This window comes from Devosia sp. (assembly GCF_048261455.1).
Classification (GTDB): Bacteria; Pseudomonadota; Alphaproteobacteria; order Rhizobiales; family Devosiaceae; genus Devosia_A.
Genome location: NZ_JBLXGA010000007.1, coordinates 131397 through 172866, shown reverse-complemented (window position 1 = coordinate 172866; position 41470 = coordinate 131397). Strand labels below are relative to the sequence as shown.

44 protein-coding genes are annotated in these 41470 nt (G+C 63.1%); 21 read left to right on the top strand and 23 right to left on the bottom strand.

Going from position 1 to position 41470, the window contains the following annotated elements; translation table 11 throughout:
• Nucleotides 1-376 (top strand): DUF2147 domain-containing protein (locus ACN0TK_RS10025; protein ID WP_417309340.1); only part of this gene is annotated, 376 nt, incomplete at its 5' end.
• A 3-nt stretch (nt 377-379) separates the two neighbouring features.
• Here the strand turns inward: ACN0TK_RS10025 and ACN0TK_RS10020 are convergent.
• The 4 genes from ACN0TK_RS10020 to ACN0TK_RS10005 form a co-directional block, all read right to left on the bottom strand.
• On the bottom strand, nt 380-1084 hold the full coding sequence (locus tag ACN0TK_RS10020; RefSeq protein WP_417309339.1) for a glutathione S-transferase family protein: 705 nt from the start codon (nt 1082-1084) through the stop codon (nt 380-382).
• Between the two features lie 138 nt (nt 1085-1222).
• Nucleotides 1223-1666: a glyoxalase superfamily protein gene (locus tag ACN0TK_RS10015; RefSeq protein WP_417309338.1), complete on the bottom strand. Its 444-nt coding sequence runs from the start codon at nt 1664-1666 to the stop codon at nt 1223-1225.
• Between the two features lie 194 nt (nt 1667-1860).
• A complete protein-coding gene (locus ACN0TK_RS10010; RefSeq protein ID WP_417309337.1) occupies nt 1861-3954 on the bottom strand; it encodes a molybdopterin-dependent oxidoreductase in 2094 nt (697 codons plus the stop codon).
• Between the two features lie 53 nt (nt 3955-4007).
• Complete coding sequence (locus tag ACN0TK_RS10005; protein WP_417309336.1) at nt 4008-4175, bottom strand: hypothetical protein; 168 nt, start codon at nt 4173-4175, stop codon at nt 4008-4010.
• 255 nt (nt 4176-4430) lie between these two features.
• On the opposite strand from ACN0TK_RS10005, the gene ACN0TK_RS10000 reads away from it, so the two are divergent.
• Nucleotides 4431-5234 carry a potassium channel family protein gene (locus ACN0TK_RS10000; RefSeq protein ID WP_417309348.1) on the top strand — a complete coding sequence of 268 codons (804 nt, stop codon included), beginning with the start codon at nt 4431-4433 and terminating at the stop codon, nt 5232-5234.
• 96 nt (nt 5235-5330) lie between these two features.
• Here ACN0TK_RS10000 and ACN0TK_RS09995 read toward each other — a convergent pair whose 3' ends face one another.
• From ACN0TK_RS09995 to ACN0TK_RS09985, 3 genes are all read right to left on the bottom strand, one after another.
• Nucleotides 5331-5555 (bottom strand): tautomerase family protein, encoded by a 225-nt coding sequence (locus ACN0TK_RS09995; RefSeq protein WP_417309335.1) that lies wholly within the window; start codon nt 5553-5555, stop codon nt 5331-5333.
• A 56-nt stretch (nt 5556-5611) separates the two neighbouring features.
• The gene (ndk, locus tag ACN0TK_RS09990) at nt 5612-6034 is read right to left on the bottom strand and encodes a nucleoside-diphosphate kinase (protein WP_417309334.1); all 423 of its coding nucleotides are present in this window, start codon (nt 6032-6034) and stop codon (nt 5612-5614) included.
• Nucleotides 6035-6242: 208 nt separating this feature from the next.
• Nucleotides 6243-6659 carry a hypothetical protein gene (locus tag ACN0TK_RS09985; RefSeq protein ID WP_417309333.1) on the bottom strand — a complete coding sequence of 139 codons (417 nt, stop codon included), beginning with the start codon at nt 6657-6659 and terminating at the stop codon, nt 6243-6245.
• Nucleotides 6660-6760: 101 nt separating this feature from the next.
• On the opposite strand from ACN0TK_RS09985, the gene ACN0TK_RS09980 reads away from it, so the two are divergent.
• Complete coding sequence (locus ACN0TK_RS09980; RefSeq protein WP_417309332.1) at nt 6761-8650, top strand: ATP-binding cassette domain-containing protein; 1890 nt, start codon at nt 6761-6763, stop codon at nt 8648-8650.
• Nucleotides 8651-8655: 5 nt separating this feature from the next.
• Nucleotides 8656-9075 carry a cupin domain-containing protein gene (locus tag ACN0TK_RS09975; protein ID WP_417309331.1) on the top strand — a complete coding sequence of 140 codons (420 nt, stop codon included), beginning with the start codon at nt 8656-8658 and terminating at the stop codon, nt 9073-9075.
• Nucleotides 9076-9077: 2 nt separating this feature from the next.
• On the opposite strand, the gene ACN0TK_RS09970 is transcribed toward ACN0TK_RS09975, so the two are convergent.
• From ACN0TK_RS09970 to ACN0TK_RS09960, 3 genes are all read right to left on the bottom strand, one after another.
• Nucleotides 9078-9698, bottom strand: a complete 621-nt coding sequence (locus ACN0TK_RS09970) for a YitT family protein (RefSeq protein ID WP_417309330.1) — start codon at nt 9696-9698, stop codon at nt 9078-9080.
• A 2-nt stretch (nt 9699-9700) separates the two neighbouring features.
• On the bottom strand, nt 9701-10147 hold the full coding sequence (locus tag ACN0TK_RS09965; RefSeq protein ID WP_417309329.1) for a DNA polymerase III subunit chi: 447 nt from the start codon (nt 10145-10147) through the stop codon (nt 9701-9703).
• 76 nt (nt 10148-10223) lie between these two features.
• Nucleotides 10224-11723 (bottom strand): leucyl aminopeptidase, encoded by a 1500-nt coding sequence (locus ACN0TK_RS09960; RefSeq protein WP_417309328.1) that lies wholly within the window; start codon nt 11721-11723, stop codon nt 10224-10226.
• Nucleotides 11724-11953: 230 nt separating this feature from the next.
• Here ACN0TK_RS09960 and ACN0TK_RS09955 point away from each other — a divergent pair, with 230 nt between their 5' ends.
• The 7 genes from ACN0TK_RS09955 to ACN0TK_RS09925 all read left to right on the top strand — a co-directional run bounded on the left by ACN0TK_RS09955 (nt 11954) and on the right by ACN0TK_RS09925 (nt 19617).
• Nucleotides 11954-13039 carry an LptF/LptG family permease gene (locus tag ACN0TK_RS09955; protein ID WP_417309327.1) on the top strand — a complete coding sequence of 362 codons (1086 nt, stop codon included), beginning with the start codon at nt 11954-11956 and terminating at the stop codon, nt 13037-13039.
• A complete protein-coding gene (locus ACN0TK_RS09950; RefSeq protein WP_417309326.1) occupies nt 13036-14088 on the top strand; it encodes an LptF/LptG family permease in 1053 nt (350 codons plus the stop codon). The genes ACN0TK_RS09955 and ACN0TK_RS09950 overlap by 4 nt, the downstream gene beginning before the upstream one ends.
• Nucleotides 14088-16364 carry an LPS-assembly protein LptD gene (locus ACN0TK_RS09945; protein WP_417309347.1) on the top strand — a complete coding sequence of 759 codons (2277 nt, stop codon included), beginning with the start codon at nt 14088-14090 and terminating at the stop codon, nt 16362-16364. The genes ACN0TK_RS09950 and ACN0TK_RS09945 overlap by 1 nt, the downstream gene beginning before the upstream one ends.
• An 88-nt stretch (nt 16365-16452) precedes the next feature.
• Nucleotides 16453-17334 carry a peptidylprolyl isomerase gene (locus ACN0TK_RS09940; protein ID WP_417309325.1) on the top strand — a complete coding sequence of 294 codons (882 nt, stop codon included), beginning with the start codon at nt 16453-16455 and terminating at the stop codon, nt 17332-17334.
• A gap of 107 nt (nt 17335-17441) precedes the next feature.
• Nucleotides 17442-18455, top strand: coding sequence for a 4-hydroxythreonine-4-phosphate dehydrogenase PdxA (pdxA, locus tag ACN0TK_RS09935; RefSeq protein ID WP_417309324.1), 1014 nt, complete (start codon nt 17442-17444; stop codon nt 18453-18455).
• Between the two features lie 47 nt (nt 18456-18502).
• Complete coding sequence (rsmA, locus tag ACN0TK_RS09930; protein WP_417309323.1) at nt 18503-19357, top strand: 16S rRNA (adenine(1518)-N(6)/adenine(1519)-N(6))-dimethyltransferase RsmA; 855 nt, start codon at nt 18503-18505, stop codon at nt 19355-19357.
• On the top strand, nt 19357-19617 hold the full coding sequence (locus tag ACN0TK_RS09925) for a hypothetical protein (protein ID WP_417309322.1): 261 nt from the start codon (nt 19357-19359) through the stop codon (nt 19615-19617). The genes rsmA and ACN0TK_RS09925 overlap by 1 nt, the downstream gene beginning before the upstream one ends.
• Nucleotide 19618: 1 nt before the next feature.
• Here the strand turns inward: ACN0TK_RS09925 and ACN0TK_RS09920 are convergent, their stop codons facing one another.
• The 10 genes from ACN0TK_RS09920 to ACN0TK_RS09875 form a co-directional block, all read right to left on the bottom strand.
• Nucleotides 19619-19912 (bottom strand): hypothetical protein, encoded by a 294-nt coding sequence (locus tag ACN0TK_RS09920; RefSeq protein WP_417309321.1) that lies wholly within the window; start codon nt 19910-19912, stop codon nt 19619-19621.
• 159 nt (nt 19913-20071) lie between these two features.
• Complete coding sequence (gmk, locus tag ACN0TK_RS09915; RefSeq protein WP_417309320.1) at nt 20072-20710, bottom strand: guanylate kinase; 639 nt, start codon at nt 20708-20710, stop codon at nt 20072-20074.
• A gap of 6 nt (nt 20711-20716) precedes the next feature.
• Nucleotides 20717-21607 (bottom strand): YicC/YloC family endoribonuclease, encoded by an 891-nt coding sequence (locus ACN0TK_RS09910; protein WP_417309319.1) that lies wholly within the window; start codon nt 21605-21607, stop codon nt 20717-20719.
• Nucleotides 21607-22749, bottom strand: coding sequence for an endolytic transglycosylase MltG (mltG, locus tag ACN0TK_RS09905; protein ID WP_417309318.1), 1143 nt, complete (start codon nt 22747-22749; stop codon nt 21607-21609). Before mltG ends, ACN0TK_RS09910 begins: the two co-directional genes overlap by 1 nt.
• A gap of 80 nt (nt 22750-22829) precedes the next feature.
• Nucleotides 22830-24098, bottom strand: a complete 1269-nt coding sequence (gene fabF / locus ACN0TK_RS09900) for a beta-ketoacyl-ACP synthase II (protein ID WP_417309317.1) — start codon at nt 24096-24098, stop codon at nt 22830-22832.
• Between the two features lie 27 nt (nt 24099-24125).
• Complete coding sequence (locus ACN0TK_RS09895) at nt 24126-24362, bottom strand: acyl carrier protein (RefSeq protein ID WP_417309316.1); 237 nt, start codon at nt 24360-24362, stop codon at nt 24126-24128.
• A gap of 230 nt (nt 24363-24592) precedes the next feature.
• Nucleotides 24593-25333 (bottom strand): 3-oxoacyl-[acyl-carrier-protein] reductase, encoded by a 741-nt coding sequence (gene fabG / locus ACN0TK_RS09890; protein ID WP_417309315.1) that lies wholly within the window; start codon nt 25331-25333, stop codon nt 24593-24595.
• 43 nt (nt 25334-25376) lie between these two features.
• Entirely contained in the window at nt 25377-26327 is a 951-nt protein-coding gene (gene fabD / locus ACN0TK_RS09885) for an ACP S-malonyltransferase (protein ID WP_417309314.1), read from the bottom strand.
• Nucleotides 26328-26411: 84 nt separating this feature from the next.
• Complete coding sequence (locus tag ACN0TK_RS09880) at nt 26412-26849, bottom strand: hypothetical protein (RefSeq protein WP_417309313.1); 438 nt, start codon at nt 26847-26849, stop codon at nt 26412-26414.
• A 2-nt stretch (nt 26850-26851) separates the two neighbouring features.
• Nucleotides 26852-27817, bottom strand: a complete 966-nt coding sequence (locus ACN0TK_RS09875; RefSeq protein ID WP_417309312.1) for a threonine/serine dehydratase — start codon at nt 27815-27817, stop codon at nt 26852-26854.
• 279 nt (nt 27818-28096) lie between these two features.
• On the opposite strand from ACN0TK_RS09875, the gene rpsF reads away from it, so the two are divergent.
• From rpsF to rplI, 3 genes are all read left to right on the top strand, one after another.
• Complete coding sequence (rpsF, locus tag ACN0TK_RS09870; RefSeq protein ID WP_417309311.1) at nt 28097-28489, top strand: 30S ribosomal protein S6; 393 nt, start codon at nt 28097-28099, stop codon at nt 28487-28489.
• 18 nt (nt 28490-28507) lie between these two features.
• Entirely contained in the window at nt 28508-28762 is a 255-nt protein-coding gene (gene rpsR, locus ACN0TK_RS09865) for a 30S ribosomal protein S18 (protein ID WP_417309310.1), read from the top strand.
• A gap of 98 nt (nt 28763-28860) precedes the next feature.
• Entirely contained in the window at nt 28861-29439 is a 579-nt protein-coding gene (gene rplI / locus ACN0TK_RS09860; protein ID WP_417309309.1) for a 50S ribosomal protein L9, read from the top strand.
• A 103-nt stretch (nt 29440-29542) separates the two neighbouring features.
• On the opposite strand, the gene ACN0TK_RS09855 is transcribed toward rplI, so the two are convergent.
• A complete protein-coding gene (locus tag ACN0TK_RS09855; protein WP_417309308.1) occupies nt 29543-30931 on the bottom strand; it encodes a DUF2254 domain-containing protein in 1389 nt (462 codons plus the stop codon).
• Nucleotides 30932-31169: 238 nt separating this feature from the next.
• Here ACN0TK_RS09855 and ACN0TK_RS09850 point away from each other — a divergent pair, with 238 nt between their 5' ends.
• From ACN0TK_RS09850 to ACN0TK_RS09820, 7 genes are all read left to right on the top strand, one after another.
• On the top strand, nt 31170-32660 hold the full coding sequence (locus tag ACN0TK_RS09850; protein ID WP_417309307.1) for a replicative DNA helicase: 1491 nt from the start codon (nt 31170-31172) through the stop codon (nt 32658-32660).
• 3 nt (nt 32661-32663) lie between these two features.
• A complete protein-coding gene (gene alr, locus ACN0TK_RS09845) occupies nt 32664-33791 on the top strand; it encodes an alanine racemase (RefSeq protein ID WP_417309306.1) in 1128 nt (375 codons plus the stop codon).
• A gap of 116 nt (nt 33792-33907) precedes the next feature.
• On the top strand, nt 33908-34441 hold the full coding sequence (locus ACN0TK_RS09840; RefSeq protein ID WP_417309305.1) for a DUF1697 domain-containing protein: 534 nt from the start codon (nt 33908-33910) through the stop codon (nt 34439-34441).
• A 9-nt stretch (nt 34442-34450) separates the two neighbouring features.
• Nucleotides 34451-35839, top strand: a complete 1389-nt coding sequence (gene radA / locus ACN0TK_RS09835) for a DNA repair protein RadA (RefSeq protein WP_417309304.1) — start codon at nt 34451-34453, stop codon at nt 35837-35839.
• Between the two features lie 123 nt (nt 35840-35962).
• The gene (locus tag ACN0TK_RS09830) at nt 35963-36571 is read left to right on the top strand and encodes a CvpA family protein (protein WP_417309303.1); all 609 of its coding nucleotides are present in this window, start codon (nt 35963-35965) and stop codon (nt 36569-36571) included.
• Nucleotides 36572-36649: 78 nt separating this feature from the next.
• Entirely contained in the window at nt 36650-38140 is a 1491-nt protein-coding gene (purF, locus tag ACN0TK_RS09825) for an amidophosphoribosyltransferase (protein WP_417309302.1), read from the top strand.
• Nucleotides 38141-38267: 127 nt separating this feature from the next.
• Nucleotides 38268-39002, top strand: a complete 735-nt coding sequence (locus ACN0TK_RS09820) for an SDR family NAD(P)-dependent oxidoreductase (protein ID WP_417309301.1) — start codon at nt 38268-38270, stop codon at nt 39000-39002.
• Here the strand turns inward: ACN0TK_RS09820 and ACN0TK_RS09815 are convergent.
• Nucleotides 38972-39961, bottom strand: coding sequence for a phosphatase PAP2 family protein (locus ACN0TK_RS09815; RefSeq protein ID WP_417309300.1), 990 nt, complete (start codon nt 39959-39961; stop codon nt 38972-38974). The genes ACN0TK_RS09820 and ACN0TK_RS09815 overlap by 31 nt on opposite strands.
• 84 nt (nt 39962-40045) lie before the next feature.
• Nucleotides 40046-41311: a hemolysin family protein gene (locus ACN0TK_RS09810; protein WP_417309299.1), complete on the bottom strand. Its 1266-nt coding sequence runs from the start codon at nt 41309-41311 to the stop codon at nt 40046-40048.
• Between the last annotated feature and the right edge of the window lie 159 nt (nt 41312-41470).

The following is a 41470-nucleotide window of genomic DNA, read 5'->3' as shown; positions in this document are numbered from 1 at the left end:
GTCGGCTACGGAAATGACCATCGCCCCCTGCCCCGCCGGCTATTGCGGCTATATCAGCAAGATCGTGGTGCCGGAGGAATATGGGGACGCTGTCGGGTCGCTCGCTGTCGAGGATTATGTCGACGTCAATAACTCCGACCCTGCCCTGCGCAACCGGCCGATCCAGGGCCTGCAGATACTGACGCTGGGGCCAACAGGAAGCCCGTCCACATTCGAAGGCACGATCTACAATCCGGAAGATGGCAATACCTATTCGGGTGCCATCGAAATCATCAGCGCCGACCGCGTCCGGCTCAAGGGCTGCATGTTCAAGGTCTTGTGCCAGGAGGAGGACTGGACGCGCATTTCCGCCCCCCTCCTGGTCAGTTCGGACTAGCGCCTAGCGCTGGTTGAACATGGTGGCGTGAGCCTTGTCAGCGTCCACCGGGGTCTTCTCGAACTTGACCGCCAGGGCGCGAACGACCGCGGGACGCTCGCCAAAGCGCTTCAGCCAGGCTTCGAAGGTCGGGAATTCGCCCGCTTCGACGCCATAATTCAGATAGTTCTGTGCCCAGTCGAAGATCGCAAAGTCGGCAATCGAGACGTCGCCGGCGACATAGTCCTTGCCGGCATCCTGCATCTTTTGCAGCTGGGTATCGAGGACGCGGAACAGGCGATGGCCTTCGTTCTTGTAGCGCTCGATGGCGTAGGGGATCTTCTCCTTGGCGTAGCGGGAGAAGTGGTTCGACTGGCCGAGCATCGGGCCGAAGCCGCCGACCTGCCAGAACAGCCATTCGTCGATCTTGACGCGCTCTGCCCAGCTGGTGCCGTAGAATTTGCCGAACTTTTCGGCGAGATACTTGAGGATCGCACCGGATTCGAAGATCGAAATGGGATTGCCGTCCGGCCCTTCGGGATCGACGATTGCGGGAATCTTGTTGTTCGGCGAAACCGCCAGAAACTCCGGCGTGAACTGATCGCCAGCCCCGATATCGATCGGGTGAATCTTGTAGGGCACGTCCAGTTCTTCGAGCGCGATGGTGATCTTACGCCCGTTCGGTGTGGGTGTGTAATAAAGCTCAATGGGCTGATTTTGCGTGGTCATGGCGACTCTGCTGCTGAAATGAAAAATCCAAAGCCTGAACGGCCTGAGAGTTTATATCGGCACTTGGCGATGAATAACAAGGCTAGCAGGGAGTGCGGGGTCTGCAGGCTGCGAACTAGGTTCACCGCCTGCAGAGATTCAGACGCGGCTGATGCGCATATGCGGCTGGCCGTCGCTGGTCTGGGCAGCAGAGATGCCGCGCAGATCGACGGTGGCGCGCAGCCGATGGCGCAGGATGGGCCCGAGCAGTTCCGAGCGGGACACGTCGACCGGGCGGTCGAGCTTCACGGTCACCTCGAAATGGCTCATGTCGGCCAGCATGTGGACGCCCAGCACCAGGCCGGCAAACGGCCGGCCGAGATAGGTGCCCTTCACCCGCTGAGCCACCTGCAACGGACTTGCTGCCCGATCGGGCAACGCGGCCGAGGCTGTGTTCCAGTCGCGGTAGCCGTGGTTCCTCGCCACCTCTTCGAGCGCGGCCCCATGGGTGATCGGGGACGCGGTTGCGGCGCGGGCCGCGCGCAGCGCACGGGCTTCGGATTTGAGCGTTGTGGTGCTCGGCGTATCGAGTGAAAAAGACATATCGGTCCTCTTTCCTAAGAGGCGGACATCTCATGGGGCTCGCCTTGCCATGAACCCGCCTTTTGGAAAAGGAGCGAGTCTTGCGTCACGGATCAATCCGTGGCTGGGCTTCACCATCGGGGTCTCCCCGGCGAGCGGCGGGTACCAGCTACCGAGGCGATATGTGAGGCCGGCGGACCGTTCTGTCAATGGCGTCAGGCGCAGCGCAGCCAAACGGTGGTGTCATGGAAGGGGGCACCACCAAAGGGACGCACCTGATCGGCACCGACCAAGGTGTTAATGCCGCGGGCACCCGCATGATCGGCATTCGGATGCAGACCTTCGGCAATCAGCACGCCGCGCTGCATGCCGTCGAAAAGCTCCGCAAGCAGTTGCACGCTGCCACGGTGATTGCCGATTTCGACCTGCGTGCCGGCCGAGATGCCAAGCTCGGCCGCGTCCTCGGGGTGGATCAGCAGGTTCGGCGCCGGCTGCCGCTTGCGGCTGCCCGGGGTCTCGGCAAAGCTTGAGTTGAGGAAACTGCGCGACGGGCTGGTGGCAAGCCGGAAGGGGGTTTTGGCGCTGACGCGCTCGGTCACGTCCCAGTGGTCGGCGAACCGGGGCATCTCCGAGGGGTCGCAAACCCACTGATAGTTGCTGTTGGCGGCGGCGACGCCAGACCAGTTCGGCGCGAAACGGAAGCGGCCATCCGGCCAGCCGAAGCCATTCACGAAGCGGGCGCTTTCGTCCGGCGGCGCGCGATCGACAAAGCCACCGTTGTCTTCGATTTCGGCGATCTCCCCATAGCCGGAGCGCCGCAGCGTTTCGGCGACCATGCCGGCATCGTCGAGCGCCAGCGAAGCGTGGTCGACGCCGAGTCGGCGGAGCAATTCGCTGACCACGTCGAAGTTGGATCGGCATTCGCCCGGTGCATCCAGCAGTTTTGGCCCAAGCAAGGTGCGGGTGTGACCGCCGCGGCGGTAATAGTCGGAATGCTCGAGGAACATGGTCGCGGGCAAAACGATATCGGCGAGCTTGGCCGTATCGGTCATGAACTGCTCGTGCACCACGGTAAACAGGTCTTCGCGGGCAAAGCCCTCCCGCGTCAGCCCCTGCTCCGGCGCCACATTGACCGGATTGGTGTTCTGGATGAACAGCGCTTTTACCGGACCGCCGTGGCGCAGCGCCTCGGCGTCGCCGGTGAGCACGCGACCGACCTGCGACATGTCGAGGCTGCGGCCGGCCTGCCCGAGGTCGGCGCCGGTGATCAGCGATTTGTCGAAGGCCCAGATGGCCGAATTGGAATGGAACGCCCCGCCGGCGTGGTGCTGCCAGGCGCCCGTCATTGCCGGGATGCACAGCGCCGCATGCATCGCCGTGGCGCCATTGCGCTGGCGGGTAAAGCCATAGCCGAGGCGGAAATAGCTGCGCGGCGTGGTGCCCACCAGCTGGGCAAAAGCCTCGATCTGCGCCACGGTGAGACCGGTGATCGCGGCAGCCCATTCGGGGGTGCGCGTTGCCAGGTGCGCCTCGAACTCGGGCGAGAAGTCGGTGTAGCGCGCCATATAGGCGCGATCAGCCAGCCCGTCGCGCAGCAGCACATGCATGACCGCCACCGCCAGGGCCCCGTCGGTCCCGGGCCGCACCAGCAGAGCCATGTCGGCCTGCTTCATCGTTGCGTTGTCGTAGATATCGATGACCACGAGCTTCGCGCCGCGTTCCTTGCGGGCCCGCACCGCGTGGGTCATCACATTGACCTGGGTGGCGACCGCATTGGTGCCCCAGATCACGACGCAGTCAGCCTCCGCCATCTCGGCCGGATTCGGACCGGTCATCTTGCCGGTGCCAGCCAGAAAACCCGGCCAGGCGGTGCCAGTACAGATGGTGTCGTATTGAGCAGAATAGCCACGCGAAACGCGCAGGCGCTCGATGCCGTCTCGGTGCACATGGCCCATCGTGCCAGCGTAGAAATAGGGCCAGATGGCTTCCGGACCGTGTTCGGCCTCGATTTCGAGAAAGCGGCGGACGATCTCGTCCATCGCTTCGTCCCAGCTGATCCGCTCAAAGGTGCCATCTCCCTTTTTGCCTGTGCGGCGAAGGGGATGGAGCACGCGGTTCGGGTGGTGAATCCGCTCGGCATAGCGGGCCACCTTTTCGCAGATCACGCCGGCCGTATAAGGATCATCCTTGGCGCCCCGCACCCTGCCAATGGTGTGGTTGTCGATGATCTCGACATCCAGCGCGCAGGTGGACGGGCAATCGTGCGGACAGGCCGTACGGGCAATGCGGGGGGTGGTGATCGCGTTCATGGCCGCAAACTAGCACGCGCGATGACGGCGCAACAGCGGGCTGCGGCCGTGACTTACTCGGCCCGAATACGCGCCAGTTCGTCCTGATAGATGCGCAGGCTCAGATAGATGGCGAAGGAGAAACAGACGATGCCGACCGCCTGCGAAAGCGGCAATCCATCAAGACCGGGAACATGTTTGGCGACAGTCAGAATGAAGACCAGAGCCAGCGTGGCGATCACTTCCGAAATCCGAAACGGCATAGTCAAAGCTACCTTCAATTGAGCGCTGAAGCTGGCGCGACAACAAATCAGACATGCCCCCGAAGCGGCCTCAATCAGTACGTTAGGCAAATCCGAAAAAGGTTCCATCAACTTTTTGGCCGCTAGAACCCTTCTCTTGCTGGGGTGTGCATTCGCGCAACACCTGCTTCGCGCATGCCGCTCTGGCCGACAGTTTGTGGCGTGTGCGTTGACACCCAAGCGCTGCTGGTCAAGGTGGCGGCAGCGGAGGCTGATTTGAACAGTTCGAACCTCACCGGGCTCGCCAAGGTCCGGTCCACACTGCGACTTCTCTACCACGGGCACTCCAGCCGGTCCCTCCGATTCCAGATCGCGGTTCTGGTAGTGGATCTGGCGATCATCGCATTCTTCATCGCGACGCCCGTGTTGCGAGGCGGTCCGAGTTTTGTGTGGCTGGATCTGGCCGTGGCGCTCTTGCTGGCTGCCGACATGATCGCAAGAGCGCTGGCGGCGACCGACTCCTTGCGTTGGCTCAGACAGCCGACAACGCTTGTGGACGTAGTCATCCTCGTCACCCTGGCACTGCCGGACTTTCTGGCCAATTTCGGTTTTCTGCGGATCCTGCGCCTTTGGACGCTGTCACGCACCGGCGCGCTGTGGCGGCCGCTCAAGGGCTCGCGGCGGCGCTTTCAGGAAACGGGACAGGCGGTGGTCAATCTCGTCACCTTCCTGTTCCTGGTCAGCGGTTTCATCTTCACCTTCTTCAGGCGCGAAGATTCCGGCATCGCGGGCTATGTCGATGCGCTTTATTTCACCGTTGCCTCGGTGACCACCACCGGCTTCGGCGACATCACCCTGCCCGGCACGGCTGGCAAGCTGACCTCGATCATCGTGATGATCGTCGGCATCTCGCTTTTTGTGCGGTTGGCGCAATCGCTGTTCCGTCCGGACAAGGTGTTCTTCCCCTGCCCGCATTGCGGTTTGCAGCGACACGACCCCGACGCAGTGCACTGCAAGGCCTGCGGCAATCTGCTGAACATTCCCGACGACGGGCGCTGAGCCTTATCAAATGAGAAAGGGTGGCAGGCAGATCGGCGCGCCACCCTCATGGTGTTCGTCTGGTGGCGCCGTTTTTGCGGCGCTGCACCGATACGCCTAGCCAGCTTTCTTGGCGCGCTCGGCGGCTTCGGCTTCGCGGATCAGGGCAACTGACGTGCCCTTGTGACCCCAGTTTTCGCTTTCGACTTCCTCGATCACGACGAAGGTGTACTCCGGGTTCTTATTGAGCACCTTGACCAGAAGGTCGGTGATCCCCTTGTACAACTCGAGTTTTTGCTCAGTCGTCGCACCGTCGGTAATTTCCAGTCGGCAATACGGCATAGTCCTCCCTTTCCTCCTCCAATAAAAAAGGCCGGCGTCTCCGCCGGCCTTTAGTCTTACCCGACGATCTCGTCGTCAGTGAAGAAGAACTTTATTTCTTCCGCAGCCGTTTCCGGAGCGTCGGAGCCGTGCACCGAGTTTTCGCCCATGGAAAGTGCGAACTCCTTGCGGATCGTGCCGGGTTCAGCGTTCTCAGGATTGGTTGCGCCCATGACTTCGCGGTTCTTGAGAATGGCGTTTTCGCCTTCCAGCACCTGAACCACTACAGGCGAGGCAATCATCTGATCGACAAGCTCGCCGAAGAAGGGGCGTTCCTTGTGAACCGCGTAGAAGGCTTCAGCCTGCTGCCGGGTCATGTGGATTTTCTTCATGGCGACGGGGCGGAGACCGGCATCCTCGAATTTGGTGAGGATCTTGCCGATGAGGTTACGCCGGACGGCGTCGGGCTTGATAATGGAAAAGGTACGCTCGATGGCCATGATTTCCTGGTCCTTAATTGGAGGCGTGAAAGGGGTGCGGCCTTGTAGCCAAGCCCTGTGACGGGCGCAAGACGGGCCAAACGCCGCAAGAGCGATCCCCAACCCCTATGCAGACACCTTCCACCATGCGGTTGGCTACGCCCTGCTAGGCACAGACAAGCTCGGGTTCAGGTTTGCGATAGTGGCAAGGCCCGTACTTCGAAGCTTCTCAGCCGCCTGTGGGGGTGACGGCGGGCGGCATGCAGTCAACGCTTTCGGGCGCGATGTCGACGGTACCGGACGCGCGCAATGTCTCGGCATCCATCTCGTCGAACAGTTGCACATCCAGCGCCGTCACGCCCGACGGCACCGCGATCGCCTGAGCGAAGTCGATCGGGACGATCTGCTGGGTGCAGATATCGTTCGAGGTGACGACGGGAATCTGGAACACGGCCGTCTCGCTGGCATTGGCCGGCACGAGCGCGGTGCCGATTTCGTCGCACGCTCCAGCGTCGAAGGTGAACTCCAGCGTCACCATCGCGTCGTTAAGGCGACAGGCGGACATGTCGCGCAGCGCAGCTTCCTGCGCGACGGCAACGCCGAAAGTCAGAGGCAGGGCGATGAGGGCAGCGCGAAGGTGGCGCATTGGACTTCTCCGTTACGATTGCGTATTGGCTCGGCGACGAACCAAAATTTCTGTCTCTCTTATAACGCGTTCCGTCCAGCTACGGATGCATCGGCGCTGCCATGTTGACCATTTCCGACCTCACCTACCGCATTCAGGGCCGCCCCCTGTTCGAGAACGCCTCGATCGTGTTGCCCGACGGTTCGAAGACCGGCTTTGTCGGCAAGAACGGCACCGGCAAGACGACGCTGTTCCAGATGATCCAAGGTCAGCTGGCCTATGAGGGCGGCACGATCGAGGTCAATCGCAAGGCGCGCATAGGCGGCGTAGCCCAGGAGGCGGTGGCGAGCGAGACCAGCGTGCTGGATGTCGTCTTGGCAGCCGACAAGGAGCGTGCCGACCTGCTGGCCGAGGCGGAGACGGTGACCGACCCGCTGCGGATTGGCGAAGTGCATACGCGGCTGGCCGAGATCGACGCGCACACGGCAGAAGCGCGGGCTTCGGCGATCCTGAAGGGCCTGGGGTTCGAAAAGGACCGGCAGCTGTCGCCAACCTCAGAACTGTCGGGCGGCTGGCGCATGCGTGTGTCACTTGCGGGCGTCCTGTTTTCGCAGCCTGATCTGCTGCTGCTCGACGAGCCGACGAACTATCTCGATCTGGAAGGCACGCTGTGGCTCGAGAAGTATCTCGCGAGCTATCCCTATACCGTGCTGATGATCAGCCATGATCGCGATCTGCTGAACAAGGCCGTAAGCTCGATCATCCATCTCGAGCATCGCAAGCTCACCTTCTACAAGGGCAATTACGACACGTTCGAAGCGACGCGCCGGATGCAGATGGAGCTCAACAACAAGAGCCGCGAGAAGACGCTGGACCAGGTCGCGCATCTGCAGAAGTTCGTCGACCGGTTCAAGGCCAAGGCCAGCAAGGCCAAGCAGGCGCAGGCGCGCGTCAAGATGATTGAAAAGCTGAAGCCACCGGCGGCGATGTTCGACGAGACCGCCCTGCCCTTCAGCTTCCCAAACCCGAAGAAGACTCCGGCTTCGCCAATGATCACGTTCGAGAACGTGTCGGTCGGCTATGACGAGAAGGTCATCCTGCGCAACATCACGCATCGGATCGACCCGGACGACCGCATTGCGCTGGTCGGCGTGAACGGCAACGGCAAGTCGACCTTCGCCAAGCTGCTGGCGGGCGACCTGAAGGTGATGGGCGGGCAGATGCAGAAAGGCAAGGGGCTGGAAATCGCCTATTTTGCTCAGCACCAGCTCGACAAGCTCAAGCCTGAGCAGAGCCCGTTCGAGCATGTCGTCGATCTCATGCCCTATGACAGCGAAGCCAAGCGGCGCAGCCGGGTGGCGCAGATGGGCCTGACGACGACGCGCATGGACACCAAGGTGAAGAACCTGTCGGGTGGAGAGCGCGCGCGGCTGATGCTGGGCCTGATCACCTTCAGTGGTCCTGGAATGCTGATCCTCGACGAGCCGACCAACCATCTCGACATCGACAGCCGCGACGCACTGGTCGCGGCCCTGAACGAGTATGGTGGCGCCGTGCTGATCATCAGCCATGACCGGCATCTGATCGATGCCACCGTAGACAAGCTGTGGATCGCTCAGAACGGCACGATCGAGGAATTCGACGAGGACCTCGATACCTATCAGCGCATGCTGACGGGCAAGGATGCTGCCAAGGGCAGCAAGAAATCCGCCGCGCCGGTGGTCGAGGACCGCAAGGCAGCGCGGCAGGATGCGGCAGCGAAGCGGGCCGAAGTGGCGCCGCTGCGCAAATCGATCAAGGCAGCGGAAACAAAGCTTGGGCGGTTGAAGACCGAGCTGGAGCGCGTCGAGGGCGTGCTCGCGGACCCCAAAACCTATGACGGGGCGCCGGAGCGGGTGATCAAGCTGGGCAAGGACAAGGCCCGGTTCGAGAGCGAAATCGCCGAGGTCGAGGAGAGCTGGCTGGCCCTCAGCGAGGAACTCGAGACGGCCGAAAAGGCACTGGAGACGTGACCGGCATGTCGGCCGAAGAGGTGATCGCGCTTCTGGGCCTGCAGCCGCACCCGGAAGGCGGCTACTATCGCCAGACTTTCGAGGATGCGGCCGGCCCGGACGGACGCGCCCATTCGACGCTGATCTACTATATGCTGTGTGACGGCGCGGCCGGTGCCTGGCATCGCGTCGACGCTGCCGAAGTCTGGCACTATTACGCCGGGGCGCCGATGGTGCTGCGGCTGTCGGAGGATGGCCGGCAGGTCGCTGAGCACCGACTCGGCAATGATCTGGGTGCCGGTGAGCGGCCACAGTTCGTCATACCCGCACATGCCTGGCAGCAGGCGCAATGTACCGGCGACTGGACGCTGGTCGGCTGCACCGTGGCGCCGGGCTTTCAGTTTGCACATTTCGAGCAGGCCGAACCCGGATGGGCGCCGGGCTGACCTCAGCTGAAGCCGACGTAGCGTCCCGGCTTGTGGTTCATGCCGATGATGGCATTGATCACCAGCGCACCGAGCAGTGAATAGACGACGCGCTCGGGCGAGACGACGAGGAAAGCGCTTAGCAGAATGACCGCATCGACGCCCAGCTGAAACCAGCCGGCCCGCAACCCGAACCGTTCCTGCAGGAACAGCGCGAGGATATTGACACCGCCAACGCTGGCCTTGTGGCGAAACAGGGTGAGCATGCCCAGCCCGATCATGGCGCCGCCGGTTAGCGCTGCAAACAGCGGCGCGATGGGGCCGATGGTGATCCAGTTCGGGAAGAGCGCCGAGAACAGCGACACCAGCGCAACCGCGACCACCGTCTTGATGGTGAAGGGCCAGCCCATGCGGAGCGCTGCCAGCAGATAGAACGGGAGGTTGATGGTGAAAAACAGTGTCCCGAACCCGAAATCGGTGGCGTAGGACAGCAGCAGCGCGATGCCGGCGATGGAGCCGGTGATCACCTTGGCGGCGGAAAACAGCATGACGCCGAAGGACAGCATGGCCGTGCCGAGGAGGATGGCGAAGACGTCTTCGAGCGGCGTGTGACGGCTGGCGTTTGTATAGTCGGGGACCGTCAACGTTAGCCCCGCTTTTGCCAGCGACCGGACTCGTCCTGCTGCCAGTAGGTGAGCGTATTACCCTCGCGCAAAGCCTTCCAGGCGGTCCTTGCCTCGGTGACCGCATCAGGATCGTGACCCGAGAACATGAAGACGATGCGCTCGTAGCCGTCGCCCGACTGCGGCACGGCCCGATCGACGAAGAAGCGCACCTCTGCCTGGTTGGGATTGTGCGGACGATCGGTGACGAGGATGGGCTGCAAAGCGTCGGCATCGCCACCCGAGCGCGCGTGGGGCAGAAAGCTGTCGTCGCGATAGGTCCACAGCAGTTGGTCGATGACTTCCGCGCGCTCGGGGCTGCCGGTTTCGACCACTGCCTTCCAGCCACGCTCGAGGCTTTTTTCCAGCAGCACCGGCAGGACATGCTCGAGCGGCTGGGTTTCGAGGTGATAGAACAGGATCTCGGTCATCGCAGCGTCGGGCCTGCTGGAGAGGTGAAGGGCGCAAATAGCCTAGTGCCGCGCCCTCGTCTGCTGCAATCGCCGATCACGCCTCGTAATGATCGCGCACGAGCCGGTCGAGCAGCGCTACCCCGAAGCCGGAGGCCCAGCTTCCGCTGGTTTCCGAATGCGGCGAGTTGAGCCCGACGCCGGCAATATCGAGATGGGCCCACGGCACATCGCCGACGAAGCGCGCGAGGAACTGCGCTGCGGTGATCGAGCCCGCCTGCCGGCCGCCAGAGTTCTTGATGTCAGCGAAGCGACTCTCGATGAGCTTGGCATAGGCGGGGCCCATGGGCATGCGCCACAGCTTTTCGCCGGTGGCCAGGCCGGCCGCCGTGAGATTGGCAGCAAGCCCGTCGTTGTTGGAATAGAGGCCAGCGTGGTCATTGCCGAGCGCGACGATGATGGCGCCGGTGAGGGTCGCCAGATTGATCAGGGCACTTGGCTTGAAGCGCTCCTGAGCGAACCACAGGGCGTCGGCCAGAACCAGCCTGCCCTCTGCATCGGTGTTCACGACCTCGATGGTGGTACCGTTCATGGCGGTGAGGATATCGCCCGGGCGCATCGCAGTGCTCGACGGCATGTTTTCGACGAGTCCGATGATGCCCACGGCATTGACCGGCGCCTTGCGGGCCGCCAGCGCGTGCATGAGGCCGGTGACGGCGGCAGCCCCCCCCATGTCGCCCTTCATGTCTTCCATGCCGGCGCCCGGCTTGAGCGAGATGCCACCCGAATCGAAGACGACGCCCTTGCCGACGAAGGCGATGGGAGCAGCATCGGCCTTGCCGCCGTTCCAGCGCATGACAACGAGGCGTGGCGGGCGCGCCGACCCCTGCGCCACGGCAAGCAGCGACCCCATGCCCAGGGCGCGCATAGCGGGCTCGTCGAGCTGTTCAATCTCGACGCCCAGCTCGGACAGAGCCGCGGCGCGATCGGCAAACTCGAGCGTCCCCAAAACATTGGGCGGCTCGTGCACCAGTTCACGGGCGAGGATGGTGCCGTCGGCAACTGCCATGCGGTCGGCAATGGCTTCATCGGTCGCGGCGGGCTCGGCGACGTGCAGTGTGACCGTGAGACTGTCGGGCTTGTCGGCCTCGTCCTTTTTCGGTGTTTTGTAGCGATCGAAGCGATAGTGGCGCAGTTTCAGCCCGGCAGCGAGTTCGGCGATGCGCTCGGGGGTGGCGGTGTCGCCATCGAGCAGCACGGCGGCGTTCTCCGCCTTGATGCCCGCGAGCTTGTTGGCCAGCGAGCCGCCGCGATCGGCCCAGGCCGTGGCCAAGCCGCCGTCGGCGGGCAGCTTGCCGGCGCCGAGGATCAGGAGTCGATCTGCCTCGATGCCCTCAGGCGCCACGATATCGAGCGCCTGTCCCTGCTTGCCGCTGAACCCGGTCGCGGCCATGTGGCGCGCCCAGTCGAGGCCGGTGCCGTTCCAGATCGCCTCGGCACCGCCGGCCGGCGCCTGCCCTTCTCCGACATAGATGACCAGCGTGCCTGTGGATGCGGGCGGGAGCGGAGCGGTCTTGATGGTGAGCGTCTGTGGCATGGCGGGTGACCTTGAACGAGCAGTTCGGGACGAAGGTAGCGACCACAGGGCCGCAAAGGCGGGACAGCCAATGAGAGATAGCCGCTTTGCCGGTCGCGTCAATCCCGCAACACCTCAGCCAACAAGTGGACAGAGGTTGAAGTCACGCTTGCAAAGGGCTGGGCAGCCACGCATTCTTCCGGCTCATTACAGATCCGGGCGCGGGTGCGTCCGAGCGTTTCCGGACCGGAATGGCACGTCTTCACAGCTATCTTCTGCGACTGTTCGCTTCGGATACGGCAGCCATATTCGGCGTGGCGATCAGCTTGCTCTTTTTGGGTCAGTGCCTGCGAGTGATCGACGCCACGTCGGTGCGCGGACAGGGTCTGTGGCAACTGCTTTGGCAGGTGCTGCTGGCCATGCCGCCAGTGGCAAATGTGTTGCTTGGCGTTTGCATCGCCATCGGGGTCGGCAGAACCCTCACGGCTCTGCATGCCAGCCGCGAACTCCACATCATTCACGGCAGCCGCATGCTGCATCAGCTGACAAGCTGCGTTCTGGTCTATTTACTTGGCGGCATGCTGCTGGTGGGTGCGCTGGCACATCTCGTCGAACCCTATACGACCCAGCAAGTCGGGGTCATCAAGGCCGAGGCTGCAGCGGAGCTGGTTGGTCGCAGGTTGGTGCCGAACCGTTTTGCCTCTCTGGCCAGCGATGTGACCGTGTCCGTCGGCGGGCGGCGACGGGATGGCGAGATCACATCGTTCTTCGCCGACGACCGCCGCGATCCGGAAACGCGGCGCACATATATCGCCAATACCGCAGTGCTGAGCCGCGACGCGCTGGGCTATGTCCTGCGGCTGCGTGACGGAACGATCCAGTATCGTAACGCGGACGGCAGCTTTTCCGAATTGGCATTCCGCCAATACGATATCGCTCTGGAACGCCTGACCGGCGCGGTGGATGAAGGCAATGTGCGCAAGGACGCAACGACCCCGGCCCTGATCGGGCGGGTGCTGAGCGGGGACAACCTGAGTTCTACAGAAATGCGCCGGCTTGGGGATCGCACTTCCGAGCCGCTTTACGTTCTAGCGCTGGGACTATTCGTTGCGGCAGTTACCCTGTTTCCGTCCGGGCGGCGTCGTAGAGGTCTGGTGCCCATCGAGATCGCCGTGCTTGGCGCGGCGATCGGGGCGCGGAGTGCCGCCGCGCTTGGTGGGTCGGCATGGTATGCGCCGACAATCCCTCCCCTCATCCTCTTTACGGTGAGCGCGATTGTTCTGACCGTGAGACTTGGCGCGTTCATCCCGCGGCATCGCGCGAGGCAGGCGGCATGACCCGGATAGACTGGCTGATCGTCCGCCGGTTGAGTGGCAGCGTGGTCGTCGCGGTCGTGGTGCTATTCGGGCTGGTCGCGCTGGTCGAGGCGCTGAACACCGGGCGCTATGACGCTCTGAATGCGGTGGGCGGGCCACCAATGGCCTTGCTCGGCATTGTCGCGGCTTCCGCCCGCTGGGTGCTCGACACGCTGCCGCTTACCGTACTGGTCGGTGTCATCATCGGGCTGCTGAACCTGCAGACGAGCAGCGAAATGACGGTCATCAAGGCGTCGGGCCGGTCCGTCTGGCGGCTGATGCGGCTGCCCGTTCTGGTCGTCCTGCTGGCCGGCATCGTCGTTGCCGCCGTCGTCGATACGGCGACGGTGGAGCTGAACCGCTCACTGTTCCCCTCCTCCGAGGGCCGGTCGACGCGGGCACTGTGGCTGGAGGAGCGGCGAGCCGGGCTCGACTACATCCTGCAAGCAGAGTCCGCGCTGCCCGGAGGTGCGACGCTCAATGGTGTGACGATCTTTGTGCTCGACGACCCGCGCGACCGGATCGAGGCGGAGACTGCACGGCTGGAAACCGGCTTCTGGGTGATGGATAGCGCGACGCGCTATCGCTCCAACGCTGCGCCCGCTGCACTTACTGCGTTTCGCGTCCCGACCAGCACTACATTCGGCGACATGCGCACCGAGCTGGCCTCAGTCAAAGACATGACGGTGTTCGAGCTGGCGCGGACGGTGGCACTCAAGCTCAACAATCCGACGCTGCGCAACGCCAGCCTGACCCGCTTCGTGCAGTTGCTCGGCCTGCCGCTGACACTGGTGGGGTCAGTCGTGATTGCCTTCGCGTTCACCGCCGGTTATCGAAGAACGCATAAGTATGGCGGTGCGGTACTGAGTGGTATCGTCTTAGGCTTCGTGGTGTATGTCGTTTCGGAGATGGCGGCACGAGCTGGTACCGCTGGCGCGCTGCCGCCATTCGTGGCCGTGGTTGCACCAGCATTTGTGGCCATTGTCAGCGGTGCGACTGTGCTGCTGTTCAGGGAGGACGGGCGTAGGTGATGGGGCGTAGCGGCACAGGCAGGACAGGACAGGGCCGTTTTGGCCTCGCTGCCGGGCTGGCGCTGGCGCTGCTGTCGGCAATGCCTGCGCAGGCGCAGTTCGTCCCCGTGGGGTTTTTCTCCAATGTGCCCGAAGTTGGCGCGCCGGCTGCCATCGAGGCCGACTACATCAGCTATGACTCCCGCTCTGATGTGATCAGCGCCGAAGGCACGGTGCGGATGCGCTATGAAGGATATCTCGTTGCCTGCGATTCGCTGCGCTATGCGCAGGGCACCGGCGAGTTGACGTGCGTGGGCAACGGCGCCATCACCGATCCTGACGGCAATCACTATGTCGCAGACCGGTTTGAGATGAGTGGCGGGCTGAAGAGCGGCTTCGTCCAGTCGCTGCGGCTAACCACCAGTGACGGCGCGCTGATCACCGCCCGCGACGCCAGCTTCGTCCGCGAATTGCAGACAATTCTGAACGATGCAACCTATGCACCGTGCGGTCTGTGCACCGACGGAAAGGGCAACAGGATCGGCTGGGGGGTGCGGGCTGCGAAGATCATCCGCGATGACACGACCGACATGGTGACACTGGAACAGCCGGTGCTTGAGATCCTCGGCATTCCGGTAGCGTGGCTCCCCTGGATCTCGCTGCCTGATCCGAGCAAGCCGCGCAACAATGGGTTCCTGCTGCCAAGTGTCGACTATTCCGAGGAACTCGGCGCGCGGATCACGGCCCCCTACTTCATCTCCATTGGCGACAATACCGACATTTTGCTGTCGCCGTCGCTGATGAGCCGCCAGGGCTTCCTGATGGGGGCGACGTGGGAGCAGCGCTTCGATTACGGCAAGTTCGACCTTGAGGCTGCCGGCATCTACCAGCTCGATCCGTCGGCATTTGCCGGCACCGTCGGGGACCGCGACTGGCGCTGGACCTTTCGCGGCTCAGGCGAGGTCAAGGTTGCGGACAGCTGGAGCCTGGGTGGCCGCTACACAAGCTTCAGCGATGCCGCGTTCCTGGATGACTATGGCATCGACAGCGCCGGACGGACGGTAAACGAAGTCTACGCAACCCACGTCAGTGACGACTTTTTCGCCGATTTCCGGCTGCAGCAGTTCCTGCTTCTGGGCAATGTGACGGATGCCGACCAGAACAAGCAGGCGCTGGCTGTGCCGAACCTGCGCACCGAGACCTATGGCAATCTGGATGAATATGGCCAGGTGCGGCTGTCGACGCGGCTGCTGGGCGTGATCCGCGGAGACGATTCGACCGGCACCTACAACGGCGTGGACTACGTGTTCGGCTTAGAAGGGACCAAGGTCCATGGCGTCGTCGAAGGTTCTTGGGAAAAACAGGCCATACTGCCCGGCGGGCTCGTGGCGACGCCGTTTCTCGGGGTGCGCGGCGACGTCGCCTATTACGATGGCGCCAGCGCGGACGCCGCTGCGCCGGCCGAACAGGTACTATACTCGGCCACGCCGATTGCCGCGATCGACATGCGATTCCCGATGATCACAACGAGTGGCTTCGACACCCATCTTCTCGAGCCAGTGGCGCAACTCGTCTATCGCGGCAGCGACACGACACTTGTCGGCATCACCAATGACGACGCGCACAGCTTCGTGCTCGATGACACGAACATGTTCGCCTACAACCGCTTCACCGGCATCGACCGTCAGGAGACCGGGCTGAGGGCCAATGTCGGCGCGCGCTATCTTGCCAATTTTGCCGGCGGACAATGGCTGGAAGTCAGTGGCGGACAGTCGTTCCACCTGGCAGGTGTCAACGGCATGGGCATTGCTGACGAGGTGAACACCGGCGTCAGCACGGGGCTGGGTGACGACGCCTCCTATATCGTTCTAGCGGCCCGCGGCGCGCCTGTTTCCGGGCTAACGCTGGGGACCAAGGTGCAGATCATGCCCGATGGCCCGAGCATCGCCCGGGCCGGGCTGGGCGCGGAATATCGCCTCGGCGACTACTGGATCGGCGGCGACTATGTCTATCTGGCCGCCGACAGTGCCATTGGGGTGATCGAAGACCAGCACGAGATCGCCGTGCGGGCCGGTACGCCCCTACCCTTCGACTACTGGACGGCCAATGGCGGTCTGGCCTGGGACATTTCGACCAATCAGTTTCTTGAGGCGACCGGCGAGGTGGCCTATGACGACGACTACTTCCTTGCGGGTGCCTTTGCCAAACTGACCGGCCTGACCCATACCAGCCCCGACGCCCTGTCGTTCGGCGTTATGTTCAGGCTCAAGGGACCAGGTATGGATTTCGGTTTGTAACACCGATTTTGGCCGCATTCGTGCAACAGACAGTGCTTGAGTTGGCCATGCGCCGACAGGGCAAATCAGACTTACCGGTGGTGTGACGATGAAATTCCGGCTCTTTGCAGCAATTCTGATGGGCGTGGCCCTGCTGGCCGCGCCGGCGCTCGGCGCCACACGGGTCACGGTGAATGGCGTGCCGATTTCCGATACGGACATCGCAGCGCGCGTCAAGCTTCTGCAGCTCGAGGGCGGTGGCAACACCAAGAAGGCCACCGAGTCGCTGATCGAAGAGCAGTTGCAGTTGCAGGAAGCCGCCCGGCTTGGCGTCTCCATCACCGAAGCGCAGATCAATGACGCGATGGCGCAGGTCGCCCGCAACGTTAAGTTGACGCCGTCCAAGCTGACCCAGTTGCTGCGCAGCCGCGGCATTCCGGATTCGACCATGCGCGCGCGCCTGGAAGCCGCTCTGGCGTGGCAGAAAGTGGCTGCCATTGCAGTGCAGCCGCGGGTTCAGGTGTCCGATCTAGAGCTCGAGAAGGCAGCGGAAGCCAAACTCGATAGCGGTTCGAGTTTCGATTACATCCTCAAGGAAGTGCTGTTCGTCACTGGCCCGGCAGGTTCGGCCTCGTCGCGCACGGCGCAGGCCAACCGGTATCGCCAGAGCTTCAAGGGCTGTGACAGCGCGGTTCAGCTGTCGCTGTCCTACACCGATGCGGCAGTGCGCGACCTTGGCCGCCGGCATGCGACCCAGTTGCCCGATGCACTGGCGAATGAGCTGGCCCGTTTGAACGTCGGCGGCATCACCAAGCCCCGCGTTGCAGAAAACGGCGTTTCGATGCTTGCCATCTGCGAGAAGAACGAAGCGCGCGACACCACCTTCCTGAAGAACAAGCTGCGCAATGAACGCGGCGGCGAAGCGATGAAGAAAGAAGCCGAGAAATATCTCGCCGAGCTGCGCCAGAAGGCCCGCATCAACTACAACTGACTGCGCCCGCCGGGTCGCAACTGGCGGTCCGGCAGCATATTCCCCAGGTTCGCCGGCGATCCCTCGCCGGCGTTTGACCACCGGGAAGTTCGCCCGCGGGGGCATTTATGACAGACTTCAATGATGCGCCGCTCGCGCTCAGCATGGGCGAACCTGCCGGGATCGGCCCTGACCTGATCCTGCAACTGTTCGCCCGGCGCCACGCAGAACAGCTTCCCCCTTTCCTGGTCTATGGCAATGCCGATTTTCTGCGCAGCCGCGCGCAGCGTCTCGGGCTGAGCCTGCAGATCACCCAACAGACGCCGCAAACGGCTGGGCTGGCGTTTGAAAGCTCCCTGCCCGTGGCCGATATCGACGGCATGGTGGTCGACCGGCCGGGTCAACCCAATACCGCGTCCGGCAAGGTGGTGATCGAGGCGATTGCCCGTGGCGTTCGCGACACACTGGCGGGAGAGACGCGGGCGATCGTGACGGCCCCGATCCACAAGGCGGCGCTCTATTCCGCCGGCTTTGCGCATCCGGGCCACACCGAGTTCCTTGCGGCGCTGTGTGCAGGCAACGGGCCGGCCATTACTCCGGTCATGATGCTGACCAACGAAACGCTGCGCGTCGTGCCTGCGACCATCCACATCCCGATCAGCGCCGTGCCCAATACACTGAGCATTGATCTGCTGCTCAGCGTCGGGCGGACGGTGGTGAGCAGCCTGAGGCACCGCTTCGGCATCGACAGCCCGCGTATCGCCTTTTGCGGGTTGAACCCACATGCCAGCGAAGCTGGGGCCATCGGCATGGAAGATCTCGAGATCGTCGGCCCGGCGGTTGCGCAGTTGCAGGAAGAGGGTCTGGATGTCAGCGGCCCGGTGCCTGCAGACACATTGTTTCACCTGCCGCACTGGCGCCGCTACGACGCGGTGGTGGCGATGTATCACGACCAGGCCCTGATCCCCATCAAGACCGTGGCGTTCGACGAGGCGGTGAACGTGACGCTCGGTCTACCGATCGTGCGCACATCCCCCGACCACGGTACGGCCTTCGACCTCGCCGCCACGGGCAAGGCCTCGCCAACCTCGATGCTGGCGGCGATCCGCCTGGCTGACCGCATGACGCGGCCACCGGCATGAGACACGTGGCATTTGCGCCAGTCGATAAATCCGCTATGCGCTAGCAGATGGCAATCGATACCCTCCCTCCCCTGCGCGATGTGATCGCGGCCCATGGTCTGCGCGCCCGAAAGGAACTGGGGCAGAACTTTCTGCTCGACCTGAACCTGACATCGCGTGTTGCCCGCACCGCTGGATCGCTCGACGATGTCACGGTGATCGAAGTCGGCCCAGGCCCCGGCGGACTGACGCGGGCACTGCTGGCCGAGGGCGCCAGGAAGGTGATCGCCATCGAGCGCGATGCGCGGACGCTTCCGGCACTGGCGGAGATTTCCGCGGCCTATCCGGGCCGGCTGGAGGTGATCGAGGGCGATGCACTGGAGATCGAGTTTGCAGCGCTGGCCGAGGGCCGGGTGCGGATTGTAGCCAACCTGCCCTATAATGTGGGCACGGAGCTGCTGACACGCTGGCTGTCGCTGGAGCCGTGGCCGAGTTTTTTCGAGAGCCTGACCCTGATGTTCCAGCGCGAGGTGGCGCAGCGGATCGTGGCGCGGCCCGGCGACGACGCCTATGGCCGCCTCGGCGTTCTCTGCGGCTGGCGCACGGAAGCGCGGATTGCCTTCAATGTGGGCCGAGAGGCGTTCACGCCGCCGCCCAAGGTAACATCGAGCGTGGTGCATCTGGTGCCGCGTGCCGATGCCAACGGCGTCGCCGCACGCGACGTGGAGGCGGTGACTCGGGCCGCTTTTGGGCAGCGCCGAAAAATGGTGCGGCAAAGCCTCAAGTCGCTGGGTCTCGACCTGCCGGCACTGCTGGCCGCGGCAGGGCTGGAAGGCAATGAGCGCGCCGAGGAATTGGGGGTGGACCGGTTCCTTCAACTGGCAGCAGAGCGTCAGCGGCAGCGCAATGGAGCCCGGGACTGATGGCGGGACTGTTCGCCATCTTCTTCTCGTTTCTGGCGTTCGTGGTTGCCGTTGCCGTGCCGCTTTTCGTCCAGCGCTGGCGCACGCTGGCTATTGTGGTGGCCGGCGCCGTGATCTTCTTCGGCTGGCTGACCTGGGACCTAGCACGACCCGACAATGGCAACTGGATCGGCCCGTTCATCGGCGGGCTGATGCTGTTCGGCTTTGCCGGCGGTTTGATCGCCAAATTTGTGATGCTGGTGGGCCAGCGCGTCCGCTAGTTCAGCCGAGAGCGGCCTGGGGCTGTGGCGTGGCTGTGGGCGCGGGGCGGCGGTCGGCATTGCTCATGGTGCGGCGCAGAATGGTAGCCGTGCGGGCCAGCAGAGCATGATTGATGTCGGCCTCGGTCATTTCGGGCGTGGTGAAGGCCCAGACCCGCAGGGTCAGGTGATGATCGAAGTCGCGATGATCGTCAGTTTCGCGGAGCGTCACCTTGACCTTGGCCTCGGTGCGATCGGCAAACTTTGGGTGCTGCTGCACCTCTTCGATGCTGCATGCCTTGATTTCGAAGGCCATCTGGACCTCCCGTTTCACCTAAATTGCGGTTTCCGGCGGGCCGAGAAACCATGGCCCACCAATCACACGCAATCCGGTTTATCCACAGCCAAGGGTATTTACCCTTAACTGAAGCAGGATTCCAACTCATTTGAAATAAAGGGCATTCGCGCCCGAGTGCTATTTCGCGTCGATCTGGCTCTGCAGGTCGTTGACGAAGCCATCGAGTTCGATGAAGCGCTTACGCTCCAGACGGGCCGCCGCGAGGATCGAACGCACGCGTTGCGTCGAGACTTCGAGGTCCTCATTGACGATGACGTAGTCGTATTCGTCGTAGTGCTCCATCTCGCGGCGGGCGTTGGCGAGGCGCTTGGCGATGGTGCCCTGACTGTCCTGGGCGCGGCGCTCGAGGCGCTTGCGCAGTTCCTCGATGGAGGGCGGCAGGATGAAGATGGTCACCATGTCGTCGCGGCACTTTTCGTAAAGCTGCAGCGTGCCCTGGTAGTCGATGTCGAACAGGATATCGCGGCCCTTGGCGAGGCGCTCTTCGACGCGGGCGCGCGGCGTGCCGTAAAAATTGCCGTGCACTTCCGCGCTTTCCAGCAGTTCGCCATCGACCTCCATGCGCTTGAAGGTCGGCACATCGATGAAGTGGTAGTGCGTGCCATCCACTTCGTCGGTGCGGCGCGGGCGCGTGGTGGCCGAGACCGACAGAGCGATGTTGGGATCATCGGCAAACAGGGCGCGTGAAATCGAGGATTTGCCGGCTCCCGAGGGGGAGGCCAGCACCAGCATTACACCGCGACGCGGAAAGTCCATTGTGAGCTACTCGACGTTTTGTACCTGTTCGCGCAACTGATCGATTACCGCCTTGAGGTCCAGGCCGATGGCGGTGAGCGCCACGTCGTTGGACTTCGAGCACAGGGTATTCGCCTCGCGGTTAAATTCCTGTGACAGGAAATCGAGCTTGCGCCCGACGGGGCCGCCGTTGGCGAGCAATTGCCTGGCCGCCGCCACATGGGCGACGAGACGGTCCAGTTCTTCGCGTATGTCGGCCTTGGTGGCCAGAAGCGCGGCTTCCTGGGCCAGTCGCTCCTCCGGCAATGTCGGGCTCGCCTCGGCCAGATCAGACAGCTGCTGGCGCAAACGCGCCAGAATGGCTTCGCGGCTGCGGCCCGGATGGGTTTCGGCTGCGGCCGTCAGGCGGGCGATCTCGTCGATACGGTCGGCGAGGATCGCATGAATGCGGGCGCCCTCCTCGCGCCGGGCGGCCGCAAGGGCCTGAACAGCCTCGTCCACGGCAGCGAGAATGGCGGATTTGAGCGCCTGTTCCTCGTCCGGGGACATGGGGGTGTCGTGGAGTTCGAGCACGCCACGCAGGCCCATGATGCCGTCCAGCGAGGGCTTGGTGGCATCGACGCGCGGCGCCAGCCATTCGAGCCCGGCTATCACTGCCTCGAGCGCCTGATGGTTGACAACGACGCGGCCCTCGGCGCCTTCGCGATCAACCGACAGGCTGATGGTGAGTGAGCCGCGGGTGATGGCCTTGCCGATCGCCTTGCGGATATCGGATTCGAGGGCGTCAAAGCCATTGGCGAGGCGCAGCCGGAGGTCGAGCCCGCGGCCATTCACCGAGCGAATTTCGACGGCGAAGCTGACGCCCGGCAGGCTGCCGGCCGCGCGGCCGTAGCCTGTCATGCTTGAGAGTGCCGCCATCAGTTCTGCGCCGGCGGCGCGACCTCTTGGCCAGCTTCCTCGGCCTGCTCGGCTTCCAGGGCCTCGCGCGCCGCCTCGGCTTCGGCCTCGGCCGCGGCCTTGCGATATTCGGCGACATTGCGCCGGTGCTGCGCATAGGTCTCGGCGAAGACGTGGCCGTCGGCCGGGTTCGCACTCTTGGCGACGAAATAAAGCGCCTTGGTGGTCGCCGGATGCGCCACGGCCTCGAGGGCTTCGACACCCGGATTGGCGATGGGCCCCGGCGGCAGGCCGTCGATCTGATAGGTGTTGTAGGGCGTCGACGCGCGCAGCTCGGCCGAAGTCGGGCTGCGGCTGATAACGCCTTCGCCCATGGTCACGCCATAGAGCACCGTCGGGTCGGTCTGCAGCCGCATCGGGGTGCGCAAGCGGTTAATGAACACCGCGGCGACTTCCGGACGTTCGGCGGCGAGGCCGGTCTCTTTTTCGACGATCGAGGCCAGAATGACCATCTCCTCGGGCGAGGAGATGACATCGTCGATCGACTTGTCACGCCCCTCCCAGATCTCGGCAACGGCGGCGTCCATGCGCGCCTCCATGTCGTCGAGCAGCGACTGGCGGGTGTCGCCCGGCGCATAGTCGTAACGCACGGCAAGCAGCGAACCTTCGTCCGGCACCTCAACGGGGTCGCCGGAGAGGTTCGGATTTTCGGCATTGAGCTTCTGCACCACGCTCCAGGAAGTTTCCCCCGGAATGACGTTGATGAAGAAGTCGATCGGCTTGCCTTCGGTGATGTGCTTGAGGATGTCGGCCATCGAATAGCCAGACTCGAGCATGTAGACGCCGGCCTTCAGCTGGCTGTCCTTCTTGAGGGCGCGGGTGCCGGCCCAGAAGATCCATTCGCTGGAGAGCATACGGTCCTGCGGGATCAGCCCCTGCTCTTCGAGCCGGCGGGCCGTGGTCATCACGCTGGATCCCTTTTCCACGGTGAAAGCCGTGTCGGTCTTGACCACATCGGGAGCGTAGAACTGGTTTGCGCCGTAAAGGAAGATGCCGACCAGCGCCAAGAGACCGATGACGACGAGGGTCAGCAGCGCATTGACTATGTCGATAAAACCGCCACGGCGGCGACGACGTCGCTTATTCTTGCGCTCGCTGGCCATGTCGAAACGTCCTCCCGGTCGGCACGGACAGTTTTAGTTGTCGATCCGGCCTGTCGCGCTGCCCCGCGACCGGCCTGTTGTCAGTGAACCTTGCGGAAAATCAGCGACGCATTGGTGCCGCCGAAGCCGAAGGAATTGGAGAGCGCCACGTTGATCTCGCGTTGACGCGCAACATGCGGCACGAGGTCGACCACCGTTTCGACAGAAGGATTGTCGAGATTGATGGTCGGCGGCGCGATGCCATCGCGCATGGCGAGGAGGCTGAAAATTGCCTCCACCGAGCCGGCAGCGCCGAGCAAATGCCCGATTGCCGACTTGGTCGAACTCATCGACACGGTGCTTGCGGCATCACCCAGCAGCCGGGTGACGGAGCCGAGCTCGATCTCATCACCAAGCGGTGTCGAGGTGCCGTGCGCATTGATGTAGTCGATCTCGGACGGACTGATGCCGGCGCGCTTGAGGGCGGCCTGCATGCAGCGGTAGCCACCATCGCCATCCTCGGACGGCGCGGTGATGTGATAGGCGTCACCCGACAGGCCGTAGCCGATGATTTCGCCGTAGATCTTGGCGCCACGGGCCTTGGCCCGCTCGTAATCCTCGAGCACGACAATGCCGGCGCCCTCGCCCATGACGAAGCCGTCGCGATCCTTGTCGTAGGGACGCGAGGCCTTTTCGGGCTCATCGTTGAAGCCGGTAGAAAGTGCCCTGCAGGCCGCAAAGCCGGCAAGAGATAGCCGGTTGACCGGCGATTCCGCACCGCCAGCCACCATGACATCGGCATCGCCGAGAGCGATGAGTCGGGACGCGTCGCCGATGGCGTGTGCACCTGTGGAGCAGGCCGTCACCACCGAATGGTTCGGGCCCTTCAGCCCGAAGCGGATGGAGACATTGCCCGAGGCCATGTTGATGATGCGCCCGGGAATGAAGAATGGGCTGATGCGGCGCGGGCCACGTTCATGCAGCGTAACGGAGGCATCGTAAATGCCCCCGATGCCGCCGATACCCGAGCCGATCAAAGTGCCAATGCGGCATTTTTCTTCTTCGGTCTTCGGTTCCACGCCGGCGTCTTCGATGGCCTGCGTGGCTGCCGCCATGGCGAAGACGATGAAGGGATCAACCTTGCGTTGCTCCTTCACGTCCATCCACTCGTCGGCGTTGAACTTTCCATCCGCATAGTCGCCCAGCGGAATGCGATTGGCGATCTGGCAAGCGAGGTCGTCGACCTTGAAGTCGTCGACCCGCTTTGCACCAGTCTTGCCAGCCAGAATGTTCGCCCAGGTGGCCTCGATTCCGCAGCCCAAAGGACTGACGATACCCATCCCGGTTACGACGACGCGGCGAAGTTCCATCGAAGATATGCCGTTAGCTGCCGACGATCAGGCGACGGCTTTTTGCAGATAGGACACAGCGTCGCCGAAGGTCTGGATCGATTCCGCGGCATCGTCCGGGATTTCGACGTTGAACTCTTCTTCGAAAGCCATGACCAGCTCGACCTGATCGAGCGAGTCTGCGCCCAGATCGTCGATGAAGCTGGCCTTCTCGACGACCTTTTCCGCATCCACGTTCAGGTGTTCGACCACGATTTTGCGGACGCGATCAGCGATATCGCTCATATTCAGACTTCCTCTGTTACCAGTCTTTTTGACTAAACCTGTTCGGCGGCAGCTGCTGGGTCATCCAGACGCTGCCACTCGGACCCCTACGCCGTTGCCGGCGAACTTTAGGCGTGGCCCAACACCCTCGCAAGTGCGGAAAACGCCGAAAACACGCGGCGGAGGTAACACACTTCCTCCGCCTTTGCCATATTTCGTCAAGGCCAGTTCCCCAGCCTTCACGCCATGGCTCAGAGCATCACCATCCCGCCATTCACGTTGAGCGTATGGCCGGTGATGTAGCCGGCTTCCTGGCTCGCCAGATAGACGACGGCCGAGGCGACTTCCTCGGCAGCCCCGAGGCGGCCCGCCGGCACCTTGCCTAGAATGCCTTCACGCTGCTTTTCGTTCAATTCGTCGGTCATGGCAGAGCCGATGAAGCCCGGCGCGACTGTATTGACCGTGATGTTGCGCGAGGCGACCTCGTAGGCCAGCGCCTTGCTCATGCCGATGAGGCCCGCCTTGGAGGCGGCGTAGTTGCCCTGCCCCGGATTGCCGACGACGCCTACAACCGAGGTGATGCCGATGATCCGGCCATAGCGCTGTTTCATCATGCCGCGCAGCACGGCGCGGCTGAGATGGAAGGCAGCGGTGAGGTTGACCGCCAGCACCTCGTCCCACTCCTCGTCCTTCATGCGCATGAAGATGTTGTCGCGCGTCATGCCGGCATTGTTGACGAGGATGTCGATGCCGCCCAGGGCCTGTTCGGCAGCTGGAACCAGCTTGTCGACAGCATCGAGATCGGACAGGTTGGTGGTGATGATCGGATGATCGCCGTCGCCGAGCGCCGCCTTGGTGTCCTCGAGTGCGCCCTGGCGCGTTCCGGAGAGGGCAACGGTGGCGCCCTGCGCCGCAAGTGCCTTGGCGATCTCGCGACCGATGCCGCCAGAGGCGCCAGTCACGAGGGCGCGTTTGCCGGTGAGATCAAACATTTAGCGGCTCCTGTTCAGAGTCAGATTCAGTGAGTTAAGGCGCTCAGGCGGTGATTTCAGCGACGAAGGCGTCAACATCGGCGGCGGTGCCGATGGACACTGAGGAGGCATCAGGGGCGATGCGCCGGGCAAGGCCCGAGAGCACCTTGCCGGCGCCGAGTTCGACCAGCTGGGTGACTTCGCCGGTCTTGACAAGCCAGGTCACGCATTCGGTCCAGCGGACCATGCCGGTGACCTGAGAGACCAGCGCCTTGCGGATTTCGTCGGGATCGGAAATCGGGGCGGCCAGCACGTTGGCAACGACCGGCACGACCGGCGACTTAATCTCCACCGCGGCCAGCGCCTCGCGCATGACCGCGGCGGCAGGTTTCATAAGCGCACAATGGAAAGGGGCACTGACCGGCAGGGCCAGGGCACGCTTGGCGCCGGCCGCCTTGGCCAGTTCCATGGCGCGCTCGACAGCAGCCTGGTGGCCGGAAATGACAATCTGGCCCGGCGCATTGTCGTTGGCGATGTCGCAGGTCTGACCTTCCGCCGCCTTGAGGCAGATATCGCGCAGGGTCTCCATATCGAGGTTGAGGATCGCCGCCATGGCGCCCTCGCCCACCGCAACGGCCTGCTGCATGGCCTGGCCGCGGGTCTTCAAGAGGCGCGCCGCATCGGCGAGGCTGAAGGCCTCGGCAGCAGCCAGCGCCGAATATTCGCCCAGCGAATGACCGGCGACGAACGCGGCGTTGTCAGCCAGCGTCACGCCACGGCTGGCGAGAACGCGAGTGACGGCAACCGAAACGGCCATCAGTGCCGGCTGGGCATTCTCGGTGAGCCTCAGGGTTTCGTCGGGCCCCTCGAACATGATGGTCGACAGGTTCTGGCCCAGGGCCTCGTCGACCTCGGCGAAGACGTTGCGCGCTTCCTGATAGGTGTCGGCAAGGTCCTTGCCCATGCCGATGGCCTGACTGCCCTGGCCGGGGAAGGTAAATGCGCGCTTGGTCATCGTGAATCCCTCCGCTGAAGATCGTACGGGCAGTGCAAGAGTCTGCCGGTTGGCGGCGGCGTGTGCCGTAGGGTTAAGGCGAAGTCAAGGCGGATCGCCAGTTTGATGGGCAAGCAGATCGTCGAGCCAGAGCCGTTTGCGATACCGGACAGCCAAAAGATAGACGGCCACGAGGGTGACGGCGGCGGGGACAGAGAGCACCAGCCAATAGGGCGCGAAGGCCTTCACCATGGTGTCGGCATCGAACGTCTGGATCACGTAGAGGATGGCGCAGGTGGCGAAGGTGCCGACTGCCAAAAGCACTGTGCCGTGCCAGCGGGGTCGCAACTGCTTTCGCACAGCGAGCACGGCGATCGATACGCAGCCAACGGCGGACGGCGGCACCAGCAAGAGCGCAATGCGCCACAAGCTCGAGACGAATACGTCGCTCCCCTGAACAAGTGCAGAGACTATGGACAGGACCAGAGCGGAGAGCGGCACAATAATGTGGAACAGAATAACCGCCGCTCTCGCCTGCTGCATGCTCACTCCCCGGCGAATTCCACTTCGCTTGTATTCGCCCCACACAGTAATACACCAATACGCTCATTGGTTGCAGCCAAGTATTGACCTGACGTGAGCGCCGCCAACGCAGATGCCCCACCGGCCTCGACGGCGAGGCGGAAACCATCCCATAGCGTCCGCTGTGCGGCGCGGATCGCAGCGTCGGTGACCAGCACGGACGCGGCGATACGATCGCGCAGCTCGAAGCAGTGACGGCCGACGCGGCGTGCCCCGAGGCTGTCTGCGGCGAGACCCGAGACTTCGACATCGACCTGCTGACCGGCGGCGATCGCGGAATTCAAGGACGGAGCGTTTTCCGGCTCGACGGCGACGACTTTCACCCTATCGCCAACCGCCGCGGCAATGCCGCCGATAAGCCCACCGCCACCGACGGCGACAATGAGAGTGTCGAGATCGGCGGCCTGCTCGAGCCATTCGAGACCCACCGTGCCCTGCCCTGCGAGGGTAAGTGGGTCGTCATAGGCGTGGACTTGCATGAGCCCCCTCGCCTCGGCAAATTCCCGACTGGCGGCAAAGGCATCAGCGTAGCGCGCGCCACCAATGACGATCTGCGCACCATAGGCACGGATACGGGCGATCTTGGCCGGTGAAGAGATTTCCGGCACGAAGATATGGGCAGGATAGCCGAGCTGCATGGCAGCATAGGCGACCGCAGCACCGTGATTGCCCCCCGATGCGGCAACGACGCCACGTTCTGCACCCTCACGCAGCATGAGACTTGCGATGGCTCCGCGCGCCTTGAAGGTGCCGGAGTACTGCATGAACTCAAGCTTGAAGTTGAGAGGCTGGCCGGCCAGCCCGAGATCGGCGGCAGCGACATCCATGACGGGCGTGCGCCGGACATGGGGGCGAATGGTCTGCCAGGCGGCGGTGACGGCGGCGCGGTCGACGCGTACGAAATCTTCGGGGATGGTATCGGTCGTCATGGTCTTGGGTTCCGGCGGCGGTAAGTGTGGCCCCCTTGAGCCAGATGAATGTAGGGCAACGCAAGGCCAAGCTTGCCTTTGCGCGTCATATCTCCTATAGCCCGCCCACATTCGTTCGGCCGGGGGCTGAACGGAGGGTCGGCTATTGCCGATAGGATCCGTCGGATCCGGCCTCCCGTGTTCCCGCTCTTTAGAAGACTGCTTTGGTGCCTTTCCGGCTTCAAAGAGGCTCCGCGCCGAAAGAATGCGAGTTGAAACCAACTTCAAGGAAGGCGCTCTATGGCCCTCTATGAACACATCTATCTTGCACGTCAGGACGTGTCGGCCCAGCAGGTCGAGGAACTGACCGCAACGCTGACCGACATGATCACCCAGGGCGGCGGCAAGATCACCAAGAACGAGTACTGGGGCCTCAAGTCCCTCTCGTACCGCATCAAGAAGAACCGCAAGGCGCATTACTCGCTGCTCAACATCGACGCTCCGCACGCTGCGGTTGCCGAGATGGAGCGCCAGATGCGCATCAATGAAGACATCCTGCGCTTCATGACCGTGCGGGTCGACGCCCTCGAAGAAGGCCCGTCTGCCATGATGGCGAAGCGCGACCGCGACGACGATCGTGGCGACCGCTCCCGTGGCGACCGCTTCGGCGACCGTCGTCCCCGTCGGTTCTAATCTGGAAGGATTTCCGCAATGGCCATCAAAAATCTCACCACCACTACGGCCCGCCGTCCGTTCCAGCGTCGCCGCAAGACCTGCCCGTTCTCGGGTGCGAATGCGCCGACCATCGACTACAAGGACGTGCGCCTGCTGTCCCGCTTCGTGTCGGAGCGCGGCAAGATCGTGCCGAGCCGCATCACCGCGGTCTCTGCCAAGAAGCAGCGCGAACTCGCCCAGGCGATCAAGCGCGCCCGCTTCATCGGCATCATGCCCTACGCTGTGAAGTAATCACGGCCATCCCGTTTCGGCGGGGTATTGCTGGGGTCGCGGAATGGTCTGCGGCTCCTAACCGTCCAGTGTGACGGGACAGCCAGGAGTTATCTGAAATGAAAGTCATTCTGCTCGAGCGCGTGGGCCGCACCGGCCACATCGGCGACGAAGTCAACGTGAAGAACGGGTTCGCCCGTAACTTCCTCCTGCCGCAGGGCAAGGCGCTGCGCGCCACCGAAGCCAACCGCGCCAAGTTCGCGCGCGACCGCGCCGACATCGAAAAGCGCAACCAGGAGCGCCGCGAGGCCGCTGCCGGCATTGCCGAGGGCCTCAACGGCAAGACCATCGTACTCATCCGCCAGGCGGGCGAGACCGGTCAGCTCTATGGTTCGGTCAGCACGCGCGACATCGCCGATGCGCTGGGGTCGGACGGATTCAGCGTCACCCGCGGTCAGGTCGACCTGCCGGACGCGATCAAGACCGTCGGCATGCACACGGTTGCTCTGCAGCTGCACGCCGAAGTCGAGGTGTCGATCCATGTGAACGTCGCCCGTTCCGAGGACGAGGCCGAGCGTCAGGCCGCTGGTGAGGATCTCACCGCAATCAACTATGACGACGAAGCCAACGAAGCGTTTTCCGAGCTGCAGTCCGAGGTCGGCTCTGCCGCCGAGGATGGCGAAGGCGACGACGAGTAAGCTCTCGCTACAGCGCGAAATACAAAGGCCGGGCTCAGCGCCCGGCCTTTTTTGTGTCCCTCGTCAATGGTCCGGCGAACCCAAGGGGTGCCGGCTGCCCAACTCAGGGCATCGGCACCTCAAAGCTGGCCGCCTGGCGCACCCGCTCCTTTTCACGCTCGAACCGCAGGCCAAACTCGGCCTGCTCCAAACACAGCCGCGCCTGTAGTCGGGCGGCGTCGCGGAACTCCTTCGGGCCGATCTGCGACAGGTTGCTGAGGGCCTTTTGCAGGCGCAGCTGGATTTCTATGCGGTCAGCACCATCGCGGGCGATGATGGCGAAGCCGTCCTCGAACAGATCCTGATAGTGCAATGGGCGCACATAAAGGTGTGGGCATTTGACTTCGGGCGTCTCGCCATCTTCTTCGGTGTTCTCAGGCTCCTTGGTCCAGATCGACATGACGCGGACCAGACGGCTGATGACGTCGATCGCTGTGCCCGAATCGTTGATGGCTTCCGACAGCGCGCGTGAAGCGATTTCGGCCAGCACGACGATGCCGAAGCGCGGATCCTGATCATAGGTGCGCTCCGCGCCGACGCTCAGCGCCCCACGTACGCCTTCTCTCAGTTCATCCAGTGTCTGATCTCGTTTGGTCTTCTTGTCGTCCTGGCTGTCCCCGTCCTCTTTTTCGTCGTTCTTGCCCTCGCTTCCCGACCCATCGCCCTCGGCGGCCGCGTCTTCGAGGTCGGTTGGCAGACAGACGCGAGCGATCTCATTGCCTGCGACCACGTAAGCGCCGGGCAGTACCATGAGATAAACTCTTGTGTCGTGCTCCTCGGCCAGGGTCTCGATCGCCGCACTATCGATATGCTGCACATAGCCGGTGGAGGCTGCGGTGAGGACCACGGCCCCAGAAGGAATGGTGACTGAGTCATCCAGCCGCCGCCCCCCGAGGCAGGGCTGCTCGTTGCGGCGCAGGATGGCCTCGGTCGCGACGTCCTCGACCCGCTGTGTGGTCTCCCCCACCCGGCCCAGCCGGCTCAGATGATCGATCCAGCGCAGCAGCGCGGTGATGACCACGAGAATGACGCCCACGGTGACGACGAAGAGCACCAGCCGCCCGCGCTGGCCATAGCCGTCAATGGTCAGGGTGACGATGCCCACCAGGCTGAACAGGAAGGAGCCGATGAAGGTGGACAATACGTTCTGCGTCGTCGTGTCCTGCATCAGCAGTTTCGTCGCGCGTGGCGTGACGTTGTTGGTGGCGGCGCTATATGCCGACAGCATGACGCCAAGCGAGAAAGTGGTAACCGCCAGCATGGATGAGGCGAGCACGTTCAGCACCGTTCCCACGGCGTCGGCGCCGATGAGATCGGGGACGGACATCGGCACGTAGCTCTCGGCCGTTACACCGATCAGCGCGGTCACGACGCCGATCACCGCGAACAGAGAGGCCCTCAGCCACAGCAGGTGCGTGATCTGATCGAACAGCCAGCGCCATTTGGAAATCATAAATTTACTCCACTAAGCCCACTACACTAACGCATGGCGGACAGAATCGGTTAGCCCCGAGTCGCGTTGTTGTTGCCGCGCAAGTGGTGACAGGGGATTCCCCCGCTATCAACACTCAAGCCTGTGGAGCGCAGGCTGATACGGGTGCCGATTGCCCAATGGTGGCGATTGCTCTCGCGCCATCTCATCGCACTGGTTAAGCAAAGCTTAGCCCCCTCATAGGAGACTCCGAATCGCCATGGCAGACACGAATGTGCATCGCCTGCGTCCGGAAGACGAAAAGGCCTTCAGGCTCGCCCCGCAAAACGTCGAGGCCGAGCAGGCGCTGTTGGGCGCGATTCTGGTGAACAACGAGGCCTTCTACCGGGTGTCGGACTTTCTGATGTCCGAGCATTTCTATGAGCCGATCCATCGCGAAATCTACGAGGTGCTGGGCAAGATCATCCGTGCAGGCAAGACGGCCACGCCGATCACGGCCAAGACCTATCTGGCCGACCAGCTGACGCCGGAAGTGACCATGCCGCAGTATCTGGCGCGGTTGGCAGCCGAAGCGACCACTGTTCTCAATGCTGCAGACTACGGGCAATCGATCTACGACCTCGCGATCCGGCGCAACCTGATCCAGATCGGTGAGGAGATGGTACAGACCGCCTATGACTCCGATGTCGAGGCGACGGCCAACAAGCAGATCGAGGAAGCGGAGAAATCGCTGTTCGATCTGGCCGAAAAGGGCCGCTATGATGGCGGCTTCCAGAGTTTTTCTGCAGCGCTGACCGAAGCCATCAAGATGGCGGGCGAAGCCTATGGCCGCGACGGCTCGCTGTCGGGCACAGCCACCGGGTTGAGCGATCTTGATCGACTGATGGGCGGGCTACAGCGCTCCGATCTTATCATCCTCGCGGCGCGCCCGGCGATGGGCAAGACCTCGCTGGCGACGAATATCGCCTTCCACATCGCCAAGGCCTTCCGATCGGAAGTGACCGCCGACGGTCACAACAAGACGATCGATGGCGGTCACGTGGGCTTCTTTTCGCTCGAAATGAGCGCCGAACAGCTGGCTACACGTATTCTGGCGGAGCAGGCCGAGATCAGTTCGTCGGATATCCGGCGCGGTAATATCCACGAGAGCCAGTTCAACCGGCTGGTCGACACCTCGAACCTGATGGCGCAGGTGCCGCTTTATATCGATGACACCGGCGGCATCTCGGTGGCGCAACTGGCTGCACGCGCGCGGCGGCTGAAACGGCAGAAGGGTCTTGATCTGCTGATCGTCGACTATCTGCAGCTGCTCAGCGGCTCGTCGAAAAAGGCGAGCGAGAACCGCGTGCAGGAGCTGACCGAGATCACCACCACGCTCAAGGCGCTGGCCAAGGAGCTGAACGTACCGATCATCGCACTCAGCCAGCTCAGCCGACAGGTCGAGGCGCGCGAGGACAAGCACCCGCAGCTTGCGGATCTGCGCGAATCCGGGTCCATCGAGCAGGATGCCGACGTCGTGCTGTTCGTTTATCGCGAAGAGTACTACCTCAAGAACAAGGAGCCAAAAGAGGGCTCACCGGACCATCTCGCATGGCAGAGCGAGATGGAACAGGTTCATGGACGGGCCGAGGTGATCATCGCCAAGCAGCGTCACGGCCCGACCGGCACCGTGCAGCTCAGCTTCGAGGCGCAGTTCACACGCTTCGCCAATCTGGCGCAGTCGGACTACCTGCCGGAGCGGATGGAGTAAGTGATGGCGGCACCGGCCATCGCGACCGGATATGGCGGTCGCCTGACCGTCGATCTGGGCGCGCTGAAACGCAACTGGCAGGCGCTCGACAAGGTGAGCCGCGGCGCGCTGACGGGCGCGGTGGTGAAGGCGGACGCCTATGGCACCGGCATTGCAAAATCCGGGAAAGCACTGTTCGACGCCGGAGCCAGGTTCTTTTTCGTGGCGACGCCCGACGAGGGCGTGGCGCTGCGCGCGGCCCTGCCCGACGATAGCCATATATTCATTCTCGACGGCCTGTTTCCCGGCGCAGCGCCCTTGTATGTCGGCGAGCGGCTGATGCCGTGTCTGAGCTCGGTGCCGATGCTGGAAGAATGGCTTTCGGCCTGTCTGCAATCGAACCAGGCGCTGCCGGCGGCACTGCATTTTGACACTGGCATCAACCGGCTCGGTTTTCGGCTCAACGAGACGGTGATGGTCAAACGCATGATCGAGCAGATCGGCTTTGCACCACAGATGATCATGAGCCACTTGGCCTGCGCCGATTTTGCCGGGCATGAGAAGAACCGGACGCAGCTTGCGCTGTTCAGCTCGGTGATGGCGCAGTTTCCCAATATCCCCGCCTCGCTGGCCAATTCTGCGGCGCTGATGACCTCGCGCGAAACGCATTTTCAGCTTGTCCGTCCGGGCATTGCGCTCTACGGCGGCCGGGCCGTCGCCGGCCGTCGAAACCCGATGCACCCCGTGGTGACGCTCGAGGCACCGATCCTGCAGATCAAGGACGTCAAGACCGGGGAATCGGTGGGCTATGGGGCGACCCAGACCATGGTTCGCGACAGCCGGCTGGCGATTGTCGCGATCGGCTATGCCGATGGATTCTTCCGCTCGCTGTCGTCTTCGAACCAGCGGGCCGGTACCAAAGTGGTGGTCAATGGCCAGGTTGTGCCGCTGGTCGGACGCGTATCGATGGACATGATCGGCGTGGACGTGACGGAACTGAACCAGATCCCCTCCCCCGGCGACATGGTGGAGATCATCGGCAAGCAGATTACAGTCGACGACCACGCCGATGCCGCCGGCACGATCGGCTATGAAATCCTGACTAGCCTCAAGGGCCGCTATGCCCGGCAATATGTCGAGAGCGACAGCTGAGATCTGCCGGGGGCCTGGCAATGCCGATGGCAACTGACGGCGCTATATGTTCTCTATTTGTTCTTGCACGCCGGTATTTGGTGGGCTAGGTTTTCAGCTAACTCGCAGGAGTTTCAGTGACCACCTACATCGCGCTGCTGCGCGCTATTGGACCCGCGACCCACAAGGTGATGTCGATGCACAAGTGGTGGGAGGCGGCTTCGCGGGTGTTTGACGAGCCCGAAACCTATATCGCGACCGGGAACATGATCTTTGAAAGCAGCATGGGGCGCGCAGAGGTGACACGGCGGATGAACGCCATCGTGAGTGAGCTTGGCCTGGGAACTTCCAACCGGGCCGTGATCCGGACGCTACGGCAGCTCAAGACCGTGTTGCGGTCCGATCCCTTCAGCGATGCAACAGCAGAGCGCCCGGGCGACGTGTCGGTGCATTTCTTCGCTAAAGGGCGACCGAAGCTCGACTGGATCACGAGCTATGACGGGCCGGAGCGGATCGCCGCGGTCGGCCCGCAACTGATTGTCGACTATGGCACGGGCGGAGAAAGCAGTCGGCTGCGCCCGTTGATTGAGAAGCGCTCTGGCGAGGCGACGGCGCGGAACTGGAACACGCTGCGCGGACTGATCGAGCGCGCGCAGCTGCACGAAAGCTAGGGATCCGATTTGGCACGCGCGAAGACCACCTATGTCTGTCAGGCCTGCGGGGCGGTAACGCCGCGCTGGCAGGGGCGCTGCGAGAGCTGCGGCGAATGGAACACGATCGTCGAGGAAATCGTCGACTCGGGGGTTGGTGCCGGACCGAAGTCGGCGGTGGCCGGGGGACGGCCCGTAGCACTTGTGCCGCTGGCCGGTGAGACCGAGACGGCGGCGCGGGTCACCTCGGGCATCAAGGAACTCGACCGGGTGACCGGCGGCGGCTTCGTCATGGGCTCGGCGTTGCTGGTGGGCGGCGACCCGGGCATTGGCAAGTCCACCCTGCTCTTACAGGCGGCAGCGGCGCTGGCCGAAGGCGGACGCCGGGTGGTCTATGTGTCGGGCGAAGAGGCCGTGGCGCAGGTGCGGCTGCGGGCGCAGCGTCTGGGGCTCGGCGACCGTGATGTGCTGCTGGCCAGCGAGACCAATGTCGAGATCATCTTGGCGACGCTGCAGAACGGGCCGGCGCCGGACCTCGTGATCATCGACTCGATCCAGACGCTGTGGACCGATCGCGTCGACAGCGCGCCGGGCACGGTGACGCAGGTGCGCACCTCGGCGCAGGCGCTGACGCGCTTCGCGAAAAAATCCGGCGCGGCGGTGGTGCTGGTGGGACACGTGACCAAGGACGGTCAGATCGCCGGACCGCGCGTTGTCGAGCACATGGTCGATGCGGTACTCTATTTCGAGGGCGACGCGAGCCACACCTTCCGCATTCTGCGCGGCGTCAAGAACCGCTATGGCGCGACCGACGAGATCGGCGTGTTCGAGATGTCGACGCTGGGCCTCCGTGAGGTCGACAATCCATCGGCGCTGTTCCTCGACCAGCGCGACCGCGACGCCGCGGGTTCGGCAGTGTTCGCCGGGATGGAAGGAACGCGCCCGGTTCTATGCGAAATACAGGCGCTGGTTGCTCCCTCCCCACTCGGTACACCGCGCCGCGCCGTGGTGGGCTGGGAGACATCAAGACTGTCCATGGTACTGGCGGTACTCGAGACGCGGTGCGGGGTGCGGATTGGCGCCAATGACATCTATCTGAATGTTGCAGGCGGGCTGAAGATCAACGAGCCTGCCGCCGATCTGGCGGTAGCGGCAGCGCTGATTTCGTCACTGACAGGCTCGCCGCTGCCCGCCGACGCAGTCTATTTCGGCGAGATTTCTTTGGCCGGCGGGGTGCGGCCGGTGGTGCATGCACCGCTGCGGCTGCGCGAAGCCGGCAAGCTCGGCTTCAAGTCGGCGGTCACCGGGCGACTCGCGTCGTCCGACCAGGGCGGAGACCTTGCCATCACCGAATATTCCGAACTCGCAGCGCTGATCGGACAGATCGCCGCGGGTGGGAAAAAGCAGGCAGCCGAGTAGCATATTGGCCACCCGGTCCGGTTTTCGTGAACATCGGGCAAACCGTGGCGCCGCTACGCTTGGCAGGCGTGGCTTTAGCCGCTACACGGGAATTTCAGCTGGTCGCACGGGCGGATTTCTTAAATGCTGACTGCATTCGACGTGGGCGTCGGGGTTCTGGTACTGATCTCGGCCATTCTCGCCACGGCACGCGGGTTCACCCGCGAGATACTATCGCTGGCCACCTGGGCCGGTTCGGCCGCGATTGCCGCCTATGCCTATTTCAACCATCAGGACATTGCGCGCTCCTATATCGCTGAGCCGATTATCGCCGATGTGGTGACCGTGCTGGGCACGTTCATTGTGGCGCTGATCATCCTGCATCTGCTGACCATGCGGATTGCCGATTTCGTCGTCGACAGCCGCATTGGCCCACTCGACCGGACCCTGGGCTTCGTGTTCGGCGTGGCACGCGGCGTGTTGATCGCGGTGGTCATTGCGCTGTTCGGCCTCTGGCTGTGGCCCGGCCAGCTGCCGCCTTGGGCTGCCGACTCCAAATCTTTGCCGGTGCTCACCGATTTCGGCAATCGACTGATCTCGATGCTGCCGCCTGACGTCGAAAAGCAGGTCACTGATCTGTTGCAGCGCGGCACCGGTGACGATGACACGCCGATCGACGATGGCGGCGCAGATTCGCTCGAGGATGGCTCGCCGCTCGACCCCGTGCCACCGGCGAGCGTTGGCGGCGCCTGATGACTTTGAAGTGAAGCCATTGCACACTCGCTGATCTGGCGCGATTTGCGAGCCAAATTATATTCCAAGGTGACAAGCGTGGGCGATACGTCGAAATCCGTTGCCGAATGGGACCTTGATACGCTGCGCGAAGAGTGCGGCGTGTTCGGCATTCTGGGGCATCCCGAAGCCGCAACACTGACAGCGCTGGGGCTGCATGCGCTGCAGCATCGGGGCCAGGAAGCCGCCGGCATCGTCAGCTTCGACGGCAAGCAGTTCCACACCGAAAAGCGGATGGGTCTGGTGGGCGACCACTATACCGATCCCGCGACCCTGGCGCGGCTGCCCGGATCGATCTCCATTGGCCACACCCGCTATTCAACCACCGGCGATGTGGCACTGCGCAATGTGCAGCCGCTGTTTGCCGAGCTCGAAGAAGGCGGGATCGCCATTGCGCATAATGGCAATTTCACCAACGGGCTGACGCTCAGACGCCAGATCATCGCGACGGGCGGCATCTGCCAGTCGACGTCCGATACCGAAGTCGTGCTGCATCTCGTGGCACGCTCGCGACAGAGTTCTTCGTCTGACCGGTTCATCGATGCCATCCGGCAAATGCAGGGTGGTTATGCCATGCTGGCAATGACGCGCACCAAGCTGATCGCGGCGCGTGACCCGATCGGAATTCGTCCACTGGTTATGGGCGATCTCGATGGCAAACCGATCTTCTGTTCTGAAAGCTGCGCACTCGACATCATTGGCGCCAAGTTCGTGCGCGACGTTGAAAACGGCGAAGTGATTATCTGCGAAGTGCAACCGGACGGCTCGATCAGCATCGATGCGCGGAAGCCCCGGCGGCCGGAACCGGAACGGCCGTGCCTGTTCGAGTATGTCTATTTCGCCCGCCCCGACTCGGTGGTGAGCGGTCGCAGCGTCTACAAGGCGCGCAAGAATATGGGCAGCAATCTAGCAGAGGAATCGCCGGTAAATGCAGATGTGGTGGTTCCAGTGCCGGATGGTGGGACGCCAGCGGCCATTGGCTTTGCACAGGCCAGCGGTATCCCGTTCGAACTGGGGATTATCCGCAACCACTATGTCGGCCGGACCTTTATCGAGCCGACGCAATCGATCCGGGCGTTCGGGGTCAAGCTGAAGCACTCCGCCAATCGCGAGATGATCGACGGCAAGCGGGTGGTGCTGGTCGACGATTCCATCGTGCGCGGAACGACATCGCTGAAGATCGTGCAGATGATCCGCGAGGCCGGAGCGACCGAGGTGCATATTCGCGTCGCGAGCCCGATGATCTATTTCCCGGATTTTTATGGCATCGATACGCCGGACCCGGAGCATCTTCTTGCCAACAAGTACAAAGACATCGAGTCCATGTGCCGGTTCATCGGTGCGGATTCGCTGGCGTTCCTGTCGATAGACGGGCTGTACGACGCGGTGGACGGGGTGAAGCGCAATCCGCAAGCGCCGCAGTTCACCGACCACTATTTCACCGGGGAATATCCGACGCCGCTGACCGATCTTGATGGCTGGAACCGGGGCGAGCCGAAAACTGTCGCCATGATGCGCGAAGCCAGCTGAGGCACCTGGCCGCGACTGGCATCATGCCATGGCGCCCTGCTGCGCCAAGTTGACCTCGTGCCGGGGGCTTTCGTCTCAGGTCAGTCATGGCTAAAAGCAGCCTGCCCTTCCTATCCGGACCATTTTCATGAACGCCACAGCCCTTGCCGACAAGATCGTCCTCGTTACCGGCGCCTCGCGCGGCATCGGCTATCAGGCCGCGCTGGAAGCGGCGCGACGGGGCGCTCATGTGATCGCCGTGGCACGCACTGTGGGGGGATTGGAAGAGCTCGACGACGAGATCAAGGCGATCGGCCAGTCCGCGACGCTGGTGCCGCTCGACCTGCGCGAGTTCGACGGCATCGACCGCATGGGCCGGGCGATCTTCGAGCGCTGGGGCCGGCTTGACGGGCTGGTCGGCAATGCCGGCGCACTGGGCCTGCTGAGCCCGGTGGCCCATGTCGAGCCAAAGGATTTCGAGCAGGCGATGGCTGTTAACGTGACGGCGAACTACCGCCTTATCCGTTCGATGGACCTGCTGCTGCGCCAATCCGCTGCCGGCCGGGCGGTATTCGTTTCGTCTTCTTCGGCAGATTCGGCCAAGCCCTTTTGGGGCCCCTATGCCGCCTCGAAGGCAGCGCTCGAGGCGCTGGTCAAGAGCTATGCCGGCGAGATTGCCAATGTCACGGAGGTGCGAGCAAACCTGTTCCACCCCGGCGCGGTCCGGACGGCGATGCGGGCCAAGGTGGCCCCGGGAGAGGATCCCGCCTCCCTGCCTCACCCGTCCGAAGTGGCACCGGCGCTGATTGACATGATCGAGCCAGGCTTCACGGAAAACCGCGTGGTGGTCGATTACCCAAGCGGGGAAACGCGCGCTTTCTGAGCGAAGCGACCGACCAGCCACCAGATCGTCGTTACGGCAGCGATCGAGACATAGCCATCCAGCGCGTAATGCCAGGCGAGATAGACCGAGCCGGTGAGGATCATCAGCAGGTAAACGCAGCCGAAGAGTCCGGCGACGCGGTTGAGCCGGAAGAGCAGCAGTACGTTCACCGTTGCAATTGCCACGTGCATGCTGGGCATGGCGGAAATGCCGGTGCCCATGGCGGGATGCTCGACACCATAGTTGGAGAGCAGCATTGAGCGCATCAGCGCCATATGCTCGCCCACCGCACTGGCGTTGAGTTGGGCCAGCAGTTCGGCATAGCGCGGGCTGTCATAGAACTGATCGTAAAAGATCGGCCCGACCGACGCGAGCAAGGTGGCGAGGACGGTGCCGAGCAGCGCGATCGTGAGCGCCATGGTGGTGAAGTATCGCTGGCGCAGTGCCGGGTCAGGATGCAGCGCCACGCCACCCATGATGCCGAACCACATCAGCACCCAGATGGGGCCATAGAGTACGCCGATGAAGTAGCCGTACCAGTCGGGAATGACCTGATGGAGCCAAAGCCCGAGATCGCCGAAATGTATGGCGTGATCAATATTGGCGAGGGCAGGATCGGCCCAAAATGGGATGAATCCGGTGATCGAGAGCTTGAAGGTAGTGAAAGCTGCGATGCCGAGTACGGCCAGCAGCGCGGTGACAAGAAACGGCAGGGTTCGGCTGCGGAGCAATTCGCCGACATAGGCCAGCGGCGCTGAGCGCCGGCGCACCAGAGCTGCTATCGAAATGCCGAGGATCAAGAGAGACGGCGCTGCTGTGAGTGCCTGGCTGGCATAGTCGGCCACCATCGAGAGGTAGACCTCGGGGCGCAGCAGCGCGGCCAGCCCGGCGTAGCCCAGAACCAGAAGTGGCAGGCGTGGCAGGCGTGACGGCTTCGCGATTTCGACGGCATCCGTCATGGCAGGCACTGGCATATGGGGTGGGATAGCACCAAAATGCCGGGCAATTGCTGCCACACGGTTAATAGAGGCTCACCGCGAAGATCAGCTGTCGATGCGTGTGACCAACACCTTGTCGATACGCCGGTTGTCCAGATCGATGACTTCGAGCCGCCAATCTCCACGCTCGAAGAACTCGCCGACAGCTGGCAGATGATTGAGCTCGGCCAGCACATAGCCGGCAACCGTTTCAAATTTCGCGTCCTTGGGGATCGGCACACCGATCTTGTCCTCGAACTCGTCGACCTGCATCCAGCCCGATACCAGGAAGCTGCCATCCTCGCGCTGGGTGAAGGCGTCCTCGTCGCCCCCTTCTTCCTGGAACGCACCGGTGATGGCTTCGAGAATATCGCCAGGGGTAACGATGCCTTCGAAATGCCCGTACTCGTCAAAAACCAATGCCATATGGACGAGCGAGGCACGGATGGCCTTCAGTGCGTCGAGGGCGCTGGAGCGATCCATGACCACGGGTGCCTGCTTGACCAGCGCACGCACGTCGACGGGTTCCGCGGCCAGCGCGTTGTCGACGAGATCCTTACGCACGATGACGCCAATGATCGAGTCGACCGGGCCGTCCTGCACAGGCAGCACAGAATGGCGTGTCTTGCGTAGCTTTTCGAAAATTTCGTCGTCCGGATCGGCAAGATCGAGCAGCTCGACGTCGAGACGCGGAGTCATCAGGCCACGGGCGGAGCGATCAGCGAGGCGCATCACGCCAGTGATCATGTGGCGCTCCTCGCTTTCGAGGACGCCCGCGCTCTCGGCTTCAGCGATGAGAGATTTAACCTCTTCGTCGGTGACCTTTTCCTCGGTCTGCCCACTCTGGCCGAGAAGGCGCAGCACGGCCTTTCCCGAGATATCGAGCAGCCACACCAGCGGTGCCGCTACGGTAGCGACGACGACCATGACTGGCGCAACCCGGCAGGCGACGCCCTCGGCATCGCGCAGCGCGATCTGCTTGGGCACCAGTTCACCAATGATCAGCGACAGATAGGTGATGGCGATAACGACGATGCCGACGCCGAGAGGGGCGGCAATGGCCGGATCCAGCCCAGCGCCGATTAGGGTCTGGCTCAGCCGATCGCCAAGCGTTGCGCCCGAAAACGCGCCGGACAGGACGCCCACCAGGGTAATGCCGATCTGAACCGAAGAGAGGAACTTGCCCGGGTCCTGCTGCAGCTTCAGCGCGACACTGGCCCCGGTCACGCCCTCGTTCGCGAGAGAGCGTAGCCGCGCCGGCCGGGCCGAAACCACGGCAAGTTCAGACATAGCGAGCAGGCCGTTGACCACAGTCAGGACAGCGACAATCAATAATTCGAGTATCAAGGGCTTATGTGCGTTGCGGCCCCGCACTCAGCATCGGGTCGCTTATAAGCCTTGCACTATAGCGATTGCGACGCGTTTCGCGAAGGGCGTTTCTTGCGCGGCGTCGGGTCGCGGCTAATCCTTGGCGTAGGGGTTCTTGCCCGT

What these genes read in the sequence shown, in the direction of transcription:
- ACN0TK_RS09880 (WP_417309313.1), bottom strand. Translation starts at nt 26,849, where the DNA reads ATGCAGCAGGCGAGAGCGGCGGTTATTCTGTTCCACATTATTGTGCCG.
- fabD (WP_417309314.1), bottom strand. Translation starts at nt 26,327, where the DNA reads ATGACCAAGCGCGCATTTACCTTCCCCGGCCAGGGCAGTCAGGCCATC.
- ndk (WP_417309334.1), bottom strand. Translation starts at nt 6,034, where the DNA reads ATGGCCATCGAGCGTACCTTTTCCATTATCAAGCCCGACGCCGTCCGG.
- ACN0TK_RS10010 (WP_417309337.1), bottom strand. Translation starts at nt 3,954, where the DNA reads ATGAACGCGATCACCACCCCCCGCATTGCCCGTACGGCCTGTCCGCAC.
- ACN0TK_RS10020 (WP_417309339.1), bottom strand. Translation starts at nt 1,084, where the DNA reads ATGACCACGCAAAATCAGCCCATTGAGCTTTATTACACACCCACACCG.
- ACN0TK_RS09815 (WP_417309300.1), bottom strand. Translation starts at nt 39,961, where the DNA reads ATGACGGATGCCGTCGAAATCGCGAAGCCGTCACGCCTGCCACGCCTG.
- ACN0TK_RS09875 (WP_417309312.1), bottom strand. Translation starts at nt 27,817, where the DNA reads ATGACGACCGATACCATCCCCGAAGATTTCGTACGCGTCGACCGCGCC.
- ACN0TK_RS09830 (WP_417309303.1), top strand. Translation starts at nt 35,963, where the DNA reads ATGCTGACTGCATTCGACGTGGGCGTCGGGGTTCTGGTACTGATCTCG.
- ACN0TK_RS09975 (WP_417309331.1), top strand. Translation starts at nt 8,656, where the DNA reads ATGTCGGCCGAAGAGGTGATCGCGCTTCTGGGCCTGCAGCCGCACCCG.
- ACN0TK_RS09925 (WP_417309322.1), top strand. Translation starts at nt 19,357, where the DNA reads ATGGCGGGACTGTTCGCCATCTTCTTCTCGTTTCTGGCGTTCGTGGTT.
- ACN0TK_RS09940 (WP_417309325.1), top strand. Translation starts at nt 16,453, where the DNA reads ATGAAATTCCGGCTCTTTGCAGCAATTCTGATGGGCGTGGCCCTGCTG.
- gmk (WP_417309320.1), bottom strand. Translation starts at nt 20,710, where the DNA reads ATGGACTTTCCGCGTCGCGGTGTAATGCTGGTGCTGGCCTCCCCCTCG.
- ACN0TK_RS09895 (WP_417309316.1), bottom strand. Translation starts at nt 24,362, where the DNA reads ATGAGCGATATCGCTGATCGCGTCCGCAAAATCGTGGTCGAACACCTG.
- ACN0TK_RS09920 (WP_417309321.1), bottom strand. Translation starts at nt 19,912, where the DNA reads ATGGCCTTCGAAATCAAGGCATGCAGCATCGAAGAGGTGCAGCAGCAC.
- fabF (WP_417309317.1), bottom strand. Translation starts at nt 24,098, where the DNA reads ATGGAACTTCGCCGCGTCGTCGTAACCGGGATGGGTATCGTCAGTCCT.
- ACN0TK_RS09945 (WP_417309347.1), top strand. Translation starts at nt 14,088, where the DNA reads ATGGGGCGTAGCGGCACAGGCAGGACAGGACAGGGCCGTTTTGGCCTC.
- ACN0TK_RS09995 (WP_417309335.1), bottom strand. Translation starts at nt 5,555, where the DNA reads ATGCCGTATTGCCGACTGGAAATTACCGACGGTGCGACGACTGAGCAA.
- ACN0TK_RS10015 (WP_417309338.1), bottom strand. Translation starts at nt 1,666, where the DNA reads ATGTCTTTTTCACTCGATACGCCGAGCACCACAACGCTCAAATCCGAA.
- mltG (WP_417309318.1), bottom strand. Translation starts at nt 22,749, where the DNA reads ATGGCCAGCGAGCGCAAGAATAAGCGACGTCGTCGCCGCCGTGGCGGT.
- ACN0TK_RS09855 (WP_417309308.1), bottom strand. Translation starts at nt 30,931, where the DNA reads ATGATTTCCAAATGGCGCTGGCTGTTCGATCAGATCACGCACCTGCTG.
- rpsR (WP_417309310.1), top strand. Translation starts at nt 28,508, where the DNA reads ATGGCCATCAAAAATCTCACCACCACTACGGCCCGCCGTCCGTTCCAG.
- pdxA (WP_417309324.1), top strand. Translation starts at nt 17,442, where the DNA reads ATGACAGACTTCAATGATGCGCCGCTCGCGCTCAGCATGGGCGAACCT.
- rsmA (WP_417309323.1), top strand. Translation starts at nt 18,503, where the DNA reads ATGGCAATCGATACCCTCCCTCCCCTGCGCGATGTGATCGCGGCCCAT.
- ACN0TK_RS09850 (WP_417309307.1), top strand. Translation starts at nt 31,170, where the DNA reads ATGGCAGACACGAATGTGCATCGCCTGCGTCCGGAAGACGAAAAGGCC.
- fabG (WP_417309315.1), bottom strand. Translation starts at nt 25,333, where the DNA reads ATGTTTGATCTCACCGGCAAACGCGCCCTCGTGACTGGCGCCTCTGGC.
- ACN0TK_RS09980 (WP_417309332.1), top strand. Translation starts at nt 6,761, where the DNA reads ATGTTGACCATTTCCGACCTCACCTACCGCATTCAGGGCCGCCCCCTG.
- ACN0TK_RS09965 (WP_417309329.1), bottom strand. Translation starts at nt 10,147, where the DNA reads ATGACCGAGATCCTGTTCTATCACCTCGAAACCCAGCCGCTCGAGCAT.
- ACN0TK_RS09910 (WP_417309319.1), bottom strand. Translation starts at nt 21,607, where the DNA reads ATGGCGGCACTCTCAAGCATGACAGGCTACGGCCGCGCGGCCGGCAGC.
- ACN0TK_RS09960 (WP_417309328.1), bottom strand. Translation starts at nt 11,723, where the DNA reads ATGCCACAGACGCTCACCATCAAGACCGCTCCGCTCCCGCCCGCATCC.
- rplI (WP_417309309.1), top strand. Translation starts at nt 28,861, where the DNA reads ATGAAAGTCATTCTGCTCGAGCGCGTGGGCCGCACCGGCCACATCGGC.
- alr (WP_417309306.1), top strand. Translation starts at nt 32,664, where the DNA reads ATGGCGGCACCGGCCATCGCGACCGGATATGGCGGTCGCCTGACCGTC.
- ACN0TK_RS09985 (WP_417309333.1), bottom strand. Translation starts at nt 6,659, where the DNA reads ATGCGCCACCTTCGCGCTGCCCTCATCGCCCTGCCTCTGACTTTCGGC.
- ACN0TK_RS09955 (WP_417309327.1), top strand. Translation starts at nt 11,954, where the DNA reads ATGGCACGTCTTCACAGCTATCTTCTGCGACTGTTCGCTTCGGATACG.
- rpsF (WP_417309311.1), top strand. Translation starts at nt 28,097, where the DNA reads ATGGCCCTCTATGAACACATCTATCTTGCACGTCAGGACGTGTCGGCC.
- ACN0TK_RS09820 (WP_417309301.1), top strand. Translation starts at nt 38,268, where the DNA reads ATGAACGCCACAGCCCTTGCCGACAAGATCGTCCTCGTTACCGGCGCC.
- ACN0TK_RS09950 (WP_417309326.1), top strand. Translation starts at nt 13,036, where the DNA reads ATGACCCGGATAGACTGGCTGATCGTCCGCCGGTTGAGTGGCAGCGTG.